The 57,671-nt window shown below is 37.3% G+C and carries 57 protein-coding genes and 1 tRNA gene (2 of these 58 cut by a window edge); 28 read left to right on the plus strand and 30 right to left on the minus strand.

Features of this window, described 5'->3' with window-relative positions; all coding sequences use genetic code 11:
- A protein-coding gene (locus tag LV704_RS05055; protein ID WP_163421430.1) for a DUF2723 domain-containing protein crosses the window boundary here: on the plus strand, positions 1–241 show its end. It extends 3,089 nt beyond the left edge of the window; 241 of the gene's 3,330 nt are visible here — the last part of the coding sequence; the start codon falls outside the window, past its left edge; it ends in the stop codon at positions 239–241.
- A 23-nt stretch (positions 242–264) separates the two neighbouring features.
- Here LV704_RS05055 and LV704_RS05060 read toward each other — a convergent pair whose 3' ends face one another.
- From LV704_RS05060 to LV704_RS05070, 3 genes are all read right to left on the minus strand, one after another.
- A complete protein-coding gene (locus tag LV704_RS05060; RefSeq protein ID WP_097046517.1) occupies positions 265–561 on the minus strand; it encodes a co-chaperone YbbN in 297 nt (98 codons plus the stop codon).
- A gap of 92 nt (positions 562–653) precedes the next feature.
- Positions 654–1,880 carry a metallophosphoesterase gene (locus LV704_RS05065; protein WP_163421429.1) on the minus strand — a complete coding sequence of 409 codons (1,227 nt, stop codon included), beginning with the start codon at positions 1,878–1,880 and terminating at the stop codon, positions 654–656.
- Between the two features lie 54 nt (positions 1,881–1,934).
- On the minus strand, positions 1,935–2,657 hold the full coding sequence (locus tag LV704_RS05070) for a copper homeostasis protein CutC (RefSeq protein WP_163421428.1): 723 nt from the start codon (positions 2,655–2,657) through the stop codon (positions 1,935–1,937).
- A gap of 40 nt (positions 2,658–2,697) precedes the next feature.
- Between LV704_RS05070 and LV704_RS05075 the strand changes: the two genes are divergently transcribed.
- From LV704_RS05075 to LV704_RS05085, 3 genes are all read left to right on the plus strand, one after another.
- Complete coding sequence (locus LV704_RS05075) at positions 2,698–3,693, plus strand: isoaspartyl peptidase/L-asparaginase family protein (protein ID WP_163421427.1); 996 nt, start codon at positions 2,698–2,700, stop codon at positions 3,691–3,693.
- Positions 3,694–3,773: 80 nt separating this feature from the next.
- On the plus strand, positions 3,774–6,608 hold the full coding sequence (polA, locus tag LV704_RS05080; RefSeq protein ID WP_163421426.1) for a DNA polymerase I: 2,835 nt from the start codon (positions 3,774–3,776) through the stop codon (positions 6,606–6,608).
- Positions 6,609–6,636: 28 nt separating this feature from the next.
- Complete coding sequence (locus LV704_RS05085; RefSeq protein WP_163421425.1) at positions 6,637–7,467, plus strand: alpha/beta hydrolase family protein; 831 nt, start codon at positions 6,637–6,639, stop codon at positions 7,465–7,467.
- Between the two features lie 80 nt (positions 7,468–7,547).
- Here LV704_RS05085 and LV704_RS05090 read toward each other — a convergent pair whose 3' ends face one another.
- Both LV704_RS05090 and LV704_RS05095 read right to left on the minus strand, forming a co-directional pair.
- Complete coding sequence (locus tag LV704_RS05090) at positions 7,548–7,718, minus strand: hypothetical protein (protein ID WP_163421424.1); 171 nt, start codon at positions 7,716–7,718, stop codon at positions 7,548–7,550.
- Between the two features lie 168 nt (positions 7,719–7,886).
- A complete protein-coding gene (locus LV704_RS05095; protein WP_233782148.1) occupies positions 7,887–8,357 on the minus strand; it encodes a MarR family winged helix-turn-helix transcriptional regulator in 471 nt (156 codons plus the stop codon).
- Positions 8,358–8,484: 127 nt separating this feature from the next.
- Here LV704_RS05095 and hppD point away from each other — a divergent pair, with 127 nt between their 5' ends.
- The 5 genes from hppD (at position 8,485) to hisC (ending at position 14,140) form a co-directional block, all read left to right on the plus strand.
- A complete protein-coding gene (gene hppD, locus LV704_RS05100; protein WP_163421422.1) occupies positions 8,485–9,618 on the plus strand; it encodes a 4-hydroxyphenylpyruvate dioxygenase in 1,134 nt (377 codons plus the stop codon).
- A 15-nt stretch (positions 9,619–9,633) separates the two neighbouring features.
- On the plus strand, positions 9,634–10,791 hold the full coding sequence (locus LV704_RS05105) for a homogentisate 1,2-dioxygenase (protein WP_163421421.1): 1,158 nt from the start codon (positions 9,634–9,636) through the stop codon (positions 10,789–10,791).
- A 95-nt stretch (positions 10,792–10,886) separates the two neighbouring features.
- A complete protein-coding gene (gene fahA / locus LV704_RS05110; RefSeq protein ID WP_163421420.1) occupies positions 10,887–12,107 on the plus strand; it encodes a fumarylacetoacetase in 1,221 nt (406 codons plus the stop codon).
- Positions 12,108–12,140: 33 nt separating this feature from the next.
- Entirely contained in the window at positions 12,141–13,052 is a 912-nt protein-coding gene (locus tag LV704_RS05115; RefSeq protein ID WP_163421419.1) for a flavin reductase family protein, read from the plus strand.
- Complete coding sequence (gene hisC / locus LV704_RS05120) at positions 13,052–14,140, plus strand: histidinol-phosphate transaminase (protein ID WP_163421418.1); 1,089 nt, start codon at positions 13,052–13,054, stop codon at positions 14,138–14,140. Before LV704_RS05115 ends, hisC begins: the two co-directional genes overlap by 1 nt.
- Positions 14,141–14,174: 34 nt before the next feature.
- On the opposite strand, the gene LV704_RS05125 is transcribed toward hisC, so the two are convergent.
- Entirely contained in the window at positions 14,175–16,826 is a 2,652-nt protein-coding gene (locus tag LV704_RS05125; RefSeq protein ID WP_163421417.1) for a DUF5916 domain-containing protein, read from the minus strand.
- A gap of 248 nt (positions 16,827–17,074) precedes the next feature.
- Between LV704_RS05125 and rplM the strand changes: the two genes are divergently transcribed.
- From rplM to tsf, 4 genes are all read left to right on the plus strand, one after another.
- Positions 17,075–17,530: a 50S ribosomal protein L13 gene (rplM, locus tag LV704_RS05130; RefSeq protein WP_163421416.1), complete on the plus strand. Its 456-nt coding sequence runs from the start codon at positions 17,075–17,077 to the stop codon at positions 17,528–17,530.
- Positions 17,530–17,916, plus strand: coding sequence for a 30S ribosomal protein S9 (rpsI, locus tag LV704_RS05135; RefSeq protein ID WP_163421415.1), 387 nt, complete (start codon positions 17,530–17,532; stop codon positions 17,914–17,916). The genes rplM and rpsI overlap by 1 nt, the downstream gene beginning before the upstream one ends.
- 212 nt (positions 17,917–18,128) lie before the next feature.
- The gene (gene rpsB, locus LV704_RS05140) at positions 18,129–19,316 is read left to right on the plus strand and encodes a 30S ribosomal protein S2 (protein WP_163421414.1); all 1,188 of its coding nucleotides are present in this window, start codon (positions 18,129–18,131) and stop codon (positions 19,314–19,316) included.
- A gap of 80 nt (positions 19,317–19,396) precedes the next feature.
- Positions 19,397–20,362, plus strand: coding sequence for a translation elongation factor Ts (gene tsf / locus LV704_RS05145; protein WP_163421413.1), 966 nt, complete (start codon positions 19,397–19,399; stop codon positions 20,360–20,362).
- A gap of 77 nt (positions 20,363–20,439) precedes the next feature.
- On the opposite strand, the gene LV704_RS05150 is transcribed toward tsf, so the two are convergent.
- The 4 genes from LV704_RS05150 to LV704_RS05165 form a co-directional block, all read right to left on the minus strand.
- On the minus strand, positions 20,440–21,255 hold the full coding sequence (locus LV704_RS05150; protein ID WP_163421412.1) for a DUF4097 family beta strand repeat-containing protein: 816 nt from the start codon (positions 21,253–21,255) through the stop codon (positions 20,440–20,442).
- Positions 21,256–21,259: 4 nt separating this feature from the next.
- Positions 21,260–22,123, minus strand: coding sequence for a DUF4097 family beta strand repeat-containing protein (locus LV704_RS05155; protein ID WP_163421411.1), 864 nt, complete (start codon positions 22,121–22,123; stop codon positions 21,260–21,262).
- A gap of 63 nt (positions 22,124–22,186) precedes the next feature.
- The gene (locus LV704_RS05160) at positions 22,187–22,984 is read right to left on the minus strand and encodes a HEAT repeat domain-containing protein (protein WP_163421410.1); all 798 of its coding nucleotides are present in this window, start codon (positions 22,982–22,984) and stop codon (positions 22,187–22,189) included.
- Positions 22,985–22,986: 2 nt separating this feature from the next.
- Positions 22,987–23,541, minus strand: coding sequence for an RNA polymerase sigma factor (locus tag LV704_RS05165; protein ID WP_205597868.1), 555 nt, complete (start codon positions 23,539–23,541; stop codon positions 22,987–22,989).
- 166 nt (positions 23,542–23,707) lie between these two features.
- Between LV704_RS05165 and pyrH the strand changes: the two genes are divergently transcribed.
- From pyrH to LV704_RS05195, 6 genes are all read left to right on the plus strand, one after another.
- Complete coding sequence (pyrH, locus tag LV704_RS05170) at positions 23,708–24,415, plus strand: UMP kinase (RefSeq protein WP_163421409.1); 708 nt, start codon at positions 23,708–23,710, stop codon at positions 24,413–24,415.
- Positions 24,416–24,456: 41 nt separating this feature from the next.
- Entirely contained in the window at positions 24,457–25,011 is a 555-nt protein-coding gene (frr, locus tag LV704_RS05175) for a ribosome recycling factor (RefSeq protein ID WP_163421408.1), read from the plus strand.
- Between the two features lie 77 nt (positions 25,012–25,088).
- A complete protein-coding gene (locus LV704_RS05180; RefSeq protein WP_163421407.1) occupies positions 25,089–27,485 on the plus strand; it encodes an RND family transporter in 2,397 nt (798 codons plus the stop codon).
- Between the two features lie 91 nt (positions 27,486–27,576).
- Positions 27,577–29,010: an asparagine--tRNA ligase gene (gene asnS, locus LV704_RS05185; RefSeq protein ID WP_163421406.1), complete on the plus strand. Its 1,434-nt coding sequence runs from the start codon at positions 27,577–27,579 to the stop codon at positions 29,008–29,010.
- A 42-nt stretch (positions 29,011–29,052) separates the two neighbouring features.
- A complete protein-coding gene (gene rpoN, locus LV704_RS05190; protein WP_163421405.1) occupies positions 29,053–30,510 on the plus strand; it encodes an RNA polymerase factor sigma-54 in 1,458 nt (485 codons plus the stop codon).
- Positions 30,510–31,115, plus strand: a complete 606-nt coding sequence (locus LV704_RS05195) for a hypothetical protein (protein ID WP_163421404.1) — start codon at positions 30,510–30,512, stop codon at positions 31,113–31,115. The genes rpoN and LV704_RS05195 overlap by 1 nt, the downstream gene beginning before the upstream one ends.
- Here LV704_RS05195 and LV704_RS05200 read toward each other — a convergent pair.
- From LV704_RS05200 to LV704_RS05235, 8 genes are all read right to left on the minus strand, one after another.
- Positions 31,110–31,814 (minus strand): porin family protein, encoded by a 705-nt coding sequence (locus LV704_RS05200; protein ID WP_163421403.1) that lies wholly within the window; start codon positions 31,812–31,814, stop codon positions 31,110–31,112. The two genes, LV704_RS05195 and LV704_RS05200, sit on opposite strands and share 6 nt — an antisense overlap.
- A gap of 76 nt (positions 31,815–31,890) precedes the next feature.
- On the minus strand, positions 31,891–32,373 hold the full coding sequence (locus LV704_RS05205; protein ID WP_163421402.1) for a biopolymer transporter ExbD: 483 nt from the start codon (positions 32,371–32,373) through the stop codon (positions 31,891–31,893).
- Positions 32,374–32,384: 11 nt separating this feature from the next.
- The gene (locus LV704_RS05210; protein WP_163421401.1) at positions 32,385–32,993 is read right to left on the minus strand and encodes a biopolymer transporter ExbD; all 609 of its coding nucleotides are present in this window, start codon (positions 32,991–32,993) and stop codon (positions 32,385–32,387) included.
- Positions 32,994–33,005: 12 nt separating this feature from the next.
- Positions 33,006–33,443, minus strand: coding sequence for a hypothetical protein (locus LV704_RS05215; RefSeq protein ID WP_163421400.1), 438 nt, complete (start codon positions 33,441–33,443; stop codon positions 33,006–33,008).
- 27 nt (positions 33,444–33,470) lie between these two features.
- A complete protein-coding gene (locus LV704_RS05220; RefSeq protein WP_163421399.1) occupies positions 33,471–34,205 on the minus strand; it encodes a MotA/TolQ/ExbB proton channel family protein in 735 nt (244 codons plus the stop codon).
- Between the two features lie 78 nt (positions 34,206–34,283).
- Positions 34,284–34,371 (minus strand) — tRNA-Ser (locus LV704_RS05225).
- A 66-nt stretch (positions 34,372–34,437) separates the two neighbouring features.
- Positions 34,438–35,469 (minus strand): asparaginase, encoded by a 1,032-nt coding sequence (locus LV704_RS05230; protein WP_163421398.1) that lies wholly within the window; start codon positions 35,467–35,469, stop codon positions 34,438–34,440.
- Positions 35,470–35,476: 7 nt separating this feature from the next.
- Positions 35,477–36,244, minus strand: coding sequence for a TatD family hydrolase (locus LV704_RS05235; RefSeq protein ID WP_163421397.1), 768 nt, complete (start codon positions 36,242–36,244; stop codon positions 35,477–35,479).
- A 37-nt stretch (positions 36,245–36,281) separates the two neighbouring features.
- Here LV704_RS05235 and LV704_RS05240 point away from each other — a divergent pair, with 37 nt between their 5' ends.
- The gene (locus LV704_RS05240; protein WP_163421396.1) at positions 36,282–36,722 is read left to right on the plus strand and encodes a retropepsin-like aspartic protease; all 441 of its coding nucleotides are present in this window, start codon (positions 36,282–36,284) and stop codon (positions 36,720–36,722) included.
- On the opposite strand, the gene odhB is transcribed toward LV704_RS05240, so the two are convergent.
- The 6 genes from odhB to LV704_RS05270 all read right to left on the minus strand — a co-directional run bounded on the left by odhB (position 36,711) and on the right by LV704_RS05270 (position 44,833).
- Positions 36,711–37,934 (minus strand): 2-oxoglutarate dehydrogenase complex dihydrolipoyllysine-residue succinyltransferase, encoded by a 1,224-nt coding sequence (gene odhB, locus LV704_RS05245; RefSeq protein ID WP_163421395.1) that lies wholly within the window; start codon positions 37,932–37,934, stop codon positions 36,711–36,713. The two genes, LV704_RS05240 and odhB, sit on opposite strands and share 12 nt — an antisense overlap.
- 27 nt (positions 37,935–37,961) lie before the next feature.
- The gene (locus LV704_RS05250; protein WP_163421394.1) at positions 37,962–40,757 is read right to left on the minus strand and encodes a 2-oxoglutarate dehydrogenase E1 component; all 2,796 of its coding nucleotides are present in this window, start codon (positions 40,755–40,757) and stop codon (positions 37,962–37,964) included.
- A gap of 97 nt (positions 40,758–40,854) precedes the next feature.
- A complete protein-coding gene (locus LV704_RS05255) occupies positions 40,855–41,211 on the minus strand; it encodes a hypothetical protein (RefSeq protein ID WP_163421393.1) in 357 nt (118 codons plus the stop codon).
- Positions 41,212–41,243: 32 nt separating this feature from the next.
- On the minus strand, positions 41,244–42,521 hold the full coding sequence (locus tag LV704_RS05260; RefSeq protein WP_163421392.1) for an amidohydrolase family protein: 1,278 nt from the start codon (positions 42,519–42,521) through the stop codon (positions 41,244–41,246).
- A gap of 134 nt (positions 42,522–42,655) precedes the next feature.
- The gene (galE, locus tag LV704_RS05265) at positions 42,656–43,672 is read right to left on the minus strand and encodes a UDP-glucose 4-epimerase GalE (RefSeq protein ID WP_163421391.1); all 1,017 of its coding nucleotides are present in this window, start codon (positions 43,670–43,672) and stop codon (positions 42,656–42,658) included.
- Positions 43,673–43,678: 6 nt separating this feature from the next.
- Positions 43,679–44,833 (minus strand): DegT/DnrJ/EryC1/StrS aminotransferase family protein, encoded by a 1,155-nt coding sequence (locus tag LV704_RS05270; protein WP_163421390.1) that lies wholly within the window; start codon positions 44,831–44,833, stop codon positions 43,679–43,681.
- Positions 44,834–44,998: 165 nt separating this feature from the next.
- Between LV704_RS05270 and LV704_RS05275 the strand changes: the two genes are divergently transcribed.
- Positions 44,999–46,159 carry a glycosyltransferase N-terminal domain-containing protein gene (locus LV704_RS05275; protein ID WP_317164628.1) on the plus strand — a complete coding sequence of 387 codons (1,161 nt, stop codon included), beginning with the start codon at positions 44,999–45,001 and terminating at the stop codon, positions 46,157–46,159.
- Positions 46,160–46,191: 32 nt separating this feature from the next.
- Positions 46,192–47,550, plus strand: coding sequence for a sugar porter family MFS transporter (locus tag LV704_RS05280; protein WP_163421388.1), 1,359 nt, complete (start codon positions 46,192–46,194; stop codon positions 47,548–47,550).
- Between the two features lie 251 nt (positions 47,551–47,801).
- Here the strand turns inward: LV704_RS05280 and LV704_RS05285 are convergent, their stop codons facing one another.
- Complete coding sequence (locus LV704_RS05285; protein ID WP_163421387.1) at positions 47,802–48,245, minus strand: Lrp/AsnC family transcriptional regulator; 444 nt, start codon at positions 48,243–48,245, stop codon at positions 47,802–47,804.
- A 110-nt stretch (positions 48,246–48,355) separates the two neighbouring features.
- On the opposite strand from LV704_RS05285, the gene LV704_RS05290 reads away from it, so the two are divergent.
- The 5 genes from LV704_RS05290 to LV704_RS05310 are packed head-to-tail and all read left to right on the plus strand — an operon-like array spanning position 48,356 to position 52,752.
- Positions 48,356–48,892 (plus strand): DinB family protein, encoded by a 537-nt coding sequence (locus LV704_RS05290; protein ID WP_233782149.1) that lies wholly within the window; start codon positions 48,356–48,358, stop codon positions 48,890–48,892.
- On the plus strand, positions 48,892–49,182 hold the full coding sequence (locus LV704_RS05295; RefSeq protein WP_163421385.1) for a DUF1272 domain-containing protein: 291 nt from the start codon (positions 48,892–48,894) through the stop codon (positions 49,180–49,182). The genes LV704_RS05290 and LV704_RS05295 overlap by 1 nt, the downstream gene beginning before the upstream one ends.
- A 2-nt stretch (positions 49,183–49,184) precedes the next feature.
- Entirely contained in the window at positions 49,185–49,649 is a 465-nt protein-coding gene (locus LV704_RS05300; protein ID WP_163421384.1) for a hypothetical protein, read from the plus strand.
- Between the two features lie 2 nt (positions 49,650–49,651).
- On the plus strand, positions 49,652–52,288 hold the full coding sequence (locus LV704_RS05305) for a DUF5916 domain-containing protein (protein WP_163421383.1): 2,637 nt from the start codon (positions 49,652–49,654) through the stop codon (positions 52,286–52,288).
- 2 nt (positions 52,289–52,290) lie between these two features.
- Positions 52,291–52,752, plus strand: coding sequence for a GNAT family N-acetyltransferase (locus tag LV704_RS05310; RefSeq protein ID WP_163421382.1), 462 nt, complete (start codon positions 52,291–52,293; stop codon positions 52,750–52,752).
- Here the strand turns inward: LV704_RS05310 and LV704_RS05315 are convergent.
- Both LV704_RS05315 and LV704_RS05320 read right to left on the minus strand, forming a co-directional pair.
- On the minus strand, positions 52,749–53,375 hold the full coding sequence (locus LV704_RS05315; protein WP_163421381.1) for a hypothetical protein: 627 nt from the start codon (positions 53,373–53,375) through the stop codon (positions 52,749–52,751). The genes LV704_RS05310 and LV704_RS05315 overlap by 4 nt on opposite strands.
- 48 nt (positions 53,376–53,423) lie before the next feature.
- Positions 53,424–53,723 (minus strand): HPF/RaiA family ribosome-associated protein, encoded by a 300-nt coding sequence (locus LV704_RS05320; protein ID WP_163421380.1) that lies wholly within the window; start codon positions 53,721–53,723, stop codon positions 53,424–53,426.
- Positions 53,724–53,971: 248 nt separating this feature from the next.
- Between LV704_RS05320 and LV704_RS05325 the strand changes: the two genes are divergently transcribed.
- The gene (locus LV704_RS05325) at positions 53,972–54,484 is read left to right on the plus strand and encodes a hypothetical protein (RefSeq protein ID WP_163421379.1); all 513 of its coding nucleotides are present in this window, start codon (positions 53,972–53,974) and stop codon (positions 54,482–54,484) included.
- 45 nt (positions 54,485–54,529) lie between these two features.
- Here LV704_RS05325 and LV704_RS05330 read toward each other — a convergent pair whose 3' ends face one another.
- The 3 genes in view from LV704_RS05330 to LV704_RS05340 are tightly spaced (at most 16 nt apart) and all read right to left on the minus strand, a layout consistent with a single transcriptional unit that may run on beyond the window.
- Entirely contained in the window at positions 54,530–55,849 is a 1,320-nt protein-coding gene (locus LV704_RS05330) for an ATP-dependent 6-phosphofructokinase (protein ID WP_163421378.1), read from the minus strand.
- Positions 55,850–55,860: 11 nt separating this feature from the next.
- The gene (pckA, locus tag LV704_RS05335) at positions 55,861–57,489 is read right to left on the minus strand and encodes a phosphoenolpyruvate carboxykinase (ATP) (RefSeq protein ID WP_205597867.1); all 1,629 of its coding nucleotides are present in this window, start codon (positions 57,487–57,489) and stop codon (positions 55,861–55,863) included.
- A 16-nt stretch (positions 57,490–57,505) separates the two neighbouring features.
- On the minus strand, positions 57,506–57,671 hold the end of the coding sequence (locus LV704_RS05340; RefSeq protein ID WP_163421377.1) for an SLC13 family permease. It continues 1,673 nt past the right edge of the window; only the last 166 of its 1,839 coding nucleotides appear in the window; its start codon lies beyond the right edge, outside the window — the gene reads right to left on this strand; it ends in the stop codon at positions 57,506–57,508.

Genomic DNA, 57,671 nt, shown 5'->3' on the forward strand with positions numbered 1-57,671 from the left:
CGATGTTTTAGCTGATATGCAGGCCTATCGTAGGAATATTGACATTCTTATTGAAAACCAAGATAGAGATTTGGCAGAATCTGAAACTATAATCTTTAATGAGTATATAGATAAGTTCTCTCAATTTGTAGGTGATAGCGAAGACGCTTTTGAAGAGACTATTCCAAATCCCGATCTAGAAGATTCGATTCCTCTTGACACTATTGAATCTGTTCCAGATTCAATGATATTGGAACAATAAAAAAGCGAGGGAATTCCCTCGCTTTAAATATATTCGTTCAGAATGCCAATGAGTGTATTGGCATCTTGTTCTCCACTTTGTCGCCAAACCATCTCTCCCTTTTTGTAAATCATCAATGTTGGCAATCCTTTAATGCGTAAAGCCTGAGACAGCTCTTTGTTTTTGTCAACATCAATCTTAATTACCTTTCCTTTATCGCCAAGTGCTGCTGCAACATCGCGCAATACAGGATGCATAGAAGTGGACTGGTCGTTCCATTCTGCATAAAAGTCCAGTAAGACCGGTACTTTTAAATCTATAAGTTCACCAAATTTGGACATGTGTGATTCTAGGGTTTACAAACCAAAAGTAAGAAAATTTGTTAAAATTTAGCTTAGCAGCGTATTCAGCTAGGAAAAGATGTGCGTTAAATTCAAGTTAAACCTTTCTTTTTAAGGGTAATCACAGAAATCTCGGGCCAAATACCAACACGTCCTGGGTAACCAATAAAACCAAACCCTCGATTTACATTGATAAATTGTCCAAGCTCTTGATAAACACCTGCCCAATACTTATAACGCCATTTAACCGGGCTCCATTTTACCCATCCAGGAATCTCAACACCAAATTGCATTCCATGTGTATGTCCACTTAAGGTTAAATGAAAATGATAATCATCGTTGATAACAACATCTTCCCAATGGGAAGGATCATGGCTCATCAAAATTTTGAAATCGTCTTTTGATACCCCTTGTTTGGCCTTCTCTAAATCTCCCGCTTTTTTAAATCCACCGCGACCCCAATTCTCTACACCCAGGAGAGCAATCTTCTCACCATTCCTTTCTAAATACCGATGAGAATCCAATAATAGGTCAAAGCCCATCTCTTTCTGAAGGTTTTTTAAATCCTGTAAATTTTGCGCCTTCAAACCTTCGGAATCCCAACTCACATAATCTCCATAATCATGATTTCCTAAAACAGAATAAACACCATCCTTTGCTTTCAGTTTACCAAACAAATCGCTCCACGGCAACATCTCTTCAGCTTTGTTGTTTACCATATCTCCGGTAAACAATATAACATCACTCTGTTGTTCGTTGACCAAATCAATCCCATAAGCTACTTTGCTTCTGTTGTCAAAACTACCGCTGTGAACATCCGAAATCTGGGTGATTTGATAGCCATCAAAAGCATCAGGAAGATCATCAAACTCCAACTGATATTTTAGTACTTTGTAATTGTACTTGCCTTTATACATTCCCATCAGCAAAGCTCCAAAAGGCAGAGCGGCCACGCCAAGGGCAATGATGCTTAAAAAGCGTCTTCTTGAAGGAATACTAAATTCTTTTTGAGTGCTAAAAACCTTTTGATAAACCCCAACAAACAGCCTAAAAATATCTTCGCCAAATAGAAAAATAATAGTGATTATCTGAAAAGAGAGCATCGCCAATAAAAATCCGAAAGCATAACTTTTTGGTCTACTAAGAACCCTTCCTCCATCTGTACCTGTAAACTGATATAGGAAATTTCCAATAACAAAAAGAGAAAGTAAAATAAAAAGGTAATGTACCCATGGGTATCTAGAGGCAGTTTTTATGGCCTGTAAAGAATAAAAGCCCAAAACCAAATAGATAATAACGAAAATGACCCAACGAAGCATAGCTGTTTTTTTGTAAAGATATTTCTTTAGTTCAGGAACATAATTATTTGACGATTATTTAACGCTCCGAACAATTTGACGAATAGTCTCCATGTTTGTTACAGCCACTTGATTCTCCTTCAAATGTAGTTCAGAGTTCATTGTAATCTTATTGTTCATATTAATTACATCGCCAAAGGATGTGCCAGAAAGATGAATGGCCTTAAGTTCCGTCTTTTTAAATTTTTCAATGTTCTTCATATTTACTCCTCCTCCAGCAATAACTGCACATTTCCTTGAAATGGCGTTAAGCTCAATAAGCAAGTCCAATCCCTTTTCGGCAGATGTCTGTTGACCTGATGACAACACACTAGCTATCCCCAAATCTTCAAGTCGCCCCATAGCTTCCAAAGGATTAGGAATCCAGTCAAAAGCACGGTGGAAAGTGAATTTTAATGATTTTGAAGCCTCTACCAATTGTTTTGTACGTTCAAAATCCAAAGTGAAGTCAGAATGAAGCATTCCGGAAACTATCCCATCTACTCCTATTTCAATACAAAAAGCAATGTCTCTCTTCATTACTTCAAACTCCCACTCTGAATACGTAAAGTGACCACTTCTTGGCCTAATTAAAACATGAATGGGAATATTTAAGCGTTCTTTTACCATTTCAATTAATCCATGCGATGGCGTAATTCCACCTACTCCCAATTCAGCACAAAGCTCAATTCTATCCGCCCCGGCCTCTTGAGCATTTAGAGCAGATTCCAAAGAATTGGCACAAACTTCTATAAGCATATTGCTATATTTATCAGGACTAAAAATAAACATCCAAATCATGCAAAGACGCAAGTTTCTCAAAAAATCAAGCCTTACCACAGCAGGATTATTGTCCGCTCCCATTCTCGCATCATGTAAGACCGAAAATAAACCCACAAGTATTCCTATTCCAATAGCAGCCAGAAAACCTGTTGCTATTTGTACATGGAACTTTATGAATGCCACGGCAAAAGCTTGGGAAGTTCTTGAAAAAGGAGGCAATGCGTTGGATGCTGTTGAGCAAGGTGTTATGGTAGAGGAAGCAGATGTCACCAACGAAACCGTTGGTGTAGGTGGTAGACCAGATAGAGAAGGAAATGTAACCTTAGACGCCTGTATTATGGATAAAGATGGTAACTGTGGGTCTGTAGTGTATCTTCAAAACATTGCACACCCGGTATCCGTAGCGCGTAAAGTCATGGAAGAGACTCCTCATATTATTCTTGCAGGAAAGGGAGCAGAACAGTTTGCTTATGAAAAGGGGTTTGAAAAAACCGACTTGCTTACAGAAAGTACCAGAAAGCAATACGAAGAATGGAAAAAGGAATCCAAATACGAGACTGTCATCAACATTGAAAATCATGACACCATTGGCATGCTTGCCATTGACTCCAATGGTGATATTGCCGGTGCTTGTACCACTAGTGGTATGGCGTATAAGGTCGCAGGGCGTGTAGGGGACTCACCCATTATTGGAGCAGGGCTTTATGTGGACAATGAAGTTGGTGGCGCTACAGCTACGGGAGTTGGCGAAGAGGTTATTAGAACCGTAGGAAGTTTTTTAATTGTAGAATTGATGCGTCAAGGCAAAAGCCCTCAAGAAGCATGCGAAGAAGGTGTAAAGCGAATCATGAAAAAAAATGAGGGTCGTGAAGATTTCCAAATTGGTTTTTTGGCCATTAACAAACAAGGTGAAACCGGGGGTTACTGTGTTCATCCAGGCTTCACTTATAGAGAATATACTCAAGATGGACACGAGAATCAGCCTGTGGAGAGTTTTTACCAAAATGAGTAACCTTCTTTACTAATTTCTAGACTCTTTTTTCTACTTTTAAAAGCTGTCAACCTTTAACAATAAACTGACAATTAAATAACATGTCCGAACAAAAAAGACTCTTTCTTCTTGATGCGTTTGCCTTAATTTTTAGAGGCTATTATGCTTTGATCAAAAATCCAAGAATCAATTCTAAAGGGATGGATACTTCAGCCATTATGGGTTTTGTGAACTCCCTTTTTGATGTAATAAAACGTGAAAAGCCAGACCATCTTGCCGTATGCTTTGATAAAGGAGGTAGTGTTGAACGGACAGAACTTTTTGAAGATTACAAAGCCAATCGTGACGAAACGCCAGATGCCATTCGTATTGCAGTACCATTTATCCAAGATATTTTAAAAGCTATGCAAATTCCTGTTGTAGAATTGGAAGGTTTTGAAGCTGATGATATTATTGGCACCTTGGCCAAACAAGCGGAAAAGGAAGATTATAAAGTCTTTATGGTTACCCCGGATAAGGATTTTGGACAGTTGGTCTCTGAAAATATCTTTATGTATCGCCCTGCACGGATGGGTAACGGCATAGAAATTTGGGGAATTCCGGAAGTTCAAAAAAGATTTGGTGTTGAACGTCCAGAACAGGTAATTGATTATCTGGGCATGATGGGTGATGCCAGTGACAATATCCCGGGACTCCCGGGAGTTGGAGATAAAACCGCCAAAAAGTTCATAGCTGATTTTGGAGACATGGAAGGGCTTTTGGCCAATACCGATAAGCTGAAAGGCAAAATGAAGGAGAAGGTAGAAGAAAATGCCGAGTTGGGCAGGCTGTCCAGAAAACTGGCAGAAATTAATACAAACTGCGAAGTCACCTTCAACGCAGATGACTATGAAATGTCTGAACCCGATAGTCCCAAGGTGCAACAGATTTTTGAAGAGCTCGAATTTAGAAGATTAAAAGACCAGTTCATCAAAATTTTCTCCGAGGAAACGGTTGAAGCAAACTCTACTTTGGACACTCCCAAGGTAACTAAGCAAACGCAAGCAGCGGGAAGTGGTCAATTTAGTCTGTTTGGAGGAAGTCCGGCAGATGCACCAGCTACCATAAAAGACGAGAACAGCAGAAATACTGTTACCAATGTTACACATTTTTATCAAGGTATTGCTCCTGGATTGGGAATGAAGCTTTTTGTAGATAAATTAATGAAACAGACATCTGTTTGTTTTGATACGGAAACTACTTCCATCAATCCATTGGAAGCTGAATTGGTAGGGATTGCTTTTAGCTGGGAGGCAAAAAAAGGCTTTTATGTTCCTATTCCCGAAGATAAAGAGGCTGCCAAAGAAATTTTGGAACAGCTTCGTCCTTTCTTTGACTCTGAAGCGATAGAAAAAATTGGCCAAAACCTGAAATATGACATCAAAGTGATGAATAACTATGGTGTTGAAGTAAAAGGGAAATTGTTTGACACCATGTTGGCGCATTATTTGATCAATCCGGACATGCGTCACAATATGGATGTATTGGCAGAAACATATCTCAACTATACACCAGTTTCCATTACAGAGCTCATAGGTAAAAAAGGCAAAAACCAATTGAGCATGCGACAAGTTCCTTTGGAAAAGCAAACTGAGTATGCTTCGGAAGACGCTGATATTACATTTCAACTGGCAGGTCATTTTAGACCAGAATTGGTGGAGGCCAAAACTGAAAAGTTATTTGAAGAGATTGAAGTTCCTCTGCTTAGGGTTTTAGCGGATATGGAAACAGAAGGTATCAATCTAAATAAAGACTTTTTAAATTCTCTTTCTGAAGAATTAGACAATGATATTAAAAACCTTGAAAGCAAAATTTATGAAGAGGCTGGACAGGAGTTCAATATTGCGTCACCAAAACAATTGGGCGAAATTTTGTTTGATAAATTAAAACTGGTCGATAAACCCAAGAAGACCAAAACAGGTCAATATTCTACCGCAGAAGATGTGCTTTCTTATTTGGCCAAAGACCATGAGATTATTCAAAATGTATTAAATTACCGTGGGCTTGCAAAATTAAAAAGCACCTATGTTGATGCTTTGCCCAACGAAGTACAACAACATAGCGGAAGAGTACATACAGATTATATGCAAACCGTAGCTGCCACTGGTCGACTGAGCAGTAACAATCCTAATTTACAGAACATTCCCATCCGTACGGAACGAGGTAGACAAGTGCGCAAAGCGTTTATTCCAAGGGATGAAAACTATACACTCTTGGCAGCTGATTATTCACAAATAGAGCTCAGGATTATTGCGGCTTTAAGTGAGGAAGATACCATGATAGAAGCTTTTAAAAATGGGGAGGATATTCATGCCTCCACAGCTTCTAGGGTTTTTAATGTTCCTATTGAAGAAGTTACCCGTGAACAAAGAGGTAATGCTAAAACGGTCAACTTTGGAATTATCTATGGAGTTTCCGCTTTTGGATTGAGTAACCAAACAGATTTGACAAGGGCAGAATCCAAAGAATTAATAGAAACCTATTACAAAACCTATCCCAAATTGCGCAACTATATGGGTGAGCAGGTAGATTTTGCTCGTGATAATGGTTATGTACAGACTGTATTAGGACGGCGCAGATATTTAAAAGACATCAATGCTGGAAACCAAGTGGTACGCGGAGCAGCGGAGCGAAATGCCGTAAATGCCCCTATTCAAGGAAGTGCAGCGGATATTATTAAAATTGCTATGATCAATATCCATAAGAAACTAACTGAAGGCAACTACAAAACCAAAATGTTGTTACAGGTACATGATGAATTGGTTTTTGATGCATACAAACCAGAACTGGAAGAAGTAAAAAGCCTTATTAAAACTGAAATGGAGAATGCTCACATCCTTTCCGTTCCTTTAGATGTGGAAGTGGGCATTGGCGATAATTGGTTAGAGGCACATTAATACTTTCATAGTAAACACGAATACAGACATGTCTAAATCTAACTATTTCATAGCATTTTTATTGGTTAATTGCTTAAGTATAAACCTCATTGTATCGCAAGTAGATACGGTAATGGTTTTTAGCAAGTCCATGAATAAAACTATTCCTAACATAGTCATTACTCCAAAGGATTATATAAATCAAAATAAGAAATTCCCCGTTTTGTATTTATTGCATGGCGCAGGAGGAGATTATGCAGGTTGGGCATCCTACGTTCCAGAAGTAAAAGCATATGCAGATAAATTTAATATGATTATCGTATGCCCAGATGGAGGCGATACAAGCTGGTATTTTGATAGCCCTATTGATTCTAAAATGAAATATGAGACTTATGTTTCCAAGGAATTAGTATCAGCAATCGATGAAAAATACCCCACTATCCCCGAAAACAAAGGTCGGGCCATAACGGGACTGAGCATGGGCGGGCATGGTGCATTGTATCTTGCCTTTAAACACCAAGATGTTTGGGGAGCAGCAGGCAGCATGAGCGGAGGAGTTGATATTAGACCATTTCCAAATGGTTGGGACATATCCCAGAGATTGGGCACATATGCTAACAACAAACAAAATTGGGAGGACAACACCGTCATCAATATGGTCCATCTACTAAATGGAAATCTGGAGATTATCATTGATTGTGGTTATGAGGATTTCTTTTTTGATGTGAACAAAAAATTACATAAAAAACTTGTTCTAAGGAATATCGCCCATGATTATATTGAAAGACCCGGTGGACACAATTATGAATACTGGGCAAACGCTTTAAAGTATCAGTTAGTTTTCTTTGATGATTTTTTTAAAGAAAACTACCCTAAATAAAACTGTTTCAAGATAGATCTGCTAAAATCTAAAAAGGCACCGAATGGGTGCCTTTTTTTTATCTTGTTGTTCGTTTTTGCTTACCAGCCAAAAGCCAGTGTAAATTTTGATTTACTTTCCTTCTTAACTTTTTGTTTTTCTATTTCTGCTTCATGATTCCTAAGACGTGCGTCCTGCTCAAAATGCGCGAACATTTCCATGGAAAACGGTGAAGCTTGCCAAACATTTGGATAATGCTTTATCTTTTTCATATTGAACTGATTTTCAATTAACAATAAGCAAAATTCAACCAATCCATATCCTTTTAAAACCACATATTTCTCCTATTTCTATGCTATCTTAACCCAAACATTGCATCTTAGGAACTGAAAAAGATAATATCATTCTAAACACCTAAAAAATCTAACCTATTATGAGAATCAGAAACTTTCATAATTCTCCCCTATTCGGTCCAAAACCTTTAAAAAGGTTTCAAACTCCTCGGTATCCAAACCCTTTATAGCTTGTTTACGCAAAAGATTGGCATGAGGTTCTATTTCAGCAATAATCCCATGTCCTTTCGGGGTCAACTCCAACTTAAACCGTTTTAAATCACCTCTAAAACGGGTCTTGGTAATCCACCCTTTTCGTTCCAGCCCTCCAATAACCCTCGAGGTCGTTGCTCTATTTCTAAAATTGGATTTCACAATATCGGATTGGGAAACATCTTCCCCTAATTGATAAATACGATAAAGGATTACCCATTGCTCAATGGTGAGTTCAACCCCCAATTCCTTGAATTTTCTAAGGTAGGCATCCTGCACTTTGCGCAGCACCAAGTCCAAATGCAATCCAATACCTGATATTTCGTCTATTTGATGAAGCATAAACAGTCTTCTTAATTTTTTCACATTTAAATCAAAATAGCAGTCAGTTTTAACAATTATTTGACCTCAACAATACTAAAGTAAATTCAAAATTACTATTTTTGTTGCATCAACAACAATTTTGATTATTAAACTTTAAAATATAGCGTCCATGGAAGCAACAGCATTACCCAAATTACACGATTCCGCCAAAGATTTTATGCCTATAAATGGCACCGATTATTTGGAACTTTATGTGAGTAATTCCAAACAGGCAGCGCATTTTTATAAAACCGCCTTTGGTTTTCAATCCTTGGCCTATGCTGGATTGGAAACAGGCTTAAAAGATAGGGAAAGTTATGTGGTCGTTCAAGACAAAATTAGATTGGTACTGACCTCTCCATTAAAAAGCGGAACGGATATTGGCCGTCATATTGATCAACATGGCGACGGGGTTAAAGTTGTGGCACTATGGGTAGATGATGCTACTTATGCTTACAACACGGCTATAGCGCGTGGCGCTAAATCCTATATGGAGCCACAAGTTGAAGAAGATAACACTGGAAAAATTGTTCGCTCTGGCATTTACACCTACGGAGAAACTGTTCATGTTTTTGTGGAAAGAAAAGACTACAGCGGTACTTTTATGCCTGGGTTTAAAAAATGGGAAACTCCAGACTACAATCCATCTCCTGTTGGACTTAAGTTTGTAGATCATATGGTGGGTAACGTAGGCTGGAATAGAATGAACGAGTGGGTGGATTTCTATGAAAACGTGATGGGTTTTACCCAAATACTTTCTTTTGATGACAAGGATATCTCTACCGATTTTACAGCGCTTATGAGTAAAGTGATGAGCAATGGTAACGGACGTATTAAATTTCCAATAAACGAACCTGCAGCTGGAAAGAAAAAATCCCAAGTAGAAGAATACCTTGATTTTTATGAAGGCGAAGGTGTACAGCACATTGCAGTGGCCACAGATGATGTAATTGCTACAGTTAGGCAGCTTAGAAGTAGAGGGGTTGAATTCTTAAAGGTGCCTGACACGTATTACGATGCTGTTCTAGATCGTGTTGGCGAAATTGATGAGGATATTGCTCCATTAAAAGAACTGGGTATTTTGGTTGACCGTGATGATGAAGGGTATTTATTGCAAATCTTTACCCGTCCGGTGGAGCCAAGACCCACAATGTTTTTTGAAATCATTCAAAGAAAAGGTGCACAATCATTTGGAAAAGGTAACTTTAAAGCACTGTTCGAAGCCATTGAGAGAGAACAGGAACTTAGAGGAACTTTGCACTAATTAAAACATTCTAGTATGCCAATCTATCATAAACTCGGAAAGATTCCGCAGAAAAGACACACCCAATTTAATAAACCAGATGGTAGTCTATACTATGAACAATTATTTGGCACAATCGGTTTTGACGGCATGTCTTCACTACTTTACCACATGCACAGACCCACACAGGTCTCTTCAATTGGCAAAGCAATTGATCTAAGTCCAAAAATTGCAGTTGAAAAGAATATTGCCTCACGTAAACTCATAGGTTTTGAGGTTGCTCCCAAAGATGATTTCTTAGAGTCCCGTGAGCCCATGCTTGTCAATAGCGATGTACATGTGGGTTTAGCGGCTCCAAAAAAATCTATGACCGAGTACTTTTATAAGAATTCGGATGCTGATGAGATGCTTTTTATCCACAAAGGAACGGGCACGCTAAGAACATTTTTAGGTAATATTCCATTTGAATATGGTGATTATCTAATTATTCCTCGTGGGATGATATATCAAATTCAATTTGATACTGAGGACAACCGAATATTATATGCGGAATCTTTTCATCCTATCTATACCCCAAAACGCTATCGAAATTGGTTTGGACAATTATTGGAGCATTCCCCATTCTGCGAACGCGATTACAAATTACCGCAAGATTTACAAACACATGATGAGAAAGGTGAGTTTGTAATGAAAATAAAGAAGCAGGGTATGCTACATACGTTGGTATATGCTACGCACCCTTTTGATGTTATAGGTTGGGATGGGTACAATTTTCCTTACGGTTTTTCCATTCATAACTTTGAGCCCATTACCGGTCGTGTGCACCAACCACCGCCAGTACATCAAACTTTTGAAACAGGAGCTTTTGTAATCTGTTCGTTTTGTCCAAGATTGTACGATTACCATCCAAAGGCAATTCCAGCACCATATAATCACTCCAACATAGATTCTGATGAAGTGTTATATTATGTGGATGGTGATTTTATGAGCAGAACAGGTATTGGCCCAGGCTATATTTCCTTGCATCCCGCAGGAATTCCACATGGACCGCACCCAGGAACGTATGAGGGAAGTATTGGTAAAACCAAAACTGAAGAGTTAGCTGTAATGATAGATACTTTTAAACCGTTACAGGTTACAGAAAATGCCTTGAAGATTGATGACGGTACGTATTACAAATCTTGGGTAGAGTAAAAAATCACCTTATGTCAGTTCGAGCGCAGTCGAGAACACATAAGGCATAAATAGTTCTCGACTGCGCTCGAACCAACAATTCAATTTTAATTTACATGATTATAAATATTCCGGAAAACTCTGATTTTTCAATCCATAACATTCCATTTGGAATTTTTTCCACAGCTGATAGAAGCCCAAGAGCCGGTATTGCCATTGGAGAACATATTTTGGATTTGGCTGCTGTTGCAGAATTAGACGTTTTTGATTTTAACACTGCCGTACTTGAAAAAGATACGCTCAATGATTTTATCTCCTTAGGAAAATCCATTACCAAAAGAGTAAGAACCAACATCCAACATTGGTTACGGGACGAACATTCAATTTTGGCCGACAAACCAGAGCTTTTTGTTCTGCAATCTGAAGCAAGCATGCACATGCCCGTGTCCATCGGCGATTATACGGATTTTTATTCCAGTATAGAACATGCAACCAACATAGGTACTATGTTCCGTGATCCAAAAAACGCATTGATGCCCAATTGGAAACATATTCCCGTAGGCTACCATGGCAGAGCTTCTTCCATAATTGTAAGTGGAGAATCTATTCACAGGCCAAAAGGACAGGTGCTACCGAAAGATGCAACAATCCCAGTATTTCAACCTTCAGCTCGCTTGGATTTTGAATTGGAAATGGGTTTTATCACTGGAAAAAATACTGCCATAGGAGAATCTATCTCAACCAAAGAGGCTGAGGATTATATTTTTGGAATGGTACTGCTAAACGATTGGTCCGCACGTGATATTCAAAAATGGGAATATGTACCACTAGGTCCTTTTTTGGCAAAGAATTTTGCTTCACACATATCTCCATGGATTGTGACTTTGGAAGCTTTGGAACCTTTTAGGGTGTCAGGGCCGGATCAGGAGCCAAAAGTTCTCCCCTATTTAGAATTTGAAGGAGTAAAAAACTACGATATTAAACTGGAGGTTGGAATATCCCCAAAGGGCAGTGAAGAAGAGACCGTTTGTCATTCCAATTTTAAATATATGTATTGGAACATGGCCCAGCAATTGGCTCATCATACAGTTAATGGCTGCAATATTAATGTAGGCGATCTATATGGTTCCGGCACTATTTCAGGGAAGGATGAAAACTCTTATGGTTCTATGTTGGAACTTGCATGGATGGGTACTAAACCTATTAAAATGAAAGATGGATCAGAGCGCAAGTTTATAAATGATGGTGATACTGTAATTATGAGAGGGTCAGCTGAAAAGGATGGCATTAGAGTTGGTTTTGGAGAAGTTTCCGCAAAGGTACTTCCAGCAAAATAGATCGTTATCTTAGCGCAAACTAAAGAAACAGAAATGTCCAACATAAAAACTATAGACCCAACTTCCATATCTCAACCAGAGTTGCATGCATATTTACTTTCAGCTGTTGCACCACGACCTATTTGCTTTGCCAGTACAATTGACACTGAAGGAAATATCAATTTGAGTCCATTTAGTTTTTTTAATGTTTTTAGTTCCAATCCGCCAGTGATGATTTTTTCACCCTCTAGAAGCGGAAGGGACAACTCTTTAAAGCATTCACATCAAAATATAAAAGAAGTTCCCGAGGTAGTGATCAATATTGTAAACTACCCTATAGTTGAACAAATGTCATTGTCCAGTACGGCTTATGAAAAGGGCGTGAATGAATTTATTAAGTCTGGATTGACCCAAGTTGCCAGCGAAAAAATAAGACCTCCCCGTGTTGCTGAAGCTCCGGTTTCTTTTGAATGTTCTGTTCAACAAGTTATTGAACTTGCAGATACTCCCGGGGCGGGAAACTTAGTCTTGGCAAAGGTTGAGCTCATCCATATCAATGAACAATACATGGATGACCAAGGGAAATTGGATCCCTTAAAACTGGATTTGGTGGGAAGAATGGGAGGAAGCAGGTATACAAGAGCCAGTGGAAATTCCTTATTTGAAATTCCGAAACCTATCCGAAATAAAGGCATTGGTGTAGATCAGCTTCCAGAAAGTATTCAAAACAGCACTGTTCTTACCGGAAATAATTTAGGCCGATTGGGAAATTTGGAAAAAATCCCCACTCAAGAAGAAATAGAGCGTATCGGTTTGGATGACGAGATTCAAATGCTTACCAAAAAATTGGATGGAAATCCAAAAAAACTAAAAAAAGAATTGCACTGGGTATCTCAACAAATGCTGAAAGACAACGATACGGAAAAAGCATTGGCTGTACTACTATATGCTGAAAAATTAGGTTAATGAGCAACGGAATAGAATCTATTTTTAAACCCTATTTGGAGCCGAAAGAGGTATATAAAGGAGGAAAAAACGTACCTGCCTCCAATAAGAAAATATATAAACTCTCTTCAAACGAAAACCCGCTTGGAGCTTCGCCAAAAGCCATTTCGGCGTTAAAAAAAGCTGCTGAAAATGTGGATGTTTATCCGGATCAAACAGATATTCGTTTAAGAGAAGCCCTTGCAAAAGATTTTGATGGTCAATTGACCGTAGACCAATTTATTTGTGGCAATAGTGGTTCAGAGATTATTGATATGCTGCTCAGAGCATTTATTAATGATGGCGATGAAGTAATTTATTCAAACCCTTCTTTTTTACCCTACTCAGTGTTTTCAAGATGGTATGGAGCAAAACCAATTGACATTCCCTTATTAAAGCCAAATTACAATTTAGATGTAGAAGGGATTTTAAATGTAATCACGGATAAAACAAAAGTTATCTTTTTAACCAGTCCCAACAACCCAACTGGCAGCTATATCCCAAAGGCAATACTTGATAACTTTCTCAATCGAATTCCCAAAAACATCATCATAGTTTTTGACGAAGTGTATCGACATTTTGCAGATGCTAAAGACTATGTGACCGCATTGCCATATGTGAAATCTGGAAATAATGTAATTGCCATCAACAGTTTTTCAAAAACCTATGGATTGGCAGGGCAACGCATTGGGTATTGCTATACGACCGCAAAAATTGCAAATTACATCAGACAAATACACAAGCCGTTTTTATTGCCAATCACTTCTATTGAGGCTGCCATCGGCGCATTAAATGATGAGTTGTTTGTTGAAAAAACGGTAAAAACGATTCATGCCGGCAGGAAATACTTAATGTATGAGTTTGAAAAATTGGGAATTACGTATTGGCCTACACAGGGAAACTTTTTTATCATAGACCCGCCTATTCCCGAATTTGATTTTACAGACAGACTTATGAAAGAAGGTGTTATGGTGCGACCCGTTACACAATTTGGAGCTCCGGGAAAGGTTAGGATCACTATTGGAGACCAAGAATCGAATGAAGCACTGATAAATGCCTTGAAAAAATAAACTCCATTGAGTAGAACAACAGAGCTAAAGCTCCCTAAAGCACAAATCTATACGTAGCCTTTAGTAAAAAGATATTTTGAGGCTTTTGACCAAAAATGTTATCTCCTAAACTGGATAGCAATCCTGCGGAGGGGTCACCATCTTGCGATACATCTTGAGACCATACCAGAAAAATTTCCGATCCCGGAATATACTCCCACCGTATTACCAAATTGGAACGAAATTGAACAAAGGAAAAATCTGGGTCATCAAAACTAAAATCTTCCACTCCGTTTAGATCTTCATCCACCGAGTAAGTATCGTCTACCAAAGAAAGCTGATTAACATTATACCCTGTAAACCTATTTTCAAACAGCTTTGCTGATGCATCAGTAACATGTTTAAAATTGGAATATCGACCTCTTGATATAAAGGGTTGTCCCCAATATTGAATGGTCAAATTTGGATTGATAGTGTAGTTTAACCGAAATGACATACTCAAGGTTCGTTGATTAATTTCTCCATTAAGATATCTTGGTGAACCGTTTACATCATCAAAATTATCAATGAACTGTAACCTGTCATTATTGATTCTAACGGAAGGAAATGCAGAAATACGTATTGCATTTATGGGCTGATAAGTAACCCCCGCTTCAACAAAATAAGACTTATATGAGTTATCCACTGCCTTTTGTCCCCTATGAAATATATTAAAGCGAAGCTTTTTGCGACTATCCGTTCTAATGCTGTTCCAAAAACTTATTTCCTGTGATTGTCTCAATCTTGGACCTCCTCTTAATGCAAAATTGGAATATTGAATAGGTGCATAGTTAAATCCAAAGTTAGAAAACCAATTGTTTTTCCAGTTTTGCCAGCTATTCGTATTAAACCGTAAACTATTATGGTTACCATTAAAATCCCAAGCACTCCAGTGATTGTAATTTATACCTACTCTTCTAAATGTACTATCGGGTTTTAGTGTTTGGTAGCCAATCCAAGTATAATGTCTAATATCATCAGCTTGTCGTTGAAAACCCAAATCGTTTAATTCCAATTCCGGAGACCGCCATGTACCCCCTGTTTCAAACTTCCAATGACCATTACCAATCTTACCAATCTGAACATTACCTCCACTTCCAGTCAATGAAGTCCTGGTAGAATCCAGTGCAACATGATCAGCACCCACACGTTGAAACAGGTGTGTAATGGACTCTTGCGTATTTTTTATGGCCTCTTCACTCCCGTTAACACTACTCAAAATAACATTGCCTTCTACATACCAATCCCTGTTATTCCATTGATGTTTAAAATCAATACCTCCCGTGTAGGCTGATTTATGTAAAAAATTAAGTTCTTCCGTTAAATTATCTCTATTTGCAGCTGTAAAAATTACACCTAAGTAAGAGTTTCTGTCATTAAAATCTTTCTGAGCTCTCCCAACAAAATAATTAGTTAAAGGTTCCACCATTTCTCGTCGGCGATTCCCATTCTCAGCACTAATAGTCGCATATCTTTTTGAAGTCACGCTTTCCAGCACACCTAAGGCCCATCCATTTTTTGTTTTGCCACTAAACTTTGCTGCGCCAATAATTGGGGTATTATCTGGCTGATCTACAAACTCATTATCTTCTGTATCCGGTGAACCTTGAGGACTGCGACCTATACGTCTAGAATAGAACACATTATCAAAACCAAAAGTATTACCTGCTTCAGATTCCGAAACGTTGAAATCAAAAATGTTTTTGTTCTCCACAAAAAATGGCCTTTGTTCCCTAAAGAAAATCTGAAAACCATCCAAAGCTATTGCTGATGGATCAGCTTCAACTTGTCCAAAATCAGGGTTAACCGTTAAATCCAGCGTTAAATCATTGGTGACCCCAATTTTAGCATCCAGGCCAACGGTGATATCATTTTCGTTACCATCCCTAAAAGGGTTTCCTTCTTCCGCCTCATAGGTTTCACCACTGGCAACTGTATAAGGCTGAATCTCCAATTGTTTTTGAGGCTCTATATTCTTGAGTCCATGAAGTTCCCCAAATTCACTTACCCATCCCGGTGTATCTATAGGCTTTCGCTGCCAAAGTGAACGTTCTTCTGCTCTAAAGAATCTTCGTGTAGATTGTAACCCCCAAACTTGATTTTCCTCGCCACCAAACTTTAACTGACTCAAAGGAATCCTTAGTTCAGCTGTCCAACCTTCTTCATCTACATTTGTTTTGGTATACCATATTGGATTCCAACTACCATCCCAATCATTCCCGTTATTGGAAACAAACTCATCCCCTTTAACCCCAGCAACGGTAGCCGTAAAAGAAAATGCAGTTCGCTTATCATGATAACTATCTATATTAAATTCTATCCAATCTCCTTCAAAACCATCTCTCCGCGATAACCGTTTTACAATTTTATCAGGTTCAGCATCATAGCAACGTACACCTATATATAGGTTCTTGCTATCATATACAATTTTAAATTTGGTTTGATAACTAGGCGAGGTATTCTCATCTGGCTGAAATTCCACATACTCTCCAGCCCACTCCACAAGATTCCACGCTTCATCATTTAATAGACCATCTACAAGCGGAGGGGTTTCGTTTTCAATTGGTTTTGTTACATAAATTTTTTTTGGGACAACTTCAGTTGAGTCTTGAGCATTTAGATAAACAGAAAAAAATAGGAGCGTGAAGAATATGGTTGATTGTTTCACTTAATTCGTTTTTTGATTTGATTAGGTACCTTAAAGACCGAAGAAAAATGAGACAGTTACAGTACCGTTAAATTTTATACCTTTTTTAACAAAAAACCACCATGATACCAGCCTCATTATTTTGGCAAATAAAGGCCAATGGAAAAACTAGAAAATATTCCCAATCAACCATTTGGAATTCAATCTAATAATCGTACATTTGCAGCCCGTTTATCGGGATAGGTATTTAAATCAATAATATTCAAGAAGTGGATACATTAAGTTATAAGACTATTTCTGCCAATAAATCTACCGTTGACAAGCAATGGTTATTAGTTGATGCTGAGGGAGAAACGTTAGGAAGGTTCGCGTCAAAAGTAGCCAAGCTACTTAGAGGGAAACATAAGCCAAATTTTACTCCTCATGTTGATTGTGGTGATAATGTAATAGTTATCAATGCTGAGAAAATCACCATGACAGGGAACAAGTGGGAAGATAAAACGTACTCAAGGTACACTGGTTATCCGGGTGGACAGCGTTCTACTACTGCTCAAGAATTATTGGACAAGCATCCGGAGAGAATTATTGAAAAATCTATTAAGGGAATGCTTCCAAAAAACAAACTAGGGGCTGAGTTGTTCAGAAACCTAAAAGTATATGTTGGTGCAGAGCACGGACAAGAAGCACAAAAACCAAAAGCAATAAACTTAAACGACTACAAATAATGGAAGTGGTTCATAAGATTGGTAGAAGAAAAACAGCAGTAGCAAGAGTTTATGTTTCTGAAGGAAAAGGAAACATTACGATTAATAAAAGAGACTTAAAAGACTACTTTACAACAGCTACATTACAATATAAAGTGAAGCAACCTTTTGCATTGACCAATACTGAAGACAGTTACGATGTAAAAGTAAATGTATATGGAGGCGGAATCACAGGTCAGGCAGAAGCTGTTCGTTTAGCATTATCAAGAGTAATGTGCGAGATTGATGAAGAGAACAGAACTGCTCTTAAACCTGAAGGTTTGCTGACAAGAGACCCAAGAATGGTGGAAAGAAAGAAATTCGGTCAGAAGAAAGCCCGTAAGAAATTCCAGTTCTCTAAACGTTAATATTACAGATACGTTTGTATCTTATTATATAAAGTTCATTGAAAACCCTGAAATTGTTTCAGGGTTAATATTTTAACCAAGTTGTCGTTGTTCCAAAGAGCAAAAATCGACTTTTTGGAATTTAGTTTAGCATCTAAATGAATAGGGCGAACAGATTTCTGGGACCACCAATTCATTGCTAATACAACGGAACGTAAACTAATTTACAAGAAATGGCAAGTAAAATTGAAGTTAAAGACTTACTAGAAGCAGGTGTGCATTTTGGACACCTAACAAGAAAATGGAATCCGAACATGTCTCCTTACATCTACATGGAGCGTAACGGAATTCACGTTATCAATCTCTACAAAACTGTAGCAAAACTTGATGAGGCCAATGAGGCACTTAAAAAGATTGCTGCATCCGGAAGAAAAATTCTTTTTGTAGCTACAAAGAAACAAGCTAAGGATATTGTTGCAGAAAAAGTATCCAACGTAAACATGCCCTATATTACTGAAAGATGGCCAGGTGGTATGTTGACCAACTTTGTTACCATTCGTAAAGCTGTTAAGAAAATGGCGGCTATTGATAGAATGAAGAAGGATGGCACGTTCAAAACACTTTCAAAAAAAGAAAGACTGCAAGTTGACCGTTTAAGAGCCAAATTAGAGAAGAACTTAGGTTCTATTTCTGATATGACTAGACTTCCTGGTGCTATTTTTATAGTGGATACCATGCGTGAGCACATTGCTGTAAAAGAAGCTCAAAAATTGAATATCCCAATTTTTGCAATAGTGGATACTAACTCTGATCCAAGACCAGTAGACTATGTAATTCCTGCAAATGATGATGCTGGAAAGTCTATTGAGGTGATAATGACAGAGGTGACCAATGCAGTAGCAGAAGGTCTATCTGAGCGAAAAAATGACAAACAAGAAGAGGCTAAAGATGCTCCAGTAGCAGATAAAGCTCCAGCAAAAGCGAAAGAACCTGCTGTTGCTAAAGAAGAAGCCAAACCTGTTGCAGAAAAAGAAGAAAAGGCGAAAGAGCCCATTGCAGCCAAAGAAGTAGCTGAGCCTGTTGCAGAAAAAGTGGAAGAAGTTGTTGAGGAAGTTAAGGCGGAGCCTAAAGCTGAGGAGAAAAAACCAAAGAAAGCCGCGAAGTCCAAAGCTGACGATTTAACTAAAGTTGAAGGTATCGGCCCTAAAGCTGCAGAAGCATTGACCAACAGTGGTATCGCCACCTATGGAGATCTTGCAAAAGCAGACCCAGAAAAGGTAAAAGAAATTTTGACAGAGGCTAGCTCAAGAATGGCTCATTTAGACCCAACATCTTGGCCAAAGCAAGCTCAAATGGCTGCTGATGGCAAATGGGATGAGTTAAAAGAATGGCAAGACAACACCAAAGGTGGTGTTGAATAACCCATGATTGTTTAACATTCACCTAAAACAAAACACCTGCATAGTGTTTTACTTTACATAAATTTTTAAATAGAGAAAAAATGGCAAAAATTACCGCCGCTGAAGTAAATAAATTAAGAAAAGCTACTGGAGCCGGAATGATGGATTGTAAAAATGCATTAGTTGAAGCTGAAGGTGACTTTGATAAAGCAATTGAGATTCTTCGCAAAAAAGGACAAAAGATAGCTGCCAAAAGAGCAGATAGGGATTCTTCTGAAGGTGCTGCAATAGCAAAAGTAAACGCTGATAAAACTGTTGGTGTCGCTTTAGTATTAGGCTGCGAAACAGATTTTGTTGGAAAGAACGAAAACTTTATCGCCCTAGCTAACGAATTGGCAGAAAAAGCTCTAGACTATAACACAAAAGAAGAATTTTTAGCTTCTGATTTTGGAGGAATGACCGTAACCGATAAGTTAATAGAACAAACCGGTGTTATTGGCGAAAAACTAGGTATTACCGCTTTTGAAAAATTGGAAGCTCCTTACGTTGGCAGTTATGTACACATTAACAAAATTGCTGCCCTAGTTGGCTTATCCGCTGCTGTGGACACTGCTGATGTTCTTGCAAAAGATGTTTCTATGCAAGTTGCTTCTATGGGTGCCACAACCTTGTCCTATAAAGATTTTGATACTGAATTTGTTACTGCTGAAACAGAGGCTAGAATTGCTGTAATTGAAAAAGACAATATCGAACTTGGACGTTTAGGAAAAACACTGAAAAACGTTCCACAGTATATTTCAATGGCTCAATTGACTGATGAAGTTATGGCCAAAGCCGAAGAAGATGCTAAAGCGCAATTAAAGGCCGAAGGAAAACCAGAACAGATTTGGGACAAAATTCTTCCAGGTAAAATGGAAAGATTTATTTCTGACAACACTACTCTGGATCAAGAACAATGTCTTTTAGATCAGAACTTCATTAAAGATGAGAAAATCAGTGTAGCAAAATACGTTGAGTCTCACGGAGATGTTTCAGTAACAGGTTTTAAACGTGCTACTGTAGGATAACATACAATATTTTAATTTTAAAAAGCCCGTTTCTTAAAGGAAACGGGCTTTTTGTTTAAATCAATACAATGTCTCTATCATTTTGACTTTATCAAAATATCACCATTAAAAGTCTTAAACAGCATCTCTGGACCGCCGCCATTAATCTTTCCCCTCACCCATTGCTCTATCTTAACTTTATAAGTCCCTGAAGAATTGTTTTTATTCACCTCCGGTTTGTTGGCTGCTATTTGCATATCAAAATCAGTGAAGATTTCCCCCATATCAGATTTCGCCTTTACATCTGCTTTAAGAGAACTTGGGAAAGTAATATCCACGTCTCCATTTAAACTACTAAAGGCCATATTTGCATCTTTTGTAATACTATTGAAGTAAACCGTAATATCCCCATTTACAGTATCCGTAGAAGCTGAACCACTTACCGATTCTAACGTAATTTCTCCATTGACATTACTTATTTCCATTTCTCCATTAACACCTTTTACCGAAATATTTCCATCATTGACTGTAGAAAGCTTAAGGGAGAAGTTCTTAGGAACCTTTACTTCTAAATTGGTGACTTTGTTCCATTGCTCATTAATTACTTGAACAACATTGTTCTTTTCTTCAGCACTTATGGCCATAGAAGACCCTTCAATACGCTTCATGCCATTGTGCTTGTTTTTTTCTTTATAATGCCTCTTTTCGCTTTCAAAGGAAGCTTTTATCACCACCTCATTACCTTCATAAGCTTCAACATGGATCGAACCAGATATTTGATCTATGACCAACTTTCCTCGACTACTTGGGTTACTTAAAGGAACCGAAAACAAATCGATGCTTTTTTCTTGGGCAATCACACTGCACATAACAAACAATGCTGCCAACACAGTAATTAATCTTGCATTTTTCATGACTCTATATTTTTTTGATGAATACATTTCCGTTTAGTGTTTCAAAATCAAAATCCACCTTGCCATCTCCAATCTGAACTATTGGTTTGGCTTCGTATTTATATTTTGCTCTATTTTCATTACCTGTCTTTTTATCAGCTTGCATAAATTGTTTGTTAATATCAAAATCAGTGAACATTTCGCCATTCATGCTTTTAAATGAAATATTGGCTGAAAGTGCTTTTTGATATGAAATATTGATATCCCCGTTTAAAGAATAATATCTAGATGAGCTTTTAGGGTTGCTGGAATATGAAATATTTACTCCTCCATTAATACAGTCCACCCAAGTTTTACCAGTTATATTGGTCAAAGTGATTCCGCCATTTATGTTTTCAGCAATTACCGTATTACCTTTTGTGTTTTCCACTAAAACCTCTCCATCATTTACAGTACTAACATCAATTTTAATTGAATGGGGAACCTTTACCTTAAAGTTCAATTTATGCCCATATTGGGGTTCTTCATAATTATTACACCAATTATATCTAAGATTATCCTTGTCAAATTGTATGTATGGTGCATCTGGATGAAACACCACCCTATTTGCCTCTTGAATAACTTTGAGCTCTAGCTCCTGCTTCCCCAACTCTAAACCTGAAGTATTATCAGCAGTTATTGTTTTTTCAACCTCCAAAACAATTTGACTTCCATTATATCCTTCAACCAATATTGAACCAAAGACATTTTTAATAACCAAAGTATTTTCGGTGCTGTTGGAAAATGGAATTTCTTTTTTGATTTGTTCTGTAAACTTTTCTTGTTGCGCTTTTGTGCACTGTATCCCCACAACCGAGGATAGGCACACCATAAAAATTAAATGCTTCATTGTTTTTAAATTTGACTGTTCGTGATTTGATTTATCCCAAAATAGGGTGGATTGATAAATAAACTAGATTATTGATTCTATAGAATTCTCTATTTTTTTCTGCACTGTGGTGTCCAATTGTTTTTCCTTTAATAACTGCTTAAAAGGTTCAACCGAGGCCTTTTCTTGTAATGCGACCATTAAGTTTGCCAATGTTACCTGTAAAATTGGAGACTCTTGATTTGGAATGGATTTCACCAACCCTTGTCTAACCAAAGGTTTATCCACATAATTTGTTAAAGATTCTATGGCCGCCAATCTTACATTTACATTAGAATCGTTGTTCAGTGTTTGCAATAATGCCTTAATTACCATTTCATCTACATCTTCAAATTTATTTGCTTCACTTACACCTTGCAATCTTTGATTTGCAGATGGTTGCTCCAGAAGAGTCAAAACCAGTTTTTGTCTTACATCTTCGGTTTCTTCATTGGATACTATGTTCTTAACTGAATTTGTATTGTCCGAAGAGTTCATATAATATCCTATTCCCAACCCTATTCCCAACAATAAAATGCCATAGGCCAATTGTGGCTTAAAAATCATCATCAACCCTTCCATAAGAGTTTCCCAACCATTTTTGCTATTCGTTTTTTCAACCTCGCTGGAAAGCATCTCAAAGAAAGTTTCATCCATTTTTGGGGAAGGTTCTGGAGCATCCAACTTATTCATCATTTTCCATGTACTTGCCAATTCATCAAATTGGTCTGTATACTCTGAGTTCTCCTCAAGAAACTTTTCAAAATTCCTTTTCTCATCCTCAGACATTATTCCAGACATATAATCTATAGCCTGCGTTTCAAACTTTTCCTTGTTCATCATTTCTATGCAATTTCCAATTGTGAAAAAATTGTCCTTAAATCCTTAAGCGCCCTATGCACTCGTACTTTGGCCGCGTTCTCTGTACACCCAACGATCTGGGCTATTTCACTGAACTTCAACTCTCTATATTTACTCAGAATTAATAACTCTCGTTTTTCCTCTGGCAGCTTGGCCAAAGCCTGTTTTAGCAAAACATTATTTCCCTTCTTTTCAATTTCTTCATTAATATGATCATCGGTTTCCGCCCTTACATCCTCCGGAGAAATACCAGTGGATATCTTCTCTTTCGAACTTTTTATATGATAATCGTAATTTACATTTCTTGCCATTCTAAACATCCATGCTGTAAACGACCCCTCTCCTATATATGATTTCCTATACTTTAAAATTCTAATGAATACATTTTGAACCAAATCCTCGCTCACCGAAGGGTTATTCCCCAAATTGTAAAAGAAACCAAACAACCTTTTTTTGTGTCGCTCATACAGCAGGCCCAATTTATCCAAGTCCCCATTTTTCACTTTTAGCATTAAGCCGTTATCAGTTAGGTTTTGCAATTTGGTGTCGTTTTTTTGTTGCTTGTTGAAGGATATACTTTAGTTTTTTGAAAAGGTTACAGAATGTATAACTTTTTTGTTCATTTTATTCTTCAATCATTACTTTTTCAGGTAATTCCCCATAAATAATTTTGATTATTTTTGTCCGGACTTCAACACATCCTAAATGCAATACAAGAGAATTCTTTTAAAACTTAGCGGCGAAGCCTTAATGGGCGAACAACAATACGGTATAGATCCAGAGCGGCTATCAGAATACGCTGAAGATATTAAAGCTGTGATCGCAAAGGGAATTGAAGTAGCCATAGTAATTGGGGGAGGAAACATTTTTAGAGGACTTTCTGGTGCTAGCCAAGGAATGGATCGTGTGCAGGGCGATCATATGGGTATGCTGGCAACTGTCATAAATGGGCTAGCTTTACAAAGCGCCTTAGAACTTCAAGGAGTGGAGACCAGACTTCAATCAGCCATAAAAATCAATGAAGTAGCGGAACCTTTTATAAGAAGAAGAGCCATACGTCATTTAGAAAAAGGAAGAGTTGTTATTTTCGGCGGTGGAACTGGCAACCCATACTTCACTACAGATTCTGCAGCAGTTTTAAGAGCAATAGAAATAAAAGCAGATGTTATCCTAAAAGGAACTCGAGTAGATGGTATCTACACATCGGATCCAGAGAAGGATAAAAATGCTACTAAATTCGATAGCATATCTTTTACTGATGTCCTATCCAAAGGTCTAAAAGTGATGGACACAACAGCTTTTACATTAAGTCAAGAAAACGAACTTCCTATTGTGGTCTTTGATATGAACACAAGAGGCAACCTTATGAAAATAGTTTCTGGAGAAAATATTGGAACCGTAGTGAATGTTTAAATTGGCATACGCTTTGATGCCAATCATTAAAATTTAAAATTATGAACGAAGAAGTAACTTTTGTAATTGATAGTGCCAAAGAAAGTATGGATGGCAGTATTTCCCATTTGGAAAAAGCTTTGGTAAAGATTCGTGCGGGCAAAGCAAGCCCTGTAATGCTATCTACTGTAATGATAGAATATTATGGTTCTGTTACTCCTCTTTCCCAAGTATCAAATATCAACACTCCAGATGCAAGAACCATTTCTGTTCAACCATGGGAAAAAAGTATTCTTCAAGACATAGAGACAGCCATTACAAATTCAAACTTGGGCTTTAACCCCATGAACAATGGTGAAATGATTATTATAAATGTTCCTCCTTTAACAGAAGAGCGCAGGGTGCAATTGGTAAAACAAGCCAAAGCTGAAGCCGAAGATGCAAAAGTTAGTATTAGAAGTGCAAGACAAGAAGCTAACAAAGAGATTAAGGCTCTAGATATCTCTGAAGATTTACAGAAGAATGCCGAAGTTGATATACAGGAACTTACGGATACTTACAGCGAAAATGTTGATGCCATTCTTGCGGTTAAGGAAACAGAAATAATGAAAGTATAAATCTCTACAGATTATCAATTTGCTTTCCTTAGGAACACAGCCGATCATTTTCTACCTTTGCGCCGAATAAAACCCATATGGTAGCTAAGCTCACTAAAGGATTTTGGCCTAAGGTCGCAAGAATTATACTTCGTAACAGAATCCTTATTCTACTTGGGGTTGCTGCTTTCACCGTTTTTTTAGGATTACAATGGAAAAACATGCAGTTTTCCAATACGGAAGCAAATATTCTTCCAGATGATCATCCGGCTACCGTTCAATACAATGCGTTTAAAAATATATTTGGAGAAGAAGGAAACGCCATAGTTCTTGCCATTAGGGATTCCTCTCTCTTTACACCAAGTAAATTTAATCGCTGGAACAAACTCAGCAAACAACTAGAAGCATTTCCAGAAATTGACTTTGTTGTATCTACAGACAATCTTAAGGTTTTGGTCAAAGATGATGAAAAGCAGGAATTTATCATGGAGCCTTTTATTAAGGATTCACCAAAAACCAAAGCTGAAGTAGAACAATTAAAAAATCACCTCTTTGAAGAGCTGCCTTTTTATGACAATCTAATTTACAACCCAAAAAGCGGTACCATACAAACCATCGCTTACTTGGATAAGGACATTATGAATACTGCAGTGCGGAATGAATTCATCTTAAATGATCTTGCCGAGCTTGTAAAAAACTTTGAAGAGGAAACCAATCTCGATGTACGAGTATCCGGCATGCCCTATATACGTACATGGAACACAAAGTCCATTGTAGACGAAATTGGAATTTTTATAGGAGCCGCATTATTAGTCACCTCTATTATTTTCTTTTTCTTCTTTAGAAGCTTTAGGGCCACATTAATATCCATGTGTGTTGTAATTATTGGAGTCATGTGGGCCTTTGGTATTCTGGGCCTTTTTAAATATGAAATCACCATCCTAACCGCTCTAATTCCTCCATTGATCATTGTAATAGGAATACCCAATTGTATATTCCTGATCAATAAATATCAGCAAGAAGTTAAAAAACATGGCAACCAGGCATTGTCGTTGCAAAGAGTAATTTCCAAAATAGGGAATGCCACACTCATGACCAACATCACCACTGCTTCGGGCTTTGCAACGTTTATTATTTTGGATAGTGATTTGCTCAAAGAATTTGGTATCGTGGCATCCATTAACATCATTGGAATTTTCATTTTATCCTTGTTGATTATTCCGATTCTCTACAGCTTTATGCCACTTCCTAAAAACAAGCATCTAAAACATCTGAACAAAAAATGGATTGACTTTTTTGTTGATTGGATGGAAAGGATGGTTAGGCACCACAGAATAGGAGTTTATATCACTTCCGTGATTGTCCTTATTTTAAGTATCATCGGAATTTATCAAATAGAAATTACAGGAAGTAGGATTGAAGATCTACCTAAAGACACTCATTATTTTAAGGACATACGATTCTTTGAAGAAGAGTTTGATGGAATTATGCCAATGGAAATTGTGGTAGATACCAAACGAAAAAATGGAGCTATTAAACCCGCTACCTTAAAAAGGATCGATCAATTGGGAACAGTCATTGAAGAGACCCCTGAGCTTTCCAAGCCTATTTCATTGGTCAATTTGGTCAAGTATTCCAAACAAGCCTTTTATAATGGAATTCCAAAATATTACCAATTACCCACCTCTCAAGAAAACACATTCATTATGGATGTGGCAAGAAAATCATCCAATGATGGCAATCTTCTGGAAAGTTTTGTAGACAGTACAGGCCAAACTGCTCGAGTCACCACTTTTATGCGTGATGTAAAAATAGACCGCATGGAGGAAATTGAGCAGGACATGTTACAATCCATAGCCAAGTTTTTTCCAAAAGAACGATACAATGTCTTTATGACCGGTAAAGCATTGTTGTTTTTAAAAGGCACCAAATATCTAGTAAAAAACCTCTTGCTTTCATTGGCATTGGCCATAGGGTTGATTTCCCTATTCATGGCTTATTTATTTCGTTCCTTTAGAATGATCATAATTTCTTTGGTTCCCAACCTTCTCCCATTAGTTATTACCGCAGGATTAATGGGGTACCTTGGAGTTCCTATAAAACCGTCCACCATTCTTGTATTTAGTATTGCCTTTGGAATTTCTGTGGATGATACAATTCACTTTTTAGCAAAGTACCGGCAAGAATTGGCTGCTAATCGCTGGCAAATAAAGAAATCCGTGTATGCTGCATTGCGAGAAACTGGTGTTAGCATGTTCTACACGTCCATTGTACTGTTCTTTGGGTTCTCTGTATTCATCATTTCCAGTTTTGGTGGCACCAAGGCTTTGGGAGGGTTAGTATCTGCTACATTACTCTTTGCAATGCTTGCCAATCTTATTTTACTTCCGTCACTATTACTTTCGTTGGAAAGAAGTATTGCCAACAAGGAAGTATTAAAAAAACCACAGATAGATATCTTACCAAAAGACGAGGTCAACCTCAAAGACAAATAGCACTTCTGGCATCTGCATAAATATGCTGATTCCTATGCTATCTTTTTTGATCAAAAACCTATCTTTACCGCTTAATTTACGATAGCCTGAAATGAATTCTTATTCTATAAAAGAACTGCTTAACAAACAACCTATTGGAGATACCGTTGAAATAAACGGATGGGTAAAAACATATAGAAGCAACCGATTTATTGCCTTGAACGATGGCTCGACCATACACAATTTGCAATGCGTTGTAGATTTTGAAAATTTTGATGAAGATTTGCTCAAACAAATCTCTACGGGTGCGGCTTTAAAAATTTCAGGAAGCCTTGTGGAAAGTCAAGGAAAAGGGCAAAGTATAGAAATTCAAGCAACTGATGTTTTTGTTCATGGCACCGCCGATCCAGAAACATATCCCATCCAACCCAAAAAGCATTCTTTAGAGTTTTTAAGGGAAAAAGCTCATCTTAGGGTGCGCACAAACACATTCTCAGCAGTTATGCGCGTTCGTTCTGCACTATCTTTTGCCGTTCACAGCTATTTTCAACAAAATGGTTTCTATTATATGCATGCTCCCATCATTACCGGCTCTGATGCCGAGGGTGCTGGTGAAATGTTTAGAGTAAGCACTTTGGACCCAAAAAATACACCTTTAAATGAAAATGGCGATGTAGATCATACAACCGATTTTTTTGGCAAGGAAACCAATCTTACCGTTTCCGGACAGTTGGAAGCCGAGACTTATGCCATGGGCCTAGGTAAGGTATATACTTTTGGACCAACATTTAGAGCTGAAAACTCCAATACTTCAAGGCATTTAGCTGAGTTTTGGATGATTGAACCTGAAATGGCTTTCTATGATTTGGATGCCAATATGGATCTTTCGGAAGATTTTATCAAATGGATATTGCAATATGTTCTGGACAATTGTAAGGATGATCTAGAGTTTCTTGAAAAACGACTTCTAGATGAAGAAAAATCCAAACCCCAAAACGAGAGGTCTGAAATGCCTCTTATAGAAAAGCTCAAGTTTGTTGTTGAGAATAATTTCAAGCGTGTATCCTATACGGAAGCAATTGATATTTTAAGAAATAGCAAACCCAACAAAAAGAAAAAATTCCAATTTCCAATTAATGAATGGGGAGCGGATTTACAAAGTGAGCATGAGCGTTTCTTGGTAGAAAAACACTTTAAGTGTCCTGTAATTCTTTTTGACTACCCTGCAAACATCAAGGCCTTTTATATGCGTTTAAATGAGGACGAAAAAACCGTACGCGCTATGGATGTGCTATTTCCAGGCATTGGAGAAATTGTTGGAGGATCACAACGTGAAGAGCGCTTAGATGTACTTCAACAAAAAATTAAAGATTTGGACATCGATGAAAAGGAACTTTGGTGGTATTTGGATTTAAGACGTTTTGGCACCGCTGTTCACAGTGGATTTGGCCTTGGTTTTGAACGTATGGTGCAATTTGCCACTGGAATGGGGAACATTAGGGACGTTATCCCTTACCCAAGAACCCCCCAGAATGCTGAGTTCTAAATTGAATTCTTAAATTTATAAGAAGGAAGATTAAATATCCTTATGCTAAAACAACATCTACAGTTTAAGCTTTCCCAAAAGTTGTCTCCGCAGCAGATACAACTTATGAAGCTAATTCAGCTGCCTACACAGGCTTTTGAACAACGCTTAAAACAAGAACTCGAGGAAAATCCTGCTCTGGAGAGTGGAAAAGCCGAAAGTGAAACCATGGATGAAGGTTTTGAGGATACTTACGATGATAGTGCTGATAGCGAGACCATTGCAGCAGAAGAAATCAATATTGATGATTATTTAAGTGACGATGAGATTCCCGACTATAGAACACAGACAAGCAACTATAGTCCAGACGATGATGAAAAAAGTATTCCGTATGCTTCTGGAACTTCTTTTAACCAATACTTGATCAACCAACTTAATACGGTTTATCTAGATGATGAAGAGTGGGCCATTGCAGAGTTTTTGGTGGGCAGTGTAGATGAAAGTGGTTATATACGCAGACCGCTTTCCGATATTATGGATGATCTTGCTTTTACCCAGAATATTTATGTTGAGGAAAATAAGATTAATAGTGTCCTTAAAATGGTTCAGGAATTGGACCCGCCAGGAGTAGCTGCCAGATCACTGGGGGAATGCCTTATTATTCAGCTGAAGCGTAAGGAGAAAAATCCAGCTGTTGAACTTGCCATTTCCATTCTGGAAAAATCTTTCGAGCAATTCACTAAAAAACATTATTCCAAATTACTTCAAAAGCATCATATTAATGAAGATCAACTTAAAGATGCTATTTCAGAAATTGAAAAACTGAACCCTAAACCCGGGGGGTCTTATGCTGGTAACACAAGAATCATTGAACATATTGTTCCTGATTTCTCCATTAAGATAGTTGAAGGTGAATTGGAATTAACCCTAAACGGTAGAAACGCCCCTGAACTTCATGTTTCTAGAGATTACAACAATATGTTGGAAGGGTATAAAAATTCTAAGGAGAAATCAAAATCCCAAAAAGATACCGTTCTCTTTATAAAACAAAAATTAGATGCGGCAAAGTGGTTCATAGATGCTATTAAACAACGTCAGCAGACCTTGTACATAACCATGAGCACCATCATGAACTATCAGAAAGATTATTTTTTAAGTGGTGATGAACGCAAGCTACGCCCTATGATCTTAAAGGACATTGCTGATCAGATACATATGGATGTCTCCACAGTGTCAAGAGTTGCCAATAGTAAATATGTTGATACGCCTTACGGAACAAAATTGATTAAGGAGTACTTTTCTGAGTCTATGAAGAATGAACAAGGAGAAGACGTATCAACAAAAGAAATTAAAAAGATACTGGAAACTGTTATTGGAGAAGAGCTAAAGAAAAAACCTTTAACGGACGATAAACTGGCAAAAATTCTGAAAGAACGAGGCTATCCAATTGCAAGACGAACTGTTGCTAAATATAGAGAGCAATTGGGAATCCCAGTGGCTAGGCTAAGAAAGCAAATTTAATGCGCCATTTCCATAATATTATCTCCTATATTTTCCATCCATTGTTCACCCCAATTGGAGGAACATTACTTTACTTTTTGGTGACACCAAAATACAGTTCATTAGAGATTCAAAGTGGAAATATTCTACCTATTTTTATTCTTACCGTAATCATCCCAATAATATTTTTTCTTATTCTTAAAAACTTAGGGATAATCAGCTCCATTTTTTTACCTACAGTAAAAGAACGAAAGTACCCTCTTTACATTAGTTGCATCTTATTATTGATGATTTTGTACAAGGTCATCCCGAACAACTATATTCATGAGTTATTTTATTTTTTCACTGGGCTTTTAACAGCAACAGGAGCAGCACTAATACTCTTGTTCCTTAAATTTAAAGCAAGTATCCATCTTTTGGGGATGGGTAGTCTTTTGATGTTTATGATAGGCTTAAGCATTCACTTTGAAATAAACATTACTCTGGCCATTAGTATTTTTACTTTATTGACGGGATTAGTTACTACATCTAGATTATACCTTAATGCACATAGTAAAAACGAATTGTTGATAGGATTCCTTATTGGGACATGTTCTCAACTTATTATTCTAAAGTACTGGCTATAGGATGTAGAAAATTATACCTATTCTAAGTACACGAATATCAATAGCCTCCCCGGTCTCAAGTGCAGTTCCATCTTCCAACAATGGATTTAGACTATAGTAGGCTTGAACATTCCAGGTGTTATATCCAAAGTTTAATTGTAGTCCATATTGAAAGCTCTGAATATCATCATTGGAAAAGCGCATTGTATTCGTATCGCTTACCATCCTAGAGCTACCAGAAAAAACGTACCCTAATTTAGCTCCTGCATAGATTCTCCAAAATTTATATTCATCAGCTGTTGATGTCCGCCATCTTAATTCTAACGGAATCTCAATAGCATGGGTTTCCAACTTGTTTCTTTCAAAATCTGAAGTATCCGAGACTCTATAAACTATGTTATTGCCAACTTCACTAGCCACTATATTACTGTAGTATGAATTTGTGGCATAGCCCAAACCTATTCCAATACCAAAATTCCTTCGTTGATTAAATGGAATGTCCTTTATAAAACCTGTTTGCAGGTTATATGATAGACTTCTCTGAACTACATCGGACGGTTTTTCCAATAGAAAGTTATATCCCAAACCAATGTAAAATTGATCTTCAAAATATTCAGACGACTTATTAGATGTATTATTGAAACCAGATTGTGCGCTTCCAAAAATTGAAAACAATAAAAAAGCAACACAGTTAAAATATTTTGTTGTCCCAACTAACATGTCATGTTTTCGTTTTAAAATAAAAAACGTCCCAAATTTATAATTTGGGACGTTTTCACTAAATCTAAGTTATTGCTTACTGTAAATTATTAAAAGCATTTCCTTCATAAGTCGTATAGTTGACTTTTAAGGCGTTTACTTCTCTTAATTGTTGCTTAATATCAGCGATAAGACCCATATTGGCTTCTTTATCAACCTTTAAAGCGGTAGTTAATACATTTTGTATTTCTTGAGGTTTCTTAGCGCGCTCTGCAAGAATATAAGAACCTACTTCATCCACATTGGCATATTTATCGTTCAATTGAATTTTTGGCTCAGTTCCAAAAACCTTTTGATATTCTCTTGTAGGCTTACCCACATAGATATAAATTACCCTGTCCTTCTTCTCCAATTTCTTAATTTCCGTTGCATTAGGAAGCGTATTTTCAACCATCAAAGAACTATCTTTCATCGTAGTAACCGTCATAAAAAAGAACAGTAGCATAAATACGATATCTGGTAATGAAGCAGTTGAAACCGCTGGCAAATCACCATCTTTCTTTTTTGCAAACTTTGACATATGATTATACTTTAGTTAGTTGATGTTTCCGCTTCGGAAAGTTTCTGAGGAAACATTTCTTGAATGCGCTTTACTTTGTCCTTAAGATCATCACGTACGGATTTAGGTGTTTCTGGATTCAGATATTCTGCCTCCATACTCGTGAAATCATCACCATACAAACGTTGAGCCTCACGGTTACGCAAATCATTATATGCGCCAACCAACTCATTCTGTACAGTAATATAGGTAGCATACTTAGTTTCCCTATCATTCTTTAGGGAAATAATCGCTTTTTCCGGATTATCTGATGAAGCTAAATCCTTTCTACCTTTGCAATAGTTACATGATCCATCACCGCCATTTTCCAAAAAAGCAACAGCAGCAGCTCTAAGATTTTTTAAATCCATTAAATCATCTTCTACCAATAATTGACCATTTCTATTGATGTTAACAGTAAAAATATTTTTCTGCTTAATAACCACATCAATATCATCTGGCGGATCCATTGGAGGCAACATACGATCTAATCCTGCATCCGTCTCAATGGTTGTAGTAACCAAGAAAAAGATAAGTAATAAGAAAGCTATGTCTGCCATAGAACCGGCATTCACTTCTGGTGCTCCTTTTCTTCTAGGCATAATTATATATTTTTACTTAACAAACATTTTTTTCAACCCTGGAATAACCATAAGCGCAACGGCAATAACAGTAAGGATAAAAAATACATTTAATCCCATACCTATATTCTTGACCGTACCTTCCGTAGCTCCAAGATTGGACATAGATTCTGCAACTTCTTTAGCTTCTTCTCCAGAAGAAAGTCCGTAAGAAATGGCAACAACAATTGCCAATCCACCAATACCAAATAATGCCTTTTTAAGGCTACCTGGTGTGGCCAACAATTTTTGAAGTCCAAAAAACACTGTTGCAATCACCGCGATGGCCAACAGAATATACATGATAATGAACATAAAGTTCATCGCGCCACTGTTTATTGCATCCGGATCATCTGCAGATGGCATAAAGAACCACAATGCTGCAGCTATCAACCCAATGGCAATAAGCGCTATTTTTATTAATTTATTCATGACTCTCGATAGTTTTAAATTTCGTAATTACTTTTTGTGTGCTGCCAACATATCTATTAAAGATATAGAGGAGTCTTCCATGTCGTTTACGATACTATCGATTTTTGCAATAATATAGTTATAGAAAATTTGAAGAATAATCGCAGTGATCAAACCAAATACCGTTGTCAATAACGCTACTTGAATATCTCCTGCAATTAGAGATGCACTCAAGTTACCTACTGCAGCAATTTTCTGGAAGGCAGCAATCATACCGATTACCGTACCCATAAATCCAAGCATTGGTGCAATAGCAATAAATAAAGACAACCAAGAAACGTTTTTCTCTAATTGTCCCATTTGAACTCCACCATAAGCAACAACAGCTTTTTCAGCAGATTCCAATCCTTCTCCAGCTCTATCCAATCCTTGGTAGAAGATAGAAGCAACAGGACCTTTTGTGTTTCTGCATATTTCTTTTGCAGCTTCTATGCCGCCAGAAGCCAATGCATCTTCCACTTGTTGTTTAAGCTTAGCCGAGTTGGTACTGGCCAAATTCAAATAAATAATTCTTTCAATCGCAACTGCTAATCCCAAAATCAAACATAACAGTACAATTCCCATGAAGGCAGGCCCCCCTTGAATAAACTGTTCTTTCAATACTTGAGTGAAACCTTTGCTAGCCTGAGCCGCAGCTTCTTCTTGTAACATAGCTGCAGATGCAGTCGTAGTTCCCAAAATAAACATTCCGGCTACAGCCAGAGTAGAGGATATTTTTTTCATCTCTTTCAAACTTAAATTTAGTTAGTTAATAATGTTAAAGATATAAAAATTTTATAATTGAAAAATTAAAATACCTAGCAGAGAGGAAGGGATTCGAACCCTCGATACACTTTTGGTGTATACACACTTTCCAGGCGTGCGCCTTCGACCACTCGGCCACCTCTCTATTATTATAGTTAGGCCGAGCAATAAACAAAAAAATAATTAGTTAATGAAATTTGAGGCGTTAATTTTAGTGCATTTCACCACGGAGCGATGTTTCAAAAATTGTCTTAAAGAGTTTACCGGAAATATTACTGCCCAAAAGATACATAGCTTTTGTTATAGCAGCTTCCGTCGTAATATCCTTTCCGTTAATCAATTGCATCTCCTTTAGCTTTTCGCTGGTCTCATAATGTCCCATTGAAACACCACCTCCAGAACATTGTGTTACATTAATAATATGTAACCCTCTGGCAATGGCTTCCCTCAGTTCATTTAGAAACCAATCATCCATTGGCGCATTTCCAGCTCCATAGGTTTCTAATATTACCGCTTTTAACCCAGGTATATGTAAAATGCCCGTTAGCACAGACCTATTAAGACCTGGAAAAAGCTTTAATACCACTATATTATCATCCATTCTCTTATGGACTCGTAAGATTTTTCCTTTATGATGTCTTTTAGCAAGGTATGAATCATGAACTTTTAAATGCACCCCTGATTCAACTAATGGCGGGTGGTTTAGAGAAGCAAAAGCTTCAAAATGTTCTGCATTAATTTTGGTTGTTCTATTTGCCCGATACAATTTATATTCAAAATATAGCCCTACTTCTTGCACAACTGGCCTTCCCTTTTCTTTTAGTGCAGCTATTTGAATGGATGTGATCAAATTCTCTTTCGCATCAGTCCGTAAATCCCCAATGGGAAGCTGAGATCCCGTAAAGATTACCGGTTTTGAAAGATTTTCCAACATAAAACTCAAAGCAGAGGCCGAATAGCTCATGGTATCACTTCCGTGCAGCACCACAAAACCATCATAAAGTTTATAATTATCTTCAATCATTGATGCTATTGTTGCCCAATGATCGGGATTCATGTTAGAAGAATCTATTGGTTCTTCAAAAGATATTCCCTTTATACTGCAATCCAATTGGTTGAGTTCTGGAATATTTCCAACCAACTCATCAAAATTAAAGGCTTTTAATGCTCCCGTTTTATAATCCTTTATCATACCGATGGTACCTCCGGTATAAATGAGCAGAATATTTGTTTTGTTTTTCATATGAGTTCTAAATACCAAAAACCTTTTTGGAATTATTCGTTGTTACTGAAGCAATCTCCTCTTGATCTATACCATACACCAAAGCAAGTTTTTCCAATACCTTAATTATATAGGAGCTTTCGTTCCGCTTTCCCCTGTATGGAACCGGCGCTAAATAAGGCGAATCTGTTTCTAAAACAATGTGTTGCAAATCCACTTCATTTAAAAATGTATCAATTTTTCCATTTTTAAAAGTGACCACTCCACCTATCCCCAATTTCATATTATATGATATAGCTTTATGGGCGTGCTCCAAAGTACCCGTAAAACAATGAAAAATTCCATGGAGATCTTCTGCTTTTTCCTGTTCCAAAATCTCAAAGATTTCATCAAAAGATTCCCGGCAGTGAATTACAATGGGAAGCTGATACTTTTTTGCAAGTTGAATCTGACGTACAAAAGCATCTTGTTGTTGCCTTAAAAAGCTTTTGTCCCAATAGAGATCAATCCCAATTTCCCCAACGGCACAAAAATTTCTTTCTGAAAGCATCTTCTCCACATGGACCAACTCCTCTTCATAGTTTTCTTTTACAGAAGTAGGATGAAGCCCCATCATTAAATGAACGTTTTCTGGATACGCAGCCTCCAAGTCCAGCATAGCTTGGGTATAGGCGGAATCTATTGCAGGAATAAAAAAGCGCTTTACGCCAGCTTCTATAGCTGTTTTTATCATTGCATCACGATCTTCATCAAAAGCTTCGCTGTATAAATGTGTATGCGTATCTGTTATAACCATAAAGCAAAAATAGGTTTATCTTTAATAAAAATAGTTGATGAAATCCCTCAAAAAGTTTCTGTTCTCAAAAAGTTATATTCGTATCCCTTTGGTCTTGACAGAAACCAATCATTTTGAAATAGTGGCTAAAATCAATGGTGTTTCTGGTCGATTTATTCTAGATACTGGAGCTTCCAACACATGTGTTGGTATGGATAAAATTGATTTTTTTAAAATGGTTTCTGAAGTTTCTGATATTAAAGCAGCCGGGGCTGGAGCCACGGAAATGGAAACCTTGGTCTCTTCCAAAAACAAGATTCAGATTGGCGACTGGAAAAAGAAGAAGCAAAAAATTGTCTTGTTTGATTTGGTCCATGTCAATGAAGCACTTACTTCCCATAATGCATTACCTGTGGATGGCATTATAGGTGGTGATGTCCTTAAAAAAGGTAAGGCTGTTATTGATTACGAAAAAAAGTGTCTCTATTTAAAGCTCTAAAGCCTTTTTCACATTCCCATCCATCAATAATTCCTCAGGACTTTCCAAAGCTTCTTTAACCGCGACCAAGAACCCTACAGACTCTTTGCCATCAATGATTCTATGGTCATAAGAAAGTGCCACATACATGATCGGCGCAATAACAACTTGCCCATCTTTAGCAATTGGACGCTCCACAATATTGTGCATTCCTAGGATAGCGCTTTGCGGTGGGTTTATAATGGGTGTAGACAACATGGAACCAAATACACCACCATTGGTGATGGTAAATGTACCTCCTGTCATCTCATCTACAGTAATCTCCCCTTCTCTAGCTCTTATTGCCAAACGTTTTACCTCAGCTTCAACACCTCTAAAAGTTAGGTTTTCTGCATTTCTAATAACTGGTACCATAAGTCCTTTTGGGCCTGAAACCGCTATACTGATATCACAAAAATCATAGGACAGCATTTCCTTGCCATCTATCATAGAATTTACGGCAGGATATAGTTCCAATGCGCGAACAACTGCTTTTGTAAAGAAAGACATAAAGCCTAGACTTACACCGTGTTTTTCTTTAAAAGTCTCCTTGTATTGCTTGCGCAATTCAAAGATTGGGGACATATCAACCTCATTAAAAGTGGTCAACATAGCAGTTTCGTTCTTGGCCGCAACCAAACGTTCTGCAACTTTTCTTCTAAGCATGGAAAGTTTAGAACGAGATTCACCTCTGCTTCCTCCAGTCGGTGACCCCATAGAAGGAACCGCTTTTACAGCATCTTCCTTAGTAATACGACCATCTCTTCCAGAACCCGAAACCGCAGTAGGATCAATTCCTTTTTCATCAAGAATTTTCTTTGCAGCTGGTGATGGAGTCCCTGACGCATACGTCTCCTTCTTTACTTCAGCTGGTTTTGAAGCTTCCACTTTTACTGATTCTTCCTTGGCTTCTTCTTTAACTGCTGGTGCTGCAGCTGAATCTCCTTCTGGTTTAGCTGCACTGGTGTCTATAAGACACACTACCTCGCCCACTGCAACAGCATCACCTTCCTCTGCTTTCAGTGTAATAGTACCACTTTCTTCCGCAGGAAGTTCTAAAGTTGCTTTATCTGAATCCACTTCAGCTATTGCCTGATCTTTTTCTACATAGTCTCCATCTTGCACCAACCATTCTGCAATTTCCACTTCTGTAATGGATTCCCCTGGTGAGGGAACTTTCATTTCTAAAACCATCTTATTCTAGTTTTAATGCTTTGTAAATTATCTTCTTACCATGTTGTCCTTGCTCTTGTCAAAGACATATTCTATTACTTGGGCATGCCTTCTTTGGGAACGCACCGCACTACCTGCGGCCGGAGCTCCATAAAATCTTCTGGATGCCACCCTAAATTGTTTTGCCTCGTCTAAATGCATCAATAAGTGACCCCAAGCTCCCATATTTCTTGGTTCTTCTTGGGCCCAAACCACATCATCCGCATTTTTATATTTTTTGACAATGCTTCGCATCTCTTTCACCGGCAATGGAAATAATTGTTCCAATCTAACCAATGCCACATCATCTCTTTTTAATTCTTCCTTCTTGCTCAATAGATCATAATAGAACTTACCTGTACAGAACACCAATGTTTTTACTTTGGATGCACTGGCCTTATCGTCATCAATTAGTGGCTGGAAACTTCCATTGGCCATTTCTTCTTTAGTGGACAATACTTTTGGGTGCCTCAATAAACTCTTAGGCGTAAAAACAATCAATGGTTTTCTAAAACCGGCCTTCATTTGTCTTCGCAATAAATGGTACATATTGGCCGGAGTGGTTACATCTGCCACATACATATTATCCTTAGCGCATAACTGAAGATATCTTTCCATTCTAGCGGATGAATGTTCCGCTCCCTGCCCCTCATATCCGTGAGGCAACAAAAGTACTAATCCATTTTGTAGCTTCCATTTATCTTCAGCAGAAGAAAGGTATTGATCAATTACTATTTGAGCTCCATTGCTAAAATCTCCAAATTGAGCCTCCCAAATAGTCAAGGTTTTGGGACTTGCCATGGCGTAACCATAATCAAAGCCCATTACCGCATATTCTGAAAGCAATGAATTATAGATATGGAATTTTCCATTTTGATTTTCACCCAACTCATTTAACAAAGTCACCTCTTCTTCATGCATCTCGGTTTTGATAACGGCATGACGATGTGAGAAAGTTCCCCTCTCCACATCTTGACCTGTCATACGGACATCATAGCCTTCTTCAATCAATGAACCATAAGCCAAAAGTTCTCCCATGGCCCAATCCAATTGATTATCCTCAAAGTACATTTTGTTCCTTGCTCCAACCAATCGCTCCAACTTTCTAAGAAATTTCTTTCCTTCTGGAAGAACGGTAATACTTTTTGCTATTTCATCAAGCTTCTTCAACTCATATGAAGTATCTATTGAACCCAACATAGCATCTTCTGCCATTTGACTGAATCCTTCCCATTCATCTTTCATAAATGGTGTAATTCTTGTCTTTTCAACTTTACGGGAATCCAATAAATCTTCCTCAAGGCTTTTCTTATATTCCACCTCAAGATTCTTTACATATTCTTTATCAATGACACCTTCGGCAATCAGTTTCTCTGCATAAATATCCCTTGGGTTAGGGTGCTTAGATATGGATTTATACAACAAGGGTTGTGTAAATTTAGGCTCATCACCTTCATTATGTCCATATTTTCGGTAGCCCAATAAATCTAAGAAAACATCTCTCTTAAAACGCATTCTATACTCCAATGCAAAAGTTGCGGCATGCACTACGGCCTCTGCGTCATCTGCATTTACATGTAGAACGGGCGATAAGGTTACTTTACCAACATCTGTACAGTAGGTAGACGACCTTGCATCTAAATAGTTGGTTGTAAATCCTATTTGGTTGTTGACCACAATATGAATGGTACCCCCTGTATGATAACCATCTAACCGAGCCATTTGTATTACTTCATATACAATGCCCTGTCCTGCAAAAGCTGCATCTCCATGTACCAAAATTGGAAGTACCTCTGAAACATTTTCTTGGTGGTGACGATCTTGTTTTGCGCGGGCAATTCCTTCCACGATGCCATTAACCGTTTCTAAGTGCGATGGATTTGGAGCAATGTTCATATTGACCATTTTCCCTGAATCCGTCTCTCGCATGGACGTCCATCCTAAGTGATATTTTACATCTCCATCAAAGATAGCCTCCTCATAATCCTTTCCATCAAACTCGCTAAAGATATCTTTTGGTGATTTGCCAAAAATATTGGTCAAAACACTTAAACGCCCTCGATGGGCCATCCCCATGACAAACTGTTTTACACCAGCACCGGCTGCTTTTTCAATAATAACATCCAATGCAGGAATCAACGATTCTCCACCCTCAAGGGAAAAACGTTTTTGTCCAACATATTTGGTATGTAAAAAACTTTCAAAAGAAACTGCTTCATTAAGCTTTCTGAGAATGTTTTTCTTTTCATCAGCAGAAAAAGTTGGCCGATTGTCATTTATGTTAAGCCAATCTTGAATCCATTGAATACGCTCCGGTGTACGAATATACATGTACTCCACACCAATAGCATCACAATAAATCCGTTCTAAATGGGCGATGATATTTTTAAGGGAACTTGGTCCGATACCAATAACTTTGCCCGCATCAAAAACAGTACCCATATCCTCATCTGCCAATCCAAAATTGGATACCTCCAATGATGGTTCATACCTTCTTCTTTCCCTTACCGGATTTGTCTGTGTAAACAAATGCCCACGAGAGCGGTAACCATCAATCAGACGTATCACCTGGAATTCCTTTTGCAAGGATTGTGGAATCTCTATTTCTTGACCGTTGGCCAAGGTCAATGACCCGTTTTCCGAAGCTACATCCAACTCGTCCAACGAGCTCTCAAGTCCAAAATCAAATCCTTGAAAGAAAGCCCTCCAACTAGGTTCAAGACTATCTGGGCTTGTTAGGTATTTATCATATTGCTCCGCAAAGAATGACGTATGCGCAGCGTTTAAAAAAGAATATTTATCCATAGACAGTTTCTACTAAAACCTATCTGAAAAATTTAACCAAAAATACAACAATTACCAGAGGTAGGTCAACAAACTTAATCATAATCGAAAAAATCTTTCAGGAGCTATATTTGTCCTTAAACCAAACTTTCTGCAACTCCCTTTTTAAAAGTAAAAAACATACTTCTGCAGAAGTATCCACCGCATCTTCAGCTTGAATTTTCTTTACCGCGCTTTCTGGAATATCCACAACATACAAAAGGTTCAGATATTCTTGAAACTTTTCTAAAATCAAGAAATATATTTTTTCATGCAAGATTTTTCTAAGTTCTTGGGGTTTTATATCCATGTTGAACTCTAGCCTAGCATTGGCCATTTCAAAATCCTTTTTTATTTGCGTGAGCAGTTTTTGGTAGAGCGACTCCTTTTGAGCCGTTTCCAATAATTCTTGACTGTTATTGAAGTTAATCAGCATACTTTATTTACGTACAACTTCCCGAGAAAGACTTATTCAGATTTATATATTTCCCCCTCTTTCATCACAAATACAACATTTTTTAATGTTTCCACATTATCCTTGGGGTTTTCATCTACAGCAACAATATCCGCTAAAAAGTTTTCCTTTAATTGGCCTAGATTACTGCCCATTCCCAAAAGTTCCGCATTGGTTACCGTAGCAGATTTTAGAGCTGCCATTATAGGCATTCCAGCTTCAACCATATAACTAAATTCCCTTGCGTTTTCACCATGTGGAAAAACCCCAGCATCTGTTCCAAAAGCAATTGGAACTCCTTTTTTATAAGCTCTTTGAAACATTCCCTGTATTTTAGGCCCTATATCTCTTGCTTTTTGCGCGACCACTTCTGGAAAATATCCAGGTATTTTTGCTTTCTCCGTCACTTGTTTGCCTGCCGTAATGGTCGGCACTAAGTACGAATTATGCTGAATCATTAAATCCATGGTTTCTTCACTCATCAATGTTCCATGTTCTATAGTTTTGATTCCTCCTTTTACAGCGCGTTGCATTCCTTCATCCCCATGTGCGTGAGCAGCAGTAAGCATATTATAATCCTTCGCAGTATCAGTAATTGCTTTTATTTCCTCAATCGTAAATTGTGGATTTTGACCACTCTTTGCAACACTCAAAACTCCGCCCGTAGCAGTAATTTTGATAACATCTGCCCCATCTTTATAACGTTGTCTTACTGCTTTTTTTCCATCTTCAGGAGAATTGACAACTCCCTCTTTTGGACCAGGATCCCCCATTAAAGACTTTTTCATTCCATTGGTTGGGTCTGCATGTCCACCAGTTGTTCCAATGGCCTTTCCAGCAGTAAAAATTCTAGGACCTACAACACTACCTTTATTGATAGCTTTTCTAAGTGCTATGTTTACTCCACTCCCACCTAAATCACGTACCGTTGTAAACCCCGCCATTAAAGTATTTTTGGCATACACTGTGGACTGAAAGGCCACATCCGCTTCATTATCCGTAAATCTTTGAATATAGGCACTGGGACTGGACTGTCCTTCTATATGAATGTGTAAATCGATAAATCCAGGGAGTACCGTTTTGTTTTTTAAGTCAACGACTTTGTCTTCTGCACCGCCTGTTTTGTATCCGTTTTGAATGGATTTGATACTATTCCCCGAAACAACAATGGTCTTTTCCGAAAGCACTTTTCCAGACTGCACATCAACTATTTTGCCACATTGAAGATAGGTTTCCTGGGCGAAGAGGATTGAAGTAAATAATGAGACGAATACTAAGAGGACGTTTTTCATATTTTTTGAATTAGCTAATTTGTGTCTTAAAAATAAGCATACATTCCTTCTCTACAATAAGAAATTCTACGACCTGAAATTAATTCAATAAAAAAACCCATCTAAAGATGGGCTTCCATTTACGTTTTGTATTCCTAATTTCTAATCTTTTGTTCCCAGTCCCATGCAGATTTCATGGAATCATCTAATGTAGACTGAGCTTTCCAGCCAAGAATTTGGTTCGCTTTTTTAGTGTCTGCGTAAGCTTGAATTACATCTCCAGGCCTTCTATCCACTATTTTATAGTTCAAATTTTTCCCTGATACTTTTTCAAAACTATGAATTACCTCTAGCACAGAACTACCTTTCCCTGTCCCGAGATTGAATACTTCGTAATTCGCTTCGTTTTTTTGATTTAGCAATCGCTTTAAAGCAACTACATGGGCTTTTGCTACATCAACCACATGAATATAATCCCGAATACATGTACCGTCCTCCGTTGGGTAATCATCACCAAAAACAGATAATTGCTCTCTAAGACCTATTCCCGTTTGTGTTATGTATGGAAGTAAATTTTGGGGAACACCTATGGGCAACTCCCCTATTTCTACTGTCGGATGCGCTCCTATGGGGTTAAAATACCGAAGTGCAATTGCCGCTAGTTGCGGATTTACATTGCAAGTGTCTTTTATAATTTCTTCACCAACTTGTTTTGTATTTCCATAAGGTGATTCAGCAGGTTTTACTGGAGCATCTTCAGTAATGGGAAGTTTATCTGCCTGTCCATACACAGTACAGGAAGAACTAAATATAAAATTGGACTTATCTTGTTTTGTAAGCTCTTGAAGCATATACACCAAAACCCCAAGGTTGTTTTCATAATACAAAAGTGGGTTTTCAACACTTTCTCCAACTGCTTTGGAAGCTGCAAAATGAATTACACCTTCAATATTATTATGTTTTGCAAAGAATTGTTGAACATCAGTCTTGTTGCGAAGATCCATTTTCTCAAAAATGGGTTTCTTCCCCGAAATCGCCTCGATACCTACCAAAACATCTTCAGAAGAATTGGATAAGTTATCAATGATTACCACCTCAAAACCTTCATTCTGAAGTTCAACTACGGTATGAGAACCTATAAATCCCAAACCTCCTGTTACAAGTACTTTCATGCTTAATTATTGGTTTACAAAATCTATGACCAAATTGGTTATAAATTGAATTTGCTCATCATCCAGTTCTGTATGCATAGGAAGTGAAATCACTTCCTTTATCAATTGATTGGTCACTGGAAAATCAGCTTCATTATAGCGTTCATCCACGTATGCTTTTTGGCTGTGCAAAGGAATTGGATAATACACTCCACAAGGAACGTTGTTATCATTTAAATGTTGCACCAATCCGTCTCTTTTTTCGTTCAATATTCGTAAGGTATATTGATGAAAAACATGACAATCACATGGGCCGCAGATTCCATCACAACTATTTACCGTCTTAGGAACCACTATATTACTATGCCCTTTAAAGGCCTCTGAATATTTTCTGGCAGCTTCCCTTCGTTTTCTATTATAGTTGTCCAAATTAGGAAGTTTTGCTCTTAAGACAGCCGCTTGGATGGAATCTAGTCTGGAATTTACACCAACCACGTCATGATGATATCTTTTATACATACCATGATTTACTATTCCACGGATGGTGTGGGCCAAATCATCATCATTCGTAAAAATAGCTCCACCATCTCCATAACATCCGAGGTTTTTTGACGGAAAAAAGGATGTAGAAGCAACGTGCCCAATAGTTCCCGCTTTTCGTTTTTCTCCACTTTGAGAAGTATAGGTTGCACCAATTGCTTGAGCATTATCCTCGATTACATACAAATTATGCTTTTCAGCCAATTGCATTATTGCATCCATATCTGCACATTGTCCAAACAAGTGCACCGGAACTATAGCTTTTGTTTTTGGTGTAATTGCTTTCTCAATGGCTTTTATATCAATATTGAAAGTATCGGGCTCAACATCAACTAAAACAGGAGTAAGATTTAGAAGGGCTATGACTTCCACTGTGGCAGCAAATGTAAAGTCCGCCGTGATAACCTCATCTCCGGGTTGTAGACCAAGACCCATCATACATATTTGAAGTGCATCTGTTCCATTTGCGCATGGAATTACATGCTTAACATTCAGATATGCTTCCAATTCCTTTTGAAAAGCATGAACTTGAGGCCCATTAATAAAAGCTGAAGAATCTAGAACTTCTGAAATCGAATTGTTCACTTCATCTTTTATACCTTCATATTGACTTTTTAGGTCAACCATTTGTATTTTCTTCATCCAAGATATATTATGGCATAAAATTAAGAAATTAAGGCACCATAACCACCTATTGATGAAAGAATGTATTTTAGCGGAAATATGATGTTTGTGCGCTTCGTTTACAACTTTTTAATTACGCTCTCTTGGATTGTTTTAAGGATCATTGCGATTTTTAGCACCAAAATGAAATTGTTTGTCTCTGGGAGAATGGGCGTATTTAAACAGTTGAGCACAAAAACATCCAAAGATGATCGGTTTATCTGGATGCACGTTGCGTCTTTGGGGGAATACGAACAGGGGCTTCCTATTTTGGAAAAAATAAAATCCGACTACCCATCCCATAAAATTGCACTTACCTTTTTTTCCCCATCTGGTTACGAGGTAAAGAAAAATACTCCCATTGCCGATATTGTTGTCTATCTACCCATGGATACCATATCCAACACGAAAAAATTTCTTGACATGGTCAAGCCAGAACTTGCAATTTTTATAAAGTATGAAATTTGGCCCAATTACCTTTATGAATTGAGACAAAGAAATATTCCGACCGTATTGGTTTCTGCCATATTCTCCAATAGGCAAATCTTTTTCAAACCTTTTGGTGGTTTTATGAGAAATAGCCTGAAAACTTTTTCTCATTTTTTTGTTCAGGATAAAAACTCAAAAGACCTATTATCATCCATAGATTTTAAAAATGTAACGGTTAGTGGTGACACTCGTTTTGATCGCGTCTTGGAAATTTTACAAAGAGACAATTACTTAGATTTTATGAGCGAGTTTAAAAAAGATAATCACTGTTTGGTAGCAGGCAGTACATGGCCTCAAGATGAAGAAATCTTGGTCAACTGGATCAACATCTCGAGTGAACAATTAAAATATGTCATTGCTCCGCATACCATTAAAGAAATTCATGTTGAAAGATTAAAAAGCAGTATTTCAAAAAAATCGATTTGCTTTTCAAAAATAAAAGGAGAAGACCTTTCCAATTTTGATGTAATCGTTATAGACACCATTGGGCTTTTGACAAAAATTTATAGCTATGCTGATATAGCCTATGTGGGCGGCGCTTTTGAAACTGGCCTGCACAACACTTTGGAACCAGCAGTTTATGGCATACCTGTAGTTATTGGCCCAAAATATAACGGGTTTAAGGAGGCAGAGGATTTGGTTGAAGAAAAAGGGATACAGGTTATTGCAAATAACAAGGAGTTCAACGAATTGATGAAACGCTTCATTAACGATAGTGACTTCAGAGAAAGCACTGGTAAAATCAATTCAAAATACATCAGCAAAAATATAGGTGCAACGGAGCAGGTTATGACCTACATTGAATCTGTTCTTTAATTTTTTCCTAGTTTTAAGAAAATCAACTTACTATGAACAATCGCATATTTAAGATTTCGCTCACCGCTGCTTTAGCGGGTTTTTTATTTGGTTTTGACACGGTTGTCATATCAGGAGCTAATCTACCCATTAAGGAACTTTGGGACACCTCTCCCCTTTTTCATGGGGTTTTTATTATGAGCATGGCTTTATGGGGAACTGTTTTGGGTTCACTATTTGGAGGAATCCCCTGCGATAAATTAGGTAGAAAAAAGACCTTAATATGGATTGGGATACTTTATTTTATCTCTGCTCTTGGCTCCTCTGTAGCTCAAGACCCTTATCTTTTTTCATTCTTCAGGTTTATTGGCGGTGTTGGAGTTGGAGCTTCATCTGTAGCAGCACCTATTTATATTTCAGAAATTTCCACACCTGAAAACAGAGGAAAGCTCGGTGCTATGTACCAATTCAATATTGTCTTTGGTATTTTCATTGCTTTTATATCCAACTATTTACTAAAAGGTTTTGACGGTGCCAACGATTGGCGATGGATGCTAGGTATTGAAGCTGTTCCTGCCTTGGCATATACAGCAATGGTTTTTTACATTCCCAATAGTCCAAGATGGCTTATTACCAAAAAACAAGATGAGAAGGAGGCGCTTAAAGCTTTGGAGTTTATTACCAACGCGGAAGTGGCCAAACTTAGGTTACAAGAAATTAAAGAAGCACTTGGGAAAACTTTTTCCAAGGAAAAGCTCTTTTCTGGAAAATACAAGAAACAATTGTTGTTAGCTTTTTTAATAGCATTTTTCAACCAACTTTCAGGTATAAATTTTGTACTCTACTATGCACCAGAAATATTGGAGCGTGCAGGTCTAGCATCAAAGGAATCTTTGTTCAGCTCTATTTCCATTGGTATTGTAAATCTAGTTTTTACGCTCATAGGCATCCGCTTAATTGATCGTCTGGGGCGTAAACAATTAATGAAAATTGGCTCCTTAGGTTATATTATGAGTTTGGCTATGGTGGGTTGGTGTTTTTATGCAGATGCCAGTTCGACCTTGTTGCTAGCTTTTATTTTGGTTTTCATTGCATCACATGCCATTGGACAGGGAGCAGTAATATGGGTGTTTATTTCTGAAATATTCCCAAATAACGTACGGGCCTCTGGCCAATCTTGGGGCACTGGCACACATTGGATTTTTGCCGCTGTCATAACTTTGGTCACCCCAATTTTCTTGGATGCTGATAAAGGAATTTTTCGAGAGAACCCTTGGCCCATTTTCTTGTTCTTTGCCTTAATGATGGTGCTTCAATTGCTATGGGTGATTTTTGCAATGCCAGAAACAAAAGGAGTAACTTTAGAAGAACTGGGCAAGAAATTAAGTTCCAACAAGTCCAAATCCAATTAATCCATACAGGACATACTTAAAAGTTACCCGTTAATCGAATAACAATGTGGAATTTATAATTGATACATGAATAATTCCTTACATTGTTAGAAATTACACTATTATGACTGATGAAATTTCTTTTGGCAATAAAATGCTGGTTGGCTTTTTACGGCTGATGGTATTTGTGCTAGTGCTTATATTGGTTGCTATTCCCGTTTGTATTCTATTGGATTTTCTTGGTTTATTGCCATCATAAAAACTTTTAAAAGTTAAAAAGGTTCAGAACAAACCTTTCCATCTACAATAGAGGTCAATATTAAAGACGTTGTCAATTCTCCGTAGACAGCAAGTCTCGTATTTAAATCCTCTAGGTGCTTTGGATCACGCACATAACCTCTCATTAGCATGCAATCATGCCCGGTAAGTTTGTGGCATTCGCAGATTTCTGGTACCGAAGGAATGTAATTCTCGAACTGCTGAACCTGACCAAATCTGATTTTGATTGAAATATAAACACCCAGGGAATAGCCTAAAGCGTGCATATTCAACTTTGTATTGTAGCCTTCAATAATTCCCGCATCTTCCATTTTTTGAATTCGTTCCGCCACTGTAGGAGAAGCTAGTCCAATTTTTTGAGAAATCTCTTTTAAGGACACTCTTGCATCACTTTGTAAAGCTTCTAAAATTTCCCAATTCAATTTATCAACCTTCATTTATTATTATATTTAATTAAAAAACATTCAAAAATAACTAAAATTAATATAATTACATTATTTAATAATTTGAAGTCTTAGTTTGGTGTTTTAATTTTGATATCACACAAATGCAACAAATTATGACTCCTAAAGATTTAAACCAAGATGAATTTGATTCATACTATCAGCGTTATATTGACAAGCTTTCCACTAGTATTTCTTTAAAGGAAGGGTTTGCAATAGGGCAAAAGCAGGTAATCAGTTTCTTTAAAACTATCCCCATTAAAAAACATGGCTATCGTTATGCTCCGCAAAAGTGGAGCATAAAGGAAATATTGCAGCACCTAATAGATACCGAAAGAATTTTTATGTATCGCTGTTTTAGAATCGCGAGAAAAGACAAAACCCCATTGGCCGGTTTTGATCAAGGCATTTACATGGCCCCTTCCAATGCTGATAAAAAAACTATGGAAAGCCTACTGAATGAATATTCAACAACTCGGCAATCATCAATTTTTTTGTTGAATAGTTTATCTGAAAATGACTTGAAGTGTATAGGTAATGCCAATGGCAGTGCAATGTCTGCGAGGGCAGCGGCCTTTACAATTATTGGCCATGAAATATGGCATACTGAAATTATTAATAAGAAATACCTCGATAAATAATGCTAACGATTAGGCCAAACTGCGAACATTGTGATAAAGATTTACCCAACACCTCAACAGATGCGATGATATGCTCTTTTGAATGCACTTATTGCACTACATGTGCTTTGGAGGTTTTTCAAAATGTGTGTCCAAGCTGCGGTGGCAATTTTGAGAAAAGGCCCATTAGACCTAAAAATATGGTGCTAAAGCACCCTGTTAGCCATAAAAGAGTATTTGCTCCAAAAGATTTAGAAAAAGCACAGATTCTAATGACCAAATTAAAAGACACACCTCCCAAAAAAAGATAAGTATGCAATTTGAAACCTATAAACCGAGAAAAATTGAATTCTTGCAACTATCAGAAGTGGATAATTGGAAAATAAAAATCTATTCGATTACGAATAAAGAAAAATTCACTTCTTTTAATATTCTTCAAAAAGTAGTTGCTAAACTTCCTATATGGCTCAATAGGGCTGCAGAATCACATATTCCCTCTCACAAAATTGCATTCTTAATTGTTCATGAAGCCAGGGAAGGAGTTTGGGTACTTTTAAACTGGTGGACGGGCGGTGAAATGATCGAAACCAAAGTCTATTTTGTGGATTATGAAACTCCCAATATTATCCGAAAATCGCCCTACGGAACTAATTCTCTATTATGTGTTTGGGAATTGGAGGTTTTTTTACACGAAAGAAAAACATGGATTAAGGAAGTACTTCTAAACGCTGATAATCCAAGGTTTAACAATTACTTAGAAGATGTTATAAAAAACTGATTATGAAATATTTATGCTTAACTGCATTAGCACTATTGTGCTTAATGCCAGGAACCCTTTTGTCTCAAGATTCCATACCAAAACGTATTTATACCACATCTTTTGTTGAAGGTTTGGAGTCTCCTAAAATTGATGGTTTGTTAAATGATACTTCTTGGGAATTGGTAGCATGGAGCGGTGATTATGTAGAATTGAGTCCTCAAGAAAACACTCCTCCCACGGAACAGACCAAACTTAAAATAGTGTACGATGAAAAAAACTTATACGTAGCCTTTAGATGCTATGACAAAGACCCCGATGGCATCGTTAGAAGGCTTTCAAGAAGAGACGGTTTTGACGGAGATTGGGTAGAAATCAATATTGACAGTTTTCATGATCTAAGAACAGCATTTTCTTTTACGCTTTCAGTTTCTGGTGTAAAGGGAGAGGAATTTATAACCAATGACGGCGGAAGTTGGGACAACACTTGGAACCCAATTTGGTATGCAAAAACCAACATTGACCAAGAAGGGTGGACAGCAGAAATACGAATTCCATTAAGTCAACTCCGTTTTGGAAAAGGTGCAAATCAAGTCTGGGGAATACAGTCAACAAGACGCTATTTTAGAAAAGAAGAACGTTCAGTATGGCAAAGAAGTCCTATAAATGCCCCAGGTTGGGTAAGTAGTTTTGGAGAACTGCATGGCTTAAAAAATTTAGAACCACAAAGACAATTGGAAATTCAACCCTACGTTGTTTCCTCATTTACGACTTATGAAGCTGAAAATGGCAATCCATTTAGAGATGGTAATGACAAGCAATTAAATGCTGGGCTTGATGGAAAAATTGGAGTCACCAATGATCTTACATTGGATTTTACCATAAATCCTGATTTTGGTCAAGTTGAGGCAGACCCATCCGCTATAGCATTGGATGGATTTCAAATTTTCTTTCCAGAACAACGTCCCTTTTTTATTGAAAATAAAAACATATTCGATTATCGTTATTCAACCTCTCAATCACTATACACATTGGGGTTTGACAATATTTTTTATTCAAGAAGGATAGGGCGCTCCCCTCAAGGTTTTGCCAATATTGAACAAGGGGAATTCTCTGAACAACCAGATGCAACCACAATACTTGGTGCAACAAAATTTAGTGGGAAAACAAAAAATGGGTGGTCCATTGGACTTTTGGAAAGTATGACATCCGAAGAATCTGCAAAAATAAATGGCCCTAATGGCGACAGGGAGCAAGTTGTAGAACCATTCACCAATTATTTAGTGGGCAGGCTACAAAAGGATTTTAACAATAGAAATACCTTTTTGGGTGGAATATTTACAGCCACGAACCGGAACAAAACTAAAAATCTTTCTTTTTTACACGAGGCTGCGTATAGTGGTGGAATCGACCTTAAACATCAATGGAAAAATCGTGCTTGGTATCTAAACAGTACCTTTATATTTAGTCATGTTACCGGCACTTCTGAAGCCATAAACGCTACCCAAAATTCTTTTATTCGATTATTTCAAAGAGAAGGGGCATCATACCTAAATGTGGATGCAGGAAGAACATCTTTGACCGGAACAGGAGGAAACATTAATATTGGCAAAGCGGCAGGTAATTGGAGGTTTGAAACAGGGGGCGCTTGGAACTCTCCCGAGCTTGAGCTAAACGATATTGGTTTTCAAATTCAAGCAGATGATTTTCGACACTATTCATGGTTAAGCTATAGAACCACAAAACCTATGGAAAAAGTAAGGTCTTATACATTAAATTATCGTCATTTAGCTTCTTTTGATTTTGGTGGTAATCTTAATGACACAAGATTTGATGTTAACGGATTTGTCAACCTCAACAATAACTGGTTCATCAACGGAGGCATCACCTATAGGCCATTAATTTTCTCCAATTTTGCATTGCGAGGTGGTCCTCGACTGAAATTTCCTTCTCAATTTGGTATTAGGCAAGGTTTAATATCTGACAGTAGAAACAAACTTCGATTGAACATGACCCATACTGCCACATGGGGTGCTGAAAATGCCCTGTTCAATTATAATATTAATGGACAAATAACCTATCAACCTACAAATGCTTTACAGGTTTCAATAGCACCATCTTACACACTGAATAGGGATGAACTACAATATGTAAACACTTCTTTTTTTAATGATGATTCAAGATACATCAACGCAAGTATTCAGCAACAAACATTGAGCTTCCCTTTACGTATTGATTACATACTTACACCAAATTTAAGTCTGCAATATTGGGGGCAGCCATTTATTTCCAGAGGTATTTATAAGAATTTAAAGTATATCACAAACCCTACAGCAAGTCAATTCAACAATAGATTTCAAAGTTATGATCCCACTCAACTTACACTTGTAAATGGAACTTATAATATTGATGAAAACAGCGATGGAAACGTAGACTACAGTTTTTTTCAACCAGATTTTTCATTTGTGCAATGGCGGTCAAATATGGTTTTACGATGGGAGTATATTCCAGGATCTGAATTGTATTTAGTCTGGTCCCAAGACATATCACAGTTTGGTGATTTTAATCAAGGTCTTTTTGAAGGGCTTGACAATAATATTTTAAACACTAGGCCGGAAAACATTTTTCTAGTAAAGGTGACATACAGATTTAGAAGATAATCATGAAGATAAACCCAAACATTAGATTGGTTCAACCAGGAGATATAGATGAAATCATACTTTTATGCAAAGCACATGCTGCCTATGAAAAAACTGAATATAGACTTACAACTCAAAAAGAAGACCTGTTAAATGATTTATTTCTAGAAACACCAAAACTATATTGTATAGTGGTCGTATATGACCACGCAATAATTGGCTACGCAACATACATGAAACAATATTCAACTTGGGATGCAGAAGAATATATTTATATGGATTGTATTTTTCTTAAAGAATACGCAAGAGGCTTAGGACTGGGAGAAAAAATAATGGCCAGAATCCAAGAGGAAGGTAAAAAAATGGGGTGTACACGTATACAATGGCAAACACCTAATTTCAATACCCGTGCCATCAAATTTTATAAACGAATAGGAGCTGTTTCAAAACCTAAGGAACGATTCTTTTTAAATAATAGTTTTTAAAAAATTACGTCCTCTTCTCCCATCTTATTAGCTATTAGCCTAATATATGATTCAATTGTTTTCTCCATTTTCATAGGCTCTAGAACATCTATATCGCTTCTCCAGATAAGCTCCCTTTCTTTATCAATACATATGCAATACAATGAAGTTTCCACGGTATAGATATTGAATGTCTCATAGTATTCTGAATTGTAATAAATGTCTTGATGTTCAAGGTAATCTGTGCTAAAACGAGTATACATTTCATTTAGATTACTCATTCTTTCTCTAAACGTCCTTCTGTTTTCCGTACCAACCACTTTAGTAAAAAGAATGGCATCAAAACCTTTATCCAATAACTGTCCCTCAACTTCTGAGAGTTCTTCTTCTGACTTTTCTGAAGATGTAAATTCAACATCAAAAAGATCTATACTACGCACTGCCTCGACTCCTTTTTCATTTAACCTCTCGGTAAGTCTCGACTCAAATTCTGTTCTCAAATTTTCATCCTGGGTCATTCCAACCACAAGAACCTTATATGCATCAAACAAAACTATATCAGGGTTTTTCCAAGTACTAACAAGCTTTGTAGAGGAACACCCTAATAACAGCAACATACTAAGACATACTATTTTTGTTTTCATTGGAAAAAGTTTAATAATTCTTCTAGCTATTCAACTATATGGCCGTGGCTAATGTCTCACAAACACGCTTTGCCTTTTTTCTAACTGTCTTTTCAGTTCTTCAATTGTTTCAACCATTGCTTTCTCAAAATTGTTTGTTCTGGATTTTGCAAAAAGTCTAGGTCCGGGAGCACTAAGTTCTATCTCGCAAACTTTATCTTCCCCAGCTTTATCATTCTCAATCTTAAAAAGTACATTGGCATTAATAACCCAACTGTATCTCCACCCAAGTTTATCAAGTTTCTTTAGTAAAATCTTGTTCAAAGATTCACTGACTTCCATTTTTTGATACTGAATATTTACTACCATAACAGATTTACTTTTTATTATACATCAAAACTAGATCCCTGACTAAAGGAATAAAATGACATTTGTCAGTATTTATGGATTGTTCATGATCCAGAGCTCTCTTCAAACCAAAAACCCATCAAGGTTTCCTCATCTTCACATACAGAACACCGAACATGACCTATATCATTTATAAAACGACAAAGACACAATAATTTTACCCAGAATTTTAAGCCTTATCTATTTGGCGTCTTTCTAAACTAAAAGCAATGAAAAATCTTAAAGAATTTTTGATTTTCATCTTATTTGCAATTGGTCTCTCTTTACTTTTTGCAGTCTGGTACAATCAAGAATTTTCCTTGGCTAAAGTAGAATCATTTGAGATAAACAACCCAGAGTTGGAGTCCAAGCTTCTTATTGCTTGTACTGAAGGAAACTTTCCTGAAAAAATTGGTCATGGAATACTAGATCATTACAAAAACAATTATAACCTCAGCCTTGTGGATATTTCTGATCTAAATAAAATAAATCCAGAAAATTATGAGGGAATCTTTTTGATTCATACTTGGGAAAAATGGAATCCTCCGCCAGATATTGTTGAGTTCATGGGCGTTTCCAAAAAGCTCAATAACAAGACAGTAATTATGGCTACTTCCAGTGGTGGCTCATCCCAAACGGATGACGTAGATGGAATTTCAGGTGGCAAAGCATCTGAAAGCATACAATTCTATGTAGAAGAAGCCATTACCAAGATGAACCTTGTTCTAGATACCCGGAAGTAAAAATTCCACAGTCAACCCTTTAAAAGATGTAGTTGCGTAAATCTCTTATTTTATTGAAAACGGTTGACCTGTGCTCTGTAAAACAGCAAACCAAAACCCACTTTCCAAATCAATTTTCTTTCTTTTGGAAACAACGGCAGAAATAGGTAAATAAACAAATTTGTTGTTGACCTTGCCGACAACAAATTTTGTTTTTCCGCTCATTGCACCATGCACCGCTTGGTACGCCAAGCTACTACAAAACACACTATCACCAGAATTTGCTGCGGCACTTCTAATAATATAACTTGGATCAATATACTTGATGGTCACAGGAAAAACCTCAGAGAAGTATTCGGTTATTTTTTGCTTTAAGAATAGACCTATATCATCGTGCTGAACATTTCCTGAAGCATCGGTCACAACCTCATCCTTCTCAAAAAGATGTTGCCCTGCCCCTTCTGCCACCACAATAACTGCATGATGTTTGGCCTCTAATCTATTCTTTAAAACTTCTAGGAAACCATTTTCACCATAAAGGCTAAAATCCATCTCAGGTACAAGCACAAAGTTTACTACGGGCATTGCCAGCGACGCAGATGCGGCAATAAAACCACTGTCCCTACCCATTAACTTTACAATCGAAATACCATTATAAGCTCCATGGGCTTCATTATGCGCGTCCTTTAAAATTGGACTTGCAATGTCAAACGCTGTTTCAAAACCAAAAGATTTATCAATAATATCGACATCATTGTCTATTGTTTTAGGAATTCCAACAACGCTAATATCCAAACCTCTTCTCATTATTTCTTCGCCAATGGCATTACACCCTTTTAGGGTACCATCGCCTCCGATAGTAAAGAGCATTTGAATGTCATTCTCAACCAAAGTATCAACCATTAGAGAAACGTCTTGTGCTCCTCTTGAAGAACCTAAAATTGTCCCACCAAACTGATGGGTATCCTTTACTTTGTCTGGAGTGAGCTCTATAAAACCATGACCCATTGCTGGGTTTAATCCTTCAAAGCCATATGGGACTCCCAAAATCTTTTTGACATCATAAAAATAATGTAGTGCCATTACAATTCCTCGAATCACATTGTTAATACCGGGACAGAGTCCACCACAAGTAACTATTCCGGCATTGAAGTTTTTTGGTTCAAAATGTATGTTTTGTCTTGGACCTGCCTTTTCAAGGCACAAAGGCTCTTCTTTATTGGCAATACATTGTACATAACCTTCTAAAGAAGTATCAAAAACCAATTTATCCGTTTCACTTATAAAAGTGAAGATATTATCTCCCCTAACAGTACTCAACTGAAGGGGAGATTTAAATTTAGGAACTCCTAAATTTTCTATTTGGAATTCGATTTTATTGCTCACTTAATTTGAAATTAAAAATGTTCATTTAAGCTGTGATGAGAATCAATTAGAGGGCCTCCATTCAATATTTCTTCTGATGCTTGACTAGCAAACTTATCAAAATTAATATGAAACGAGTGTGCCAATTGTATTGCTTTACTCACATATGCCCCTTTTTGTAACCATGTATTCATGGGATCCAATATTTCTGTTGGAACTCCAGGACAATACTTTGGCATGTGCAATCCAAAAATTGGGTGTGCATCAAAATCAACCTTTTCCAGTTCTCCTTCCAAAATTGCTGAAATCATTGCTCTGGTATATTTTAATTTAATTCTAGAACCGACTCCATAAGGACCACCACTCCATCCAGTATTGATCAACCAAACATTAACCCCTGCTTCTGTCATTTTTTTGCTTAGCATTTCAGCATATACCGTTGGATGCAATGGCATAAATGGTTCGCCAAAACAAGCAGAAAAAGATGGTACTGGTTCTGTAATACCCGCTTCTGTACCGGCAACTTTCGCCGTATACCCAGAAATAAAATGATAGGCGGCCTGACCAGGTGTTAATTTAGACACTGGAGGCAAAACACCAAAGGCATCACAGGTTAAGAAAAAGATATTTTTTGGGTTTGAGGCATAAGAAGGCACTTGAATATTATCAATATTCTCTATAGGATAACTTACTCGTGTATTTTGGGTAATAGTGCTATCAAAGTAATCCACTTCCTTTGTTCCTTCCTTAAAAACAACATTTTCCAATAAAGCTCCCGGTCTTATCGCCCTGTAAATATCTGGCTCCTTTTCTTCAGTAAGGTCAATAACCTTGGCATAACAACCTCCTTCAAAATTAAAGATGGTGTTTTCGGCTGTCCAACCATGTTCATCATCCCCAATAAGTTTTCTGTTGGGGTCTGCAGATAGAGTTGTTTTTCCTGTACCAGAAAGTCCGAAGAAAATAGCAGTGTCCCCGTCTTCACCAACATTGGCAGAACAGTGCATGGGCAATACATTCTTTTCAGTTGGTAAAATCAAGTTTAACGCAGAGAAAATCCCTTTTTTCATTTCCCCCGTATACGCTGAACCGCCCACTAAAGCAATTTTCTTGGTAAAGTTGAGAATTGAAAAGTTACCATCCAAAATCCCTACGGCCTTTGGGTCTGGCGCTAAATATCCAGGAGCACACAATACCAACCATTCCTCTTCAAAGTCTTTCAAATCTTCTTCCGAAAGTCTTAAGAACATGTTTTTGATAAAGTAATTGGACCAAGGATATTCTGTGATTGTACGTACGTTCATTTTATATTTAGGATCGGCACAAACCGCAGCATCCCTCACATAAACTTCTTTATCCGAAAGGTAATTTACAAGACCTTGATGAAGTACTTCAAAATTTTCCGGTGAGATTGGCTTGTTGATCCTACCCCACCAAACTGTATCTTTAGTGTAGTCATCTTTGACCAAAAAACGATCTTTTGGGGAACGCCCTGTAAACTTACCTGTGTTTATGCATAATGTACCATTTTCAGTTTCTGTACCCAATCCTTTTTCAACAGTCATTTCCTGTATGGTCTCAGCATCTAAGTTCCAATGTATATGCTCCGTTTTAAGGCCATACTTTTCTAAAGTTTTTGATTTTTCCATAATTTTTTCCATGTTTATTGTTTTAAGATTAAAAGCTCCATATCAATGGAACCAATACTAGAGTTGCTATAAAGAACAGTAAGAGGAGTGGTCCTCCCACTTTTATATAATCCATAAACTTGTATCCACCAGAAGACATTACCATTGCATTGGTAGTAGTCCCTACTGGAGTCAAAAATGCAGTTGATGCGCTA

It is taken from the genome of Flagellimonas sp. CMM7, from assembly GCF_021390195.1.
Taxonomy (GTDB): domain Bacteria; phylum Bacteroidota; class Bacteroidia; order Flavobacteriales; family Flavobacteriaceae; genus Flagellimonas.

What these genes read in the sequence shown, in the direction of transcription:
- LV704_RS05160 (WP_163421410.1), bottom strand. Translation starts at nt 22,984, where the DNA reads ATGATGAACAAGGAAAAGTTTGAAACGCAGGCTATAGATTATATGTCT.
- LV704_RS05070 (WP_163421428.1), bottom strand. Translation starts at nt 2,657, where the DNA reads ATGCTTATAGAAGTTTGTGCCAATTCTTTGGAATCTGCTCTAAATGCT.
- odhB (WP_163421395.1), bottom strand. Translation starts at nt 37,934, where the DNA reads ATGGTTTTAGAAATGAAAGTTCCCTCACCAGGGGAATCCATTACAGAA.
- LV704_RS05240 (WP_163421396.1), top strand. Translation starts at nt 36,282, where the DNA reads ATGAAATCCCTCAAAAAGTTTCTGTTCTCAAAAAGTTATATTCGTATC.
- LV704_RS05290 (WP_233782149.1), top strand. Translation starts at nt 48,356, where the DNA reads ATGCAACAAATTATGACTCCTAAAGATTTAAACCAAGATGAATTTGAT.
- LV704_RS05255 (WP_163421393.1), bottom strand. Translation starts at nt 41,211, where the DNA reads ATGCTGATTAACTTCAATAACAGTCAAGAATTATTGGAAACGGCTCAA.
- LV704_RS05205 (WP_163421402.1), bottom strand. Translation starts at nt 32,373, where the DNA reads ATGTCAAAGTTTGCAAAAAAGAAAGATGGTGATTTGCCAGCGGTTTCA.
- LV704_RS05275 (WP_317164628.1), top strand. Translation starts at nt 44,999, where the DNA reads ATGAAATTGTTTGTCTCTGGGAGAATGGGCGTATTTAAACAGTTGAGC.
- LV704_RS05285 (WP_163421387.1), bottom strand. Translation starts at nt 48,245, where the DNA reads ATGAAGGTTGATAAATTGAATTGGGAAATTTTAGAAGCTTTACAAAGT.
- LV704_RS05320 (WP_163421380.1), bottom strand. Translation starts at nt 53,723, where the DNA reads ATGGTAGTAAATATTCAGTATCAAAAAATGGAAGTCAGTGAATCTTTG.
- LV704_RS05085 (WP_163421425.1), top strand. Translation starts at nt 6,637, where the DNA reads ATGTCTAAATCTAACTATTTCATAGCATTTTTATTGGTTAATTGCTTA.
- LV704_RS05260 (WP_163421392.1), bottom strand. Translation starts at nt 42,521, where the DNA reads ATGAAAAACGTCCTCTTAGTATTCGTCTCATTATTTACTTCAATCCTC.
- LV704_RS05270 (WP_163421390.1), bottom strand. Translation starts at nt 44,833, where the DNA reads ATGAAGAAAATACAAATGGTTGACCTAAAAAGTCAATATGAAGGTATA.
- fahA (WP_163421420.1), top strand. Translation starts at nt 10,887, where the DNA reads ATGATTATAAATATTCCGGAAAACTCTGATTTTTCAATCCATAACATT.
- pckA (WP_205597867.1), bottom strand. Translation starts at nt 57,489, where the DNA reads ATGGAAAAAATTATGGAAAAATCAAAAACTTTAGAAAAGTATGGCCTT.
- rpsB (WP_163421414.1), top strand. Translation starts at nt 18,129, where the DNA reads ATGGCAAGTAAAATTGAAGTTAAAGACTTACTAGAAGCAGGTGTGCAT.
- hisC (WP_163421418.1), top strand. Translation starts at nt 13,052, where the DNA reads ATGAGCAACGGAATAGAATCTATTTTTAAACCCTATTTGGAGCCGAAA.
- LV704_RS05280 (WP_163421388.1), top strand. Translation starts at nt 46,192, where the DNA reads ATGAACAATCGCATATTTAAGATTTCGCTCACCGCTGCTTTAGCGGGT.
- LV704_RS05305 (WP_163421383.1), top strand. Translation starts at nt 49,652, where the DNA reads ATGAAATATTTATGCTTAACTGCATTAGCACTATTGTGCTTAATGCCA.
- LV704_RS05105 (WP_163421421.1), top strand. Translation starts at nt 9,634, where the DNA reads ATGCCAATCTATCATAAACTCGGAAAGATTCCGCAGAAAAGACACACC.
- LV704_RS05065 (WP_163421429.1), bottom strand. Translation starts at nt 1,880, where the DNA reads ATGCTTCGTTGGGTCATTTTCGTTATTATCTATTTGGTTTTGGGCTTT.
- pyrH (WP_163421409.1), top strand. Translation starts at nt 23,708, where the DNA reads ATGCAATACAAGAGAATTCTTTTAAAACTTAGCGGCGAAGCCTTAATG.
- LV704_RS05220 (WP_163421399.1), bottom strand. Translation starts at nt 34,205, where the DNA reads ATGAAAAAAATATCCTCTACTCTGGCTGTAGCCGGAATGTTTATTTTG.
- LV704_RS05060 (WP_097046517.1), bottom strand. Translation starts at nt 561, where the DNA reads ATGTCCAAATTTGGTGAACTTATAGATTTAAAAGTACCGGTCTTACTG.
- LV704_RS05315 (WP_163421381.1), bottom strand. Translation starts at nt 53,375, where the DNA reads ATGAAAACAAAAATAGTATGTCTTAGTATGTTGCTGTTATTAGGGTGT.
- frr (WP_163421408.1), top strand. Translation starts at nt 24,457, where the DNA reads ATGAACGAAGAAGTAACTTTTGTAATTGATAGTGCCAAAGAAAGTATG.
- LV704_RS05310 (WP_163421382.1), top strand. Translation starts at nt 52,291, where the DNA reads ATGAAGATAAACCCAAACATTAGATTGGTTCAACCAGGAGATATAGAT.
- galE (WP_163421391.1), bottom strand. Translation starts at nt 43,672, where the DNA reads ATGAAAGTACTTGTAACAGGAGGTTTGGGATTTATAGGTTCTCATACC.
- polA (WP_163421426.1), top strand. Translation starts at nt 3,774, where the DNA reads ATGTCCGAACAAAAAAGACTCTTTCTTCTTGATGCGTTTGCCTTAATT.
- LV704_RS05300 (WP_163421384.1), top strand. Translation starts at nt 49,185, where the DNA reads ATGCAATTTGAAACCTATAAACCGAGAAAAATTGAATTCTTGCAACTA.
- asnS (WP_163421406.1), top strand. Translation starts at nt 27,577, where the DNA reads ATGAATTCTTATTCTATAAAAGAACTGCTTAACAAACAACCTATTGGA.
- LV704_RS05215 (WP_163421400.1), bottom strand. Translation starts at nt 33,443, where the DNA reads ATGAATAAATTAATAAAAATAGCGCTTATTGCCATTGGGTTGATAGCT.
- LV704_RS05180 (WP_163421407.1), top strand. Translation starts at nt 25,089, where the DNA reads ATGGTAGCTAAGCTCACTAAAGGATTTTGGCCTAAGGTCGCAAGAATT.
- LV704_RS05250 (WP_163421394.1), bottom strand. Translation starts at nt 40,757, where the DNA reads ATGGATAAATATTCTTTTTTAAACGCTGCGCATACGTCATTCTTTGCG.
- LV704_RS05115 (WP_163421419.1), top strand. Translation starts at nt 12,141, where the DNA reads ATGTCCAACATAAAAACTATAGACCCAACTTCCATATCTCAACCAGAG.
- LV704_RS05295 (WP_163421385.1), top strand. Translation starts at nt 48,892, where the DNA reads ATGCTAACGATTAGGCCAAACTGCGAACATTGTGATAAAGATTTACCC.
- LV704_RS05325 (WP_163421379.1), top strand. Translation starts at nt 53,972, where the DNA reads ATGAAAAATCTTAAAGAATTTTTGATTTTCATCTTATTTGCAATTGGT.
- LV704_RS05150 (WP_163421412.1), bottom strand. Translation starts at nt 21,255, where the DNA reads ATGAAAAATGCAAGATTAATTACTGTGTTGGCAGCATTGTTTGTTATG.
- rpoN (WP_163421405.1), top strand. Translation starts at nt 29,053, where the DNA reads ATGCTAAAACAACATCTACAGTTTAAGCTTTCCCAAAAGTTGTCTCCG.
- LV704_RS05235 (WP_163421397.1), bottom strand. Translation starts at nt 36,244, where the DNA reads ATGGTTATAACAGATACGCATACACATTTATACAGCGAAGCTTTTGAT.
- LV704_RS05195 (WP_163421404.1), top strand. Translation starts at nt 30,510, where the DNA reads ATGCGCCATTTCCATAATATTATCTCCTATATTTTCCATCCATTGTTC.
- LV704_RS05155 (WP_163421411.1), bottom strand. Translation starts at nt 22,123, where the DNA reads ATGAAGCATTTAATTTTTATGGTGTGCCTATCCTCGGTTGTGGGGATA.
- LV704_RS05210 (WP_163421401.1), bottom strand. Translation starts at nt 32,993, where the DNA reads ATGCCTAGAAGAAAAGGAGCACCAGAAGTGAATGCCGGTTCTATGGCA.
- LV704_RS05230 (WP_163421398.1), bottom strand. Translation starts at nt 35,469, where the DNA reads ATGAAAAACAAAACAAATATTCTGCTCATTTATACCGGAGGTACCATC.
- LV704_RS05075 (WP_163421427.1), top strand. Translation starts at nt 2,698, where the DNA reads ATGCAAAGACGCAAGTTTCTCAAAAAATCAAGCCTTACCACAGCAGGA.
- LV704_RS05090 (WP_163421424.1), bottom strand. Translation starts at nt 7,718, where the DNA reads ATGAAAAAGATAAAGCATTATCCAAATGTTTGGCAAGCTTCACCGTTT.
- tsf (WP_163421413.1), top strand. Translation starts at nt 19,397, where the DNA reads ATGGCAAAAATTACCGCCGCTGAAGTAAATAAATTAAGAAAAGCTACT.
- hppD (WP_163421422.1), top strand. Translation starts at nt 8,485, where the DNA reads ATGGAAGCAACAGCATTACCCAAATTACACGATTCCGCCAAAGATTTT.
- LV704_RS05200 (WP_163421403.1), bottom strand. Translation starts at nt 31,814, where the DNA reads ATGTTAGTTGGGACAACAAAATATTTTAACTGTGTTGCTTTTTTATTG.
- rpsI (WP_163421415.1), top strand. Translation starts at nt 17,530, where the DNA reads ATGGAAGTGGTTCATAAGATTGGTAGAAGAAAAACAGCAGTAGCAAGA.